Origin of the sequence: Primorskyibacter flagellatus (assembly GCF_014638275.1) — a bacterium.
Taxonomy (GTDB): domain Bacteria; phylum Pseudomonadota; class Alphaproteobacteria; order Rhodobacterales; family Rhodobacteraceae; genus Pseudooceanicola; species Pseudooceanicola flagellatus_A.
Map to the genome: position 1 here is coordinate 501,592 of NZ_BMFJ01000001.1, position 54,847 is coordinate 556,438.

Below are 54,847 nucleotides of genomic sequence, written 5' to 3' on the forward strand. Positions count from 1 at the left end.
ACCGCCAACATGACGCTGGACCAGCTGAAGTCGACCGGGGCGATCTGCCTCTACTCCGGCTACCGCCGCGACAAGCTGGACGTGGCCACCGGCGCGGCCCTGCTGCTGGTCGGCGCAGGTGACACACCCTATGCAGAGACCGTCGGCCATCACATGGCGCAGGGTTTCGGTGTGGCCGAGGACATGGACCGCGCGACCCAGTGGTACGACATGGCGATCACCGCGCTCGACGGCGGCGCGGCACCGGTCTACGCCCCGGGCCAGGCCGACCGGGTCGAGGTGCTGAAAGCCGCGGTCATGGGCGGTAGCCCGGTGCAGCCGATGGCCACGCCGCAGCCCGCCGGCCTGCCGACCTTCGAGCTGAAGAAGCCCTGAGAACAACGGCCTGCGGGTCGAGACCCACGCCGCTCCGGTTCCCGGGGCGGCGTTTTTCATTTCCTGCGACGGGGGCGATTTTTGCGCTTCACATTGGCGGTAGGGGTCGATATACGCCCGTCACCACCAGACAGTGCGGTCGTGGCGGAATTGGTAGACGCGCAGCGTTGAGGTCGCTGTTCCTTAACCGGAGTGGAAGTTCGAGTCTTCTCGACCGCACCAAAATACTTTCCGAAGGAAAGTGGCCAACTTCATAACAGCAGGATTGAACGGCAGCGGTTTCGCGAGAACCGCGCGAACTGCCCCGGCTCGAGTGCTGTTCGCCATGGTGTACATAAGCATTTCCATTGCTAAAGCAGCGAGATTCAAGCCATTGGGATCTTTTGCGTCCGGTGTTCCGCCAGAACCACCGGGAGCCGGCACCTTTTGCCATGCAGGTCCCGGTTGCGGCGACTGACCGGTACGTAGTCTCACCTTCCCGGGCAGTAACACAGGCCGGATGCCGCTCATCACCTGTCGTCAGTTCACGTATCGGCGGAGGTTCGCATACCTCGGTAGCTCCAGTTTACAGGATGCCGATCTTTGCTCTGTCAAGCTCCGAGAGGCCGGAACAGCCGTCCCTCAACCGGCGTTTCCAAATCGGACTGTCATGATCAGGAGGAGACAGACATGACGACTGCTACAGCAACCCGCGCACCATCCGGGCTTGTGTCTTCGGACAACGTCAACGGCACCGACGTCTACGGCCGGGACGGGTCCCATGTGGGGCATATCGACCATCTGATGATCGACAAGACCTCGGGCAATGTCGCCTATGCGGTGATGGGGTTCGGCGGTTTCCTCGGCATCGGGGAAGAGCACCATCCGATCCCGTGGCAGAAGCTTCGCTATGACACGACCAAGGACGGTTACGTCACCGACCTGACGGAAGAGCAGGTTCGCGGCGCGCCGGCGCGCAGCGACCGGTGGTATGCCGATCGCGACTGGGAAGAACGCACGCACCAGCACTATGGCGTCCCGACCTACTGGTTGTGACCTGAACACGGAAAGACCCCGGCCAGCGCCGGGGTCTTTTCAAAATGACGGGGTCAGCCCAGTTCGAACGTCGGCAGACGGGTCAGCGCGGTCTTGAGCGCATCGCCCCAGCCTTCGGAGACGGTGGCGAAGTAGGGGTCTTCCTTTTCGATCCGGCCTTCGTGGCCGGTCTCGTAGCTGTCGGCCTCGTAGAGATGGTAGTCGAAGGGCAGGCCGACCGTGAGGTTCGCCTTCAGCGTCGAATCGAAGCTGACGAGCAACAGGCGCATGGCCTCCTCAAAGCTCATGTCGGGTTCGTAGGCGCGCACGAGGATGGGACGGCCATATTTCATCTCACCGATCTGGAAGAAGGGGGTGTCGTCTCCGGCCTCGATGAAGTTGCCTTCGGGATAGATCAGGAAGAGACGGGTCGGACCGCCCTTGATCTGGCCGCCGAGGATGATCGTGGCCGAGAAGGCGGAGGCCTGCTGGCCGCTCGCCGTGTGCTTGGCGATCACGTCCTTCAGCGTATCCGCGATGATGCGGGCGGCCTGGAACATCGACGGCGCCGCAAGGATCGAAGGATTGCGGTCGTCGGGTGCTTTGTTGCGTTCGTCGAGGATGGAGATCACCGCCTGCGTCGTCGCCAGGTTGCCGGCGGTCATGACGGTCATCACCCGGTCGCCGGGGACGGTCCAGTGATGCATCTTCCGGAAAGTCGAGATGTTGTCGAGCCCCGCATTGGTGCGGGTGTCGGACATGAAGACAAGTCCCCGATTGAGAACCATACCCACGCAATAGGTCATTGCCGCGCGGCGCCTTTACTGCTGTTGTGCCACCTCGATCTGCACGGTCAGGTCCTCGTCCGTTCCGCCGATCCTTGTGCCAGTTACAGGCGCAGCCTCGGAATAGTCCAGTCCTGTCGCGACACGGACATATCTTGTGTCGGGACAGATGCAATTTGACACATCGAAGCCGACCCAGCCCAGCCCCTGCAGGTGGACCTCGGCCCAGGCATGCATGGCATCCTGATCGGTCCGGTCGTCCATCAGCAGGTACCCCGAGACGTAGCGCGCGGGCAGCTTCAGTTCGCGGGCGCAGGCGATGAAGACATGGGCGTGGTCCTGGCAGACTCCGCGCCCCTCGGTCGCGGCGGTTTCGGCGGTCCAGTCGGGCTCCGACGCGCCAATTTCGTAGGTCACAGCTTCCCCGATCACCGACATCAGCGCGTGCATGCGGTCGAGATCGCTGTCGCCCTCGGCCTGCCGGGCAAGGCGGCGGAGGTTCGGACCGGGCTTCGTGCGTTCCGTCTGGCGGGTGTAGAGCCAGAGCGGTGCGGGGCCGATATTCTTGCCCAGAACACCGTTGTTGTCCGAGACATCGACCACTCCGGCGCAGGTGATCGTCACCTCGCTCACGTCGCGATCAAGCGAGATCAGGTCGACCTGGTTGCGATGCTGGTCGGTGAAGGACAGCTGTTTCGACGCGCCCGCGACCTCGATCGACCAGTCGGTTACGGTCTGGTTGTAGGTCGCCTTGGGCGTCATGCGCAGTTGTTGCAGGCCGGTGTGGACCGGATCCGCGAAACGGTAGCGCGTGGTGTGGGAGATTTTCAAAAGCATGGCTATTCGTAGAAGCGGTAGTCGATCTCGATCTGGGAGCCCAGGTCGTGCAGCAGGGACAGCACGGTCTGGATATACTGGTGCAGACCTTGATCTATTATCGCCTCGATGTCCCGCGAAAGATATTCGTCAGTCAGTTTCGCCACTTTCGCGCATGAGTCCGGCCGGGTGCCGTAATCCTTCGCGAGATGGTTGATGTTGTCGCGGATCTTTCCGACGCAGAACGCGAGGCTGCGCGGCATGCGTCCGTCGAGGATCAGGAAGTAGGCGATGTCCTCGGGGTTGTACTGGTTGCCGTAGACCAGGCGGAACCCGCCGCGGGCAGAGACGGAGCGCAGGATGGTTTCCCATTGCACGTTGTCGATGGAGGAGCCGACAGACATGACCGAAGGCAGCAGCACGTAGTATTTCGTGTCGAGAATCCGCGCGGTGTTGTCTGCGCGTTCCAGGAAGGTGCCGATCCGGGCGAAATTGTAGATGTCGTTGCGCAGCATCGTGCCGTGGGTCGCGCCCCGCACCAGAGCCGTGCCCTGACGAATTTCACCCAGCACCTTGGGCAGGTCGCGTTCGTTGACCTTGCGCGACAGCAGTTCCCTGGCGCGCATGTAGCAGCCATTCATCGCCTCCCACACCTCGTGGGTGAGGGCGGTGCGGACGAGCCGGGCGTTCTGGCGCGCGCCCTCGATCGACATCAGGACGGAGGAGGCGTTCGCCTTGGACCGCAGCATCCAGTCGAGCGCGGCGTCCTTGCTCATTTCCTCTCCGGTTGCCTCGAACCCGCCAAGGACGCCGGCAGTCTGCATCATGGACCGCCACTCGCCCTCGGAGGAGCCGAGCCGGGTCAGGGCCATGCGCTGCCCGGTTTCGACAAACCGCGAGGTGTTTTCGGCGCGTTCCAGATAGCGGTACATCCAGAACAGTCCGTTTGCCGTCTTGCCGAGCATCAGTCCTCCAGCACCCAGGTGTCCTTGGTTCCGCCGCCCTGGGAGGAGTTTACCACCAGGGAGCCCTTCTTCAGCGCCACGCGGGTGAGGCCGCCGGGCGTGATGTTGATCTTGTCGGGGCTGACAAGGACAAACGGGCGCAGGTCGACGTGACGCGGCGACAGGCCCTTCTGCGAGAACACGGGAACGGTGGAAAGCGCCAGTGTGGGCTGGGCGATGTAGTTGTTCGGCTTGGCCTCGAGCTTCTTGCGGAACTCGGCGATTTCCTTCTTCGACGCGGTCGGGCCGATCAGCATGCCGTAGCCGCCCGATCCGTGGACCTCTTTCACGACGAGGTCGGACAGGTTGTCGAGCACATAGGCCAGGCTGTCTGGTTCGGAGCAGCGCCAGGTCGGGACGTTTTCCAGCAGGGCCTTTTCGCCGGTGTAGAATTCGACGATGTCGGGCATGTAGCTGTAGATCGCCTTGTCGTCGGCGATCCCGGTGCCGGGCGCGTTCGCTATGGTGATGCCACCGGCACGGTAGACGTCCATGATCCCCGGCACGCCAAGCGCGCTGTCCGGGTTGAAGTTCAGCGGATCGAGGAAGTCGTCGTCGACCCGGCGGTAGAGCACGTCGATCGGCTTGTAGCCTTCGGTCGTGCGCATGGCGACGCGGCCGTCGATCACACGAAGGTCATGGCCCTCCACCAGCTCCACGCCCATCTGGTCGGCGAGGAAGGCGTGTTCGAAATAGGCGGAGTTGTAGATGCCGGGGGTGAGCACCGCGACGGTCGGGGAGGACCCGGCCATGGAGGGCGCGCAGGCGGAGAGGGAGGAGCGCAGGTCGGACGGATAATTCTCGACCCGCTGGACGCGGTTGCGGGCGAACAGCTCCGGGAACATCTGGAGCATGGTTTCCCGGTTTTCCAGCATGTAGCTGACGCCGGACGGAGTGCGGGCGTTGTCTTCGAGCACGTAGAACTGGTTGTCGTCGGTGCGGACAAGGTCGATGCCGACGATGTGGGTGTAGACCCCGCCGGGCGGTTTCACCCCGACCATCTGCGGAAGGAAGGCGTCGTTGCCGGCGATCATCCGTTCAGGCAGACGACCCGCCTTGATGATCTCCTGCCCGTGGTAAATGTCGTGCAGGAAGGCGTTGATGGCGCGCACCCGCTGTTCGATCCCCTTGGACAGACGCTGCCATTCGAGACCCGAGATGATGCGGGGAACGATGTCGAAGGGGATCAGCCGCTCCTCGGCCTCGGCGCGGCCGTAGACGTTGAAGGTGATGCCGGTGAGGCGGAACAGATCCTCTGCCTCGCGCTGCTTGGCGCGGAGGCGCGCGGGCTCTTCTCCGTCAAACCATTCCTTGAAAAGGCCGTATGGTGGGCGCAGGGACTCTTCGCGCCCCCACATCTCGTCGAAGATTTGATTCTTGTCCATGAAGACAACCCTAGAGCGGCGTTGCGGTTTCGCAAAATCGAGACTGGCCGAAACCTGAGGTCAAGGTAACACGGAGTGCATCGAAATCCATCTTTTGCTATTCAACCGCCTGTTTTTTCGGCGAGAGCCGGGCGGGCGGACCTGGGACGGGCCGGTCGCGGGACGGGCTGAGGGGCGGCACGCGCCATGGACCCGGACCGGCCTTCGCGCTAGCAGGACAAGCTGAGTGACACCGTCCGGAGACGCGACAATGCAGACCCAGATCCCACTGACGCGCGACATCGTCCTGATCGGCGGCGGTCATGCACATGCGCTGGTGCTGCGGATGTGGGGGATGCGCCGGGTGCCGGGGGTGCGGCTGACGCTGATCGACCCGCAGCCTGTCGCGACTTACACCGGCATGCTGCCCGGCCTTGTCGCGGGACATTATACCGAGGAGGAGACGGGCATCGATCTCGTCCGGCTCTGCCGGTTCGCCGGGGCGCGGATGGTGCTGGGCGCGGTGACCGGGATGGACCTGGCCGCGCGGCGGATCACGGTCGGCGGGCGGGAAATCGGTTATGACGTCGCCTCCGTCGACATCGGGATCACGGGGGACCTGCCGGCGGTCGAGGGGTTCGCGGCGCATGGCGTGCCCGTGAAGCCCTTTGGCCGGTTCATGGCGGGCTGGTCCGGGTTCCTGTCGCGCGGCGGCGGGGCGGTGACGGTGATCGGTGGCGGACTTGGCGGGGTGGAACTGGCGCTGGCGATGCGGCACCGGCTCGGCCCCTCCGGTTCGGTGCAGATCGTGGCGGGGGACGGGATCGCCGGGGCGGGTGCGGCGCTGTCGGCGCGGTTGCGGGCTGAACTGGACCGGGGCGGCGTCGCCCTGGTCGAGGGGCGCGTGGTGGCGGTGGACGCGGGGGGCGTGACGCTGGCGGACGGTCAGAGGCTCCGCGCGGATCTTGTCGTCGGTGCGGGCGGGGCGACGCCGCACGGCTGGCCCGCCACGACGGACCTGCCGCTGAACAACGGGTTCATCCGGGTGAGGGACACGTTGCAGGTCGTTGGCCATGATGAGGTTTTCGCCGCCGGAGACTGCGCGCAACTGACCCATGCGCCGCGCCCCAAGGCCGGGGTCTACGCGGTGCGGGCAGCGCGGGTGCTGGTGGCGAACCTGCGGGCCTCTGTCACCGGAGGGCGGATGCGCCGGTATCATCCGCAGCGCCATTTCCTGCGGCTGGTATCGCTTGGTGACCGGCGCGCGGCGGCCGAGAAATGGCCGGGCCTGCCTCTGGTTCCGGCGGGCGCGGCGGTGTGGCACTGGAAGGACCGGATCGACCGGCGCTTCATGCGGCGCTTCACCGACCTGCCACGGATGGCTGTCGCGGTGCCGGCGGATGCGGCGGAGGGGGTGGCGGAGATCCTCGGTCAGGCGCCGCTCTGTGCAGGCTGCGGGTCGAAGGTCGGTTCGGGTGTGCTGTCGCAGGTTCTGGGCCGGCTGCCGCAGGTGCCTCGAGACGACGTGCTGACCGGGCCGGGGGACGACGCGGGGGTGCTGGCCATCGGCGGCCAGAAACAGGTACTGACCACCGACCACCTGCGCGCTTTTACCGACGATCCCGGCCTGATGGCGCGCATCGCTGCGCAGCACGCCCTTGGCGACGTGCGGGCCATGGGCGCGCAGGCGCAGTCGGCCCTGGCGCAGATCATCCTGCCACGCGCCGCCGATGCCGTGCAGGCGCGGATGATGGAAGAGATCATGACCGCCGCCGGAGAGGTCTTCGCCGCGGAGGGTGCGGTCATCCTGGGCGGGCATTCGACCATGGGCGCCGAACTGACGATCGGTTTCACAGTCACGGGCCTGTGCGACGGCGATCCGGTGACGGTTGGCGGCGCGCGGGCGGGGGACGCGCTGATCCTGACAGGCCGGATCGGATCCGGTGTGCTGCTGGCGGCAGAGATGCAGGGGCGGGCAAAGGGGGCGGATGTCGCCGCACTGTGGTCGGCCATGGCCGGGGGGCAGGGCGCGGCGGCGGAGGCGCTGCGCGGGGCACGCGCGATGACGGATGTAACGGGCTTTGGACTGGCGGGGCACCTGATGGCGATCTGCCGGTCGTCAGGGCTGGGGGCGGAGATCGACCCGGCGTCGGTGCCGGTTTATTCGGGCGCGCTCGAGTTGTCGGAAACCGGCGTACGTTCAACCCTCTACGCGTCGAACCTCTTGGCGGCGCCGGTGTTCGGCCGGACGGACGCGCGGGTCGCGCTGCTGCACGATCCGCAGACGGCGGGCGGTCTGCTGGCGGCCGTGGCGCCGGACCGCGCGGACGGGCTGGTGGCCGATCTTCGTGCGCGCGGCGTAACGGCGGCGGTGATCGGACGGATGACGGAAGGGCCAGTCGGGATCGTGCTGGTCTAAAACCCCTGGGCTTCGACGATCTGCGCGGCGGTCCGGGCGAGGGTCGCGTCCGACAGGTCGGGCAGGGTGTGACACGCAGCGGCGCGGTTCTTGCGGGCTGCGCTTTTGGCGTAGCGGGGGTCGTAGTGGTCGCGCATCAGCCCGGCGGCGAGGGCGGCGAAGTCCTGGTCCCGCGCCTCGGCCTGCCAGGCGGCTATGCGATCGGCGGCGTGATAGGGGCGCAGCTGGTCGATGATCGCCCGCAGCGCCTCCGGATCGGCGGTGAGTTCGGCGTAGGTGTCGATCAGATGCGCGGCGCGCGCCTCCACCGGGGCGGCGATTTCGACGCGCGGCGCGGCCAGCATCGCCTTCCAGACGGACGAGGGGATGAGGATGTCGCCGACCTTGTTGCTCTCCGCCTCCATGTAGACGGGCCGCGCGGGGTCGAGCCGGGTGAGCGCGGCGGCAAGACGGCTTTCGAACATCTTCTGCGCGGGCTGCGGCCCAGCGAGCCCGCCGAACAGCGACCCGCGATGCTCCGCCAGCCCCTCGAGGTCGATCACCTGCGCGCCCGCATCTGCCAGATGCGCCAGCAAGGCGGTCTTGGCGCTGCCGGTGTTGCCGTCGATCAGGACCGGGGCGAAGGGCAGCGGCGTATCGTGTAGCATGGTGGCGACGAGGCGGCGGTAGGCGCGGTAGCCACCCTCGACCGTGTCGGCGCGCCAGCCGATCTGCTTGAGGATCACCGCGAACGATCCCGACCGCTGCCCGCCGCGCCAGCAGTAGACCAGCGGCCGCCAGCCGCCGGGCCGGTCGGCAAGCGGGCCCTCGAGGTGGCGGGCGGCGTTGCGCGACACCAGCGCGGCGCCGATCTTGCGGGCGAGGAAGGGGTCCTGCTGCGTATAGATGGTGCCGACCCGCGCGCGCTCCGCATCATCCAGAACGGGGAGAGAGATCGCGCCGGGCACGTGATCCTCCGCGAATTCCGACGGAGAGCGCACGTCGATCACCTCGTCGTATGGCAGGGCGGTCAGGTCGGAAAGGGCAGAGAGCGTGACGGTCATCGGCTGGCCTGGCTTGGGGCTGAGGCCGGGGTATGCACGCAGTCGTGTAGCATCGCAAGCGGGCCGCTCCATTCTTTCAGCTTGAAAAGAGAGGGCGGCTTGGGTGACATGCGGCCCACGATGCTGCGAATTCTGTGCTCTTTCCTGACCTTGCTGATGCTGGCGCTGCCCGCGCAGGCCGAACGCCTGCTGGTCTTCGCCGCCGCCAGCCTGGCCGGTCCGCTGGACACGGTCGCGAAAGCCTATGGCGAGGAGACCGGGACGGAGGTCGTCGTCTCTTATGCCGGCAGTTCGGCGCTTGCACGTCAGATCGAACAGGGAGCCCCGGCGGATGTGTTCCTGTCGGCCAACCAGGGCTGGATGGATCACCTTGCCGCCATGGGCCATATAGACAACGCGACGCGCGCCGATCTCTGGGGAAACGAACTGGTGCTTGTCGCTTCCGCCCCGGGCCCGGAGGTTGCGCTGACGCCCGAGACCGATCTCATGGCACTGCTGGCCGGGGGGCGGCTTGCGCTGGCGCTGCCCGACGCTGTGCCTGCCGGCATCTATGCGCGTGAGGCGCTGACGACGCTCGGCCTGTGGGACGGGGTCAAGGAATCGCTGGCCCCGGCCGACAACGTCCGGTCCGCCCTTGCGCTGGTGGCCACGGGAGCGGCGCCCTGGGGTGTGGTCTATGCCACCGACGCGCGGGCCGAACCGGCGGTGCATGTCCGCGGCACCTTCCCGGCGGAAAGCCATCCCGCGATCACCTATCCCGGTGCGGTAATCCAGGGCGCGGGTCCTGAGGCGCATGCCTTCCTGTCCTATCTCTCTGCCGCGCCCTCACGCGAAGTCTTCGAAGCGGCAGGGTTCCGCGCGGCGCTGGCCCCTTGACAGCCATGACGACGGTCTGGCCGGGACCCGAGGAATGGGCGGCCGTGCTGCTGTCGCTCAAGGTCGCGTTCTGGGCCACGCTGGTGTCGCTGCCCTTCGGCATAGGCATGGCGCTGCTGCTGGCGCGCGGGCGGTTCCCGGGGCTGGGCCTGCTGAATGTCGCGGTGCATCTGCCGCTGGTGCTGCCGCCGGTGGTGGTCGGCTATCTGCTCTTGCTGGCGCTGTCCCCTGCGGCCCCGCTCGGGTCGGCGCTGGCCTCGGTCGGGGTGGTCTTTGCCTTCCGCTGGACGGGCGCGGCGCTGGCGGCGGCGGTGATGGGCTTTCCCCTGATGGTGCGGGCGATCCGGCTTGCGATCGAGGCGGTCGATCCGGGGCTGGAGCAGGCGGCCGCGACGCTCGGGGCCTCACGCCTGCGGGTCTTTGCGACGGTGACCCTGCCGCTGGCGCTGCCGGGGGTCTTGGCCGGGGCGGTGCTGGCTTTTGCCAAGGCCATGGGGGAATTCGGCGCGACCATCACCTTCGTGTCCAACATCCCCGGCGAGACGCGCACGCTGCCCTCCGCCATCTACGCCTTCCTCCAGCAGCCGGGCGGGGACGGTGCGGCACTGCGGCTGGTCGTGGTCTCCGTCGCGGTGGCGGTGCTGGCGGTGCTGGCGTCGGAATGGCTGGCGCGCCGGATGATGCGGAGGGCGCGGGGATGAGCCTTTCGGTCGACATTGCCACCCGCCTCGGCGCGCTGGACCTTGCGGTTGCATTTGACGCGCCGGAGGGTGTGACCGCGCTTTTCGGCCGCTCCGGCGCGGGGAAGACCAGCGTGGTCAATGCTGTGGCGGGCCTTCTTCATCCCGACCGGGGGCGCGTCGTGCTGAACGGGCGGGTGCTGCTGGACCGCGCGAAGGGCCTATCGGTGCCGGTGCACCGGCGGCGCATCGGCTATGTCTTCCAGGACGCGCGCCTGTTCCCGCATCTGCGCGTGCGCGCCAACCTCCTCTACGGCGCGAAGGACGACGCGCGGCTTGGGCCGATCTGCGACCTGCTGGGTATCGCGGGGTTGCAGGAGCGGCGTCCGGGCGCGCTGTCGGGCGGGGAGAAGGCGCGGGTGGCGATCGGGCGGGCCCTGCTGTCGGGGCCTGAACTGCTGGTGATGGACGAACCGCTCGCCGCGCTGGACCAGGACCGGCGGCAGGACATCCTGCCCTATCTCGAACGGCTGCGCGACGAGGCGGGGCTGCCGATCCTCTACGTCTCGCACGCGGTCGAGGAGATCGCGCGTCTGGCCACCACCCTTGTGCTGATCGAGGAGGGGCGCGTCCTGCGCAGCGGTCCCGCCGCCGCCCTGCTTTCCGCGCCCGACCTCGCGCCGGTGTTCGGCCCGCGCATGGCGGGGGCGGTGCTGCCGGGGCGGATCGTGGCGCATCACGCGGACGGACTGACGGAGGTCGCGGTGTCGGCGGGGCGGCTGTTCCTGCCCGCCGTCGCGGGGGCCGGGGGGCAGCCGCTGCGCATCCGCATCGCCGCGCAGGACGTCATGATCGCGCTCGACCGGCCGGAGCGGGTCTCAGCGCTCAACATCCTGCCGGCCACGGTCACCGCGCTGCATCAGGGGCAGGGACCGGGCGTGATGGTCCAGCTTTCCGCCGGGGAGGACCTGCTGCTGGCCCGCGTCACCCGCCGCTCGGCCGAGGCGTTAGGCCTCGTGCCGGGCCGCGCCTGTCACGTCGTGCTCAAGTCCGTTGCGGTTGCGCCCGGCGGGGTCGGGCAGGGCTGAACCTTTTTCATCTTGTCCGAAATGTCCCCGCCGGACGCCCCGGACCGCCGCGCATCTTGTCATCCGGGGCAAATCCCGTACCGTGCCGCCGATAGATCGGAGCGAGCCCCATGACCCTGACCCTCGATACCCGTGCCCTGCCTTATCCGGGCATACACAACATCCGCTGCCTCGGCGGCTATACCACCGAAACCGGAACCGTGACCCGGATGGATGCGATCTGGCGCGGCTGTGCGCTGACCGGCATCGAAGCTGAGCACCGCGAGGACCTGCTGAGCCGCGGGCTTGCCACCATCATCGACCTGCGCCGCGCGGACGAGATCGAGGCCGCGCCCAATCCGCTGGCCGACGATCCCCGCGTGATCTACGTCAACATCCCGCTGTTCGACGGACTGGCCCCGATCGACCGCATGGCGGAAGAGGTGGACGGCCAGTTCAACATGGGCATCCGATATGTCCGCGCACTGGACGAATGCAAGGACAACATGGCGCGGGTGATGCGCACCATCGCCGCCGCCGGTCCGGGCGGAGTCTATTTCCACTGCACCGCCGGCAAGGACCGCACCGGGCTGATCGCGGCGCTGCTGCTGTCGAACGCCGGTATCCCGCGCGAGGTGGTGGTGGCGGAATATGCCCTGACCGCCCGGCTCGGCGCATCCTTGATGGACGAGTTGCGGGTCGCGATCCAGGCGCGGGGCAACACGGCAGAGCGGACCGAACAGATCCTCGCCTCCGCGCCCGAGACGATGACCCGGGTGCTTGGCCATCTCGACACGACTTACGGCGGGCCTGTGGCCTATCTCGACCTGATCGGGATCGACGCCCCGATGCGTGCTGCCCTGGCGGCGCGGCTGGTCGGGTAGCGGCCTGGCGTCTTTGGCAGGAGATCCTCGGATCAAGTCCGAGGATGACGGTTGGCGAGAGCGCTGCGGCGACTTCCTCTCCTACGTGGGGGAGAAGGCTGGGGTGAGGGTGCGTCGCACGGTGTGAGGGGGCGTCGCCAAATGTGGGGGACTAACGCAATGTCAGGCGCGAAACGGAAGGTCCACCCCCCTACCTGTTGAACAGCTTCAACAACCCCTTCTTCGCCTCTTCCTCGATGGTGCGGCGTAGCGCGTCCTCCGTGCTCTCCCCCGTCTTCTGTTCGATCCCGAGCTTGTCGGCGGCCTTCTGGCGCAGCTCCTCCTCAAGCCGGGCCTTTTCCCCGGCCGCGTTCAACTGGATCGCCTTCTCCACGTCGACAAATATCTTCGGACCCGCCCAGGGCCCGCGGATCACCACAGGCAGGGCGAGCCCCTGACCGTTGCGCGCCTGCAGGCTGACCGGCGTGAAGACGTAGTCGATGTCCTGCCGGCCCAGCCCGATCGCGCCTTCGCCGCGGGCCTCGATCCCCGCCAGTTTCATCAGCAAGTCGCGGTTGGTCAGAACGCCCTTGTCCAGCGTGAAGGTTGCCCTGGTCGCGTCGAAGATCGTGGTGCCGCCGGTCGGGTCGCCGCCACGAAACAGGCGGTCGAGGTCGATGCCTTCGATCGTGCCGCGCCCGGTGTCTATGCCGCCCTCGCCGGACAGCGCATTCATCAGCGCCGCGACCGACTGGCCCGAGGCGAGAAACTTCAGCGTGGCCGAGGCGTCGCCGGTAAAGCGCGTGATCCCGGCCAGTTCGCTCAGCGTCCGTTGCAGCGCGATGTTGCTGGCGTTCAGGGTCCCGCCGACCGAGAGGCCGTTGCGGTTGTTGGCGACGAATTCGCCGGTGACCTTGCCGCCGAATATGCTGACCTCGCGCAGGTCGGCGACGGCGCGGGCGCGGTCGATGGTGATGACAGTGCGGGTCGGGCCGAGCTTTGTCACGCCGAGGTCGATTTCGGGCGCGGTCAGCCCGATTTCCCCGTCGATCAGCCCGAGGGCGGAGGCGTCGATCGGCGCGGTCGACCAGCCCGATCCGGCAGTCGGCGCGGCGGTGGCCTGCGCCTTGTCACCGGTCGTCAGGGCAGAGAGATCCAGCGCCTCCGCTCCCACTTGGGCGCGCAGCACGGGGCGGTCGCCTGCGGTCGTCAGGTCCGCCGCCAGCGTGGCCCGGTTGGTGCCGGAAGCGAGGGTGCCCTCGCGCAGGGACAGCTGCCCGTCTTTGGTCAGGGTCACGGTGCCGGAGAGCCGCAGATCGCGGCCCAGACCGGCGGGCAGGTCGGGCGGGCTTTGCCGCAACGCCCTGGCCAGGCGGGCGGTATCGGAAACGTCGAGGGTCAGTTTGCCCTGCGCCTCGGGACGGACAGAGGCGCGGCCGTCGAATGCACCGGTTGCACCGGGGGCGGTGATGTCCAGTTTCAGCCCGGTCACGTTGCCCGCGGCCAGGGCGGTGGCGTCCGCGACGGTGCCGGTCAGATGCACCGGGTCCCCCGCCGGGCGCAGGGTCAGGTCGATGCCGACGGGGCCGTCGGCCTGCGGGTAGGTCAGGGTCAGGTCGATGTCGCGCTGGCTGATCTCCGTCCCGGTCTGGCGGTCGATGTAGTAGAGCGCGGCGCCGGTGATCTCGGCCCGGTCGAGGGTGAAGGCGGGCAGGGCGCGCGCGGGCGCGGCGGGGGCGGCCGGGGCCGTGGCGGAGGTGGCGGTTCCGGCGGGGCGTTCGATCTCCCAGTTGCCGGTGCCGTCGGCGTTGCGCTCAAGCAGGATCTGGGGACCTTCGGCGCGCAGGGCGCGAATGCGGATGTCCTTTTTCAGCAGCGCGGCAGCATCGACCCCGATGGTGACGGAGCGCGCCTGAAAGAGCGGGCCGTTGTCGGACCAGTCGGCATTGGCGATCTGCAGCGCGCCGACGGTCACGCCAAGCTGCGGCCATAGGCTGAGACGGGCGTCGCCGGCGACCGTGACCTCGCGCCCGGTGCGACGCGACAGTTCCTCGGCCGCAACGCGGGCGATCTGCTCTCCGGGCACAAGGAACAGCCCGGCGCCAAGGATCAGGACAAAGACGACAATCGCGCCGATCAGGAGTCGTAGCAGCCGCATGGGGCCTCCGGTAACTTGCCGTCGCCAGCCTAGCACGGGGGGGGCGGGCGGCAAGCGGCGCGCGGGCGGTTGCGGCGTGGCAGTTGCAAAAAACCGGCAAGGGCGTATAGGCGGCTGCATGTCGCAGAATCCGCCGAACCTCCGCCCCGACATCGCGCCCCTGCCGCGCCTGTCGGACACCCGCCGTCCGGGCCAGCCCGCCATCGGAATGGTTTCGCTCGGCTGCCCGAAGGCGCTGGTGGACAGCGAACGGATCCTGACGCGGCTGAGGGCGGAGGGCTACGCGATCTCTCCAGACTATTCCGGGGCGGATGCGGTGATCGTGAACACCTGCGGGTTCCTCGATTCCGCCAAGGCCGAGAGCCTTGAGGCGATCGGCGAGGCACTGGCGTCCAACGGGAAGGTCATCGTGACCGGCTGTCTCGGCGCGGAGCCGGAGTATATCACCGGCGCGCATCCCAAGGTGCTGGCCGTCACCGGGCCGCACCAGTACGAACAGGTGCTGGACGCGGTGCACGGGGCGGTTCCGCCATCTCCGGACCCGTTCATCGACCTGCTGCCGGCCTCGGGCGTTTCGCTGACACCGCGGCACTACAGCTATCTGAAGATTTCCGAGGGCTGCAATCACAAGTGCAGGTTCTGCATCATCCCCGACATGCGTGGGCGGCTGGTGTCGCGCCCCGCGAACGCCGTGCTGCGCGAGGCTGAGAAACTGGTGGATGCCGGGGTCAAGGAACTGCTGGTGATCTCGCAGGACACCTCGGCCTACGGGGTGGACCGGAAGCATGACCTTTCGGCCTGGAAGGGCGGGGAGGTTCGGGCGCATGTGACCGATCTGGCGCGCGAACTCGGGTCGCTCGGGGCATGGGTGCGGCTGCATTACGTCTACCCTTACCCGCATGTGCGCGACCTGATCCCGCTGATGGCGGAGGGGCTGGTGCTACCCTATCTCGACATCCCGTTCCAGCACGCCCACACCGACACGCTGCGCCGCATGGCCCGTCCGGCGGCGGCGGAGCGCACGCTGGACCGGATTGCGGAGTGGCGGTCGATCTGTCCCGAAATCACCCTGCGTTCCACTTTCATCGTCGGCTATCCCGGCGAGACGGAAGAGGAATTTCAGGTCCTGCTCGACTGGCTGGACGAGGCTCAGCTGGATCGCGTCGGCTGCTTCCAGTACGAAAATGTCGCCGGGGCGCGGTCGAACGACCTGCCGGACCATGTGCCGGACGCGGTCAAGCAGGAGAGGTGGGAGCGCTTCATGGAGAAGGCGCAGGCGATCTCGGAGGCGAAACTGGCAGCGAAGGTCGGTTCGGTGATGGACGTGATCGTCGACGAGGTGGACGCCGACGGAGTCGCGACCTGCCGTACCAAGGCCGACGCGCCCGAGATTGACGGCAACCTCTTCATCGACGAAGGGACGGGCTCCCTTGCTCCGGGCGATATCGTGCGGGTGGAGGTGGACGAGGCCAGCGAATACGACCTCTGGGGTCGGCTGGTCTGAATAAGGAGCAGGGGGCGTTGCCCCCCGCCTGACGGTGCCCCCCGGGATATTTGCCATGCCGAAGAGGGCCCTTCTTTGGTTTTGAAAATATCCCGGGAGGTCCGGAGGGCAGAGCCCTCCGGCGCGCGACATCCATCAGGCGCGCGCCTTAGGGACGGGCATCATGGACGGGCGAGGGCGCGGCGGACGGCCTCCACCCGGTTCGCGTTCGGAGGATGGGTTCCGAGGAAGCGGTTGCCGGGATCGGGGGCGCGTTCGAAATAGCGCGCGCCGTTGATTGCGTCGTACCCGGCAGACCGGGCGATGCGGGCGCCGACGGCATCGGCCTCCAGTTCGTAATCCTTGGCATAGGCGCGCGAGCCGAGCACGGCGCCAACCCGTGCGGCGGTTTCCAGCGCGGCGCCGGAGGCCCCCGTCCGGGCAGCGGCGCTGGCGAAGATCAGGGCCGAGGCGCGCGTGGCCTCGCGCCGCCGGTCGAGGTGGCGGGCGATGTGATGCGCGGCCTCGTGCGACAGGACAAAGGCCATTTCGTCGTCGTTGCGGACATAGGCGATCATCGGCACCGTAACCACGATCACCGGGCGGCCCCGCTCGTCGACCAGTTGGAAGGCGTTGATCGGTGCGTCGGGGCTGTCGTCCACGGCGATCTGGAAATCGCAGTTCAGGTCCGGGGAATCGCGGCGGCAGGCCCGTTCGGCTGCCGGTTCGACCCGCTTGGCCACGGCGATGAACCGGCGCGCGGCCACGCGGGAGGCGGTGACTGAGGGGCTTTCGTCCACCTGTTGCGTCGGCGGGGGCGTCACGGTCGCCGGCACGTCACAGGCCACCAGCGCCATCAGCGCCGGGAGACACAGCATCGCCCTGAGAATTTGCCTGCGGATCATCCTGCCCTTCCTTCGTTTCATCTATCCGCGTTTTCCGGCGGCCTTGCAACCGAGCCGCGTGTCACGGCATCGCGATCCGGGGCGGGCGTGGCAAAGCTGCTTGCACAGGGTCCGGGACAGGTCCTAGGCTCGCCCCCATGTTCACGATCGAGCACGAATTCGATTCCACCCTCATCACCCTTGTCGACGACGGGGGCGCGCCGCTTCAGGAAGACGTGGTGCTGAACGCCTTCGCCGAATGCGTGACGGTGGAACAGTATGATGCCCGGCTCGATTCCGTGCAGAAGATCACCCTGTCGATGGCGCAGGTGCGTGACCTGGCGGCGGCGATGAACCTGCCGGAGGGGAGCTATACGCTGACCCCGTCGCGGCAGGACTGACGCCGCATGCGGGCGGCCGGGGCGGAGATCACATGACGACAGGTTTCTACTGGGACGAACGCTGCTTCTGGCATGCGGGCGGGACCTATGCGCTGACCATGCCGGTCGGCGGGCTGGTGCAGCCGCTCGCCGCCGGGGGGCTCCCCGAAAGTCCGGAGACCAAGCGGCGGCTGAAGAACCTGATGGATGTGACCGGGCTGACCTCCGACCTTTCCGTGCGCTCCGCCGACATGGCCGCGCGCCCCGATCTGGAGCGGGTGCATCCGGCGTCGTACCTCGACCGGTTCAAGGAGGTGTCGGATGCGGGAGGAGGGGAACTTGGCCTGCGCACGCCTTTCAGCCGTGGCGGCTATGAGATCGCCGCGCTGTCGGCCGGACTGGCTGTGCAGGCGCTCGCGGATGTGATGCAGGGGAAGGTGGAGAACGCCTATGCCCTGTCGCGTCCGCCGGGACATCACTGCCTGCCGGACTGGCCGAACGGGTTCTGTCTGATGGCCAACATCGCCATCGCGGTGGAGGCCGCGAAAGCGCGCGGGCTGGCCGGGCGCGTGGCGGTGCTGGACTGGGACGTGCATCACGGCAACGGGACGGAACATGTGTTCTATGACCGCGACGACGTGCTGACGGTCTCGGTCCATCAGGAAAGGAACTATCCGCTCGACACCGGCGACGTGGCAGACAGGGGACGAAGCGCGGGCGAGGGGTACAACATAAACGTGCCGCTGCCGCCGGGCGCGGGGCATGTCGCCTATCTCGAGGTCATGGACCGGATCGTTCTGCCCGCGCTCGACCGGTTCCGGCCCGACGTGATCGTCGTGGCCTGCGGGTTCGACGCGGGGATCTACGACCCGATCGCGCAGATGCTCTGCACGGTGGAAACCTTCGGTGCGATGACTGAACGTGTAAAGGCCGCTGCGGAACGGCTGTGCGGCGGGCGGCTGGTGATGGTGCACGAGGGTGGCTATTCCGAGGTCTACGTACCCTTCTGCGGGCATCGCGTGATCGAGGTGCTGTCCGGGTCCGCCCGCAGGGCCGAGGATCCGATGGCGCATACAGTGGCGACCCGGCAGCCAAATGCGCGGGCGGATGCGTTCTTCTCGGGTCTGATCGCTGAGATGGCGGCGGAGTTCGGTTTCTAGCAGCGGGTCCTTTGCCGCGGCTCCTTCGGGCGCATGCGGACGCCCGGAGGAGCCGGGTGTTCCGGGCGTTCAGGGGATCAGGACGATCTTGCCAACCGGCCGTTCCGCAAGGGCTTCATGGGCGGCTGCAACCTCCGACAGCGGGAACTGCCCTGCTACGGTGACGCGCAGTTGGCCTTTCGCGATCAGTACGGTCAGTTCGTCCAGCCCCTCCGTATCCGTCTGAACGACGATGCGGGAGATCTGGATGCCGCGCGCCCTGGCCGCCTGTTCCGCTTCGTCGCCGAAGGGCAGCAGGGCGATCAGTCTTCCGCCGTCGCGGACCGTGGCCAGAGACTGCATCACGTGCTCCGCCCCCTGCGTATCGAGGACGAGGTCGTAGGGCCCTTCCGGCTGATCCTGCGTGTAGTCGACGACGATGTCCGCGCCGTAACCTTTTGTGATCGTGACCTTTTCCGGACTGGCTGTGGCCGTAACGCGGGCGCCGCGCGCCTTGGCGATCTGCACGGCAAGGTGGCCGACTCCGCCCGCGCCGCCGTGGATTAGGACATGCTCGCCCTCGGCAATCCGGCCGTGGGTGACCAGTGCCTGCCATGCGGTCAACCCGGCGAGGGGCAGGGCTGCGGCCTCGGCATCGCTCAGACTGTCCGGCGTCCGGTTCAGCCCGGCGGCGGGAACAACGGTATGGGTCGCGTAGGCGGCTACCTGAGCCGGGAAGGCGGGCATGCCGAAAACGCGGTCTCCGGTCCGCCAGGCGGTCACGCCGGGTCCAACCGCCTCCACGACGCCGGAAAGGTCCCAGCCGATCGTGAAGGGCGGTGCGCCGAGGAAATCGACAAGGCCCGCGCGGACGGCGACATCCACCGGGTTCACGCCTGCAGCGTTGATCCTGACGCGGACTTCGCCTGCACCGGGTTCGGGCAGTTGGCTATCCTCAAGCTGCATGACATCGGCCGCGCCGGTCCGGATCTGGGTGATCTTCTTCATTTTCGGTCTCCTCTCTGCAAAGGTCGGGAACCCTTGATCGAGCCAAAACTAACCATTGTGAAGTAGGCACTTATTCGGTAAGTAGTTTCCCTATGGATAGTTATGATCTCGACAGCATCAGTTTCGACGTGTTCCGGCGGGATTGCGCGTCCCACACCGTGCTGGACATGCTGTCCGGCAAATGGACCTACCTGATCGTGCGGGCGCTGACGCGGGGCCGGATGCGGAATTCGGAACTGGCGCGAAAGATCGAGGGGATTTCGCCCAAGATGCTTTCCCAGACCCTGCGGGAACTTGAGAGGGACGGGCTGGTCGTGCGCCGGGTCCATGCTGAGGTTCCGCCGCGCGTGGACTATGCCCTGACCCCACTCGGCGAGGAGTTGGCCGGGCTTATGGGGCAGATCTGCGACTGGGCCGAACGGCATGTGCCAGAGGTCCTCCGCGCCCGCCTCAATCATGGCATGACGGAGGAAGAGGCGCGGACCGGGCGGGCCGCGCGCTGACCGGGGAGTTGCGGAACGGGTGGTCTGAACCTGCAAGGCGGGCCGAAGATTGCGCAGTTCGGGGTGCGGCAACGGCGTGGTCGGGAGATGGCACTAACTTTCGATAGCCGATGACACTGTCCGAAAATCACGATGCGCAGTGGCGAAGGCTGACAAATTCCGCTCATTCCTGTCGATTCACGCACGGCAGCACATCAACGCATGCAAGCGGAACATCTGTTCCGGCGACCTTGACGCGGACGGCGGTGGCGACGACATAGGCGGCAGCAGACCGGAGTGCCCATGCCCGACAAGAATCAGCCCGTCCTCGATTTCCTCGCCACCCGCCGGTCACATTCGCCCAAGGTGCTGGTGCCGCCAGTTCCCTCCCGTGCGGAAGTGGAGGCACTTCTGGGCTATGCCGCGCGTTCCCCCGATCACGGGGCACTGGTGCCCTGGCGCTTTGTGGTGATCGAAGGCGGCGCAATGGCCCGCCTGGCCGATCTGGCGGAGGCGCGCGGGCAGGCGCTCGGCAAGGATGCGGAGACGGTGGCGAAGGGACGCGGCCAGTTCGACCGGGGACACCTTGCAGTTGTCGTCGTGGAACGTCCGGTGCCGTCCGAAAAGGTGCCGCCGCGCGAGCAGACGCTGTCGGCGGGAGCTGTCTGTCTCAGCCTCGTGAATGCCGCGCTGGCTGCGGGCTGGGGCGCGGGTTGGGTAACCGGCTGGATCTCCTTCGACCGGGGATTCGTCGAGCAGGGGTTTGGACTTGCGCCGGAGGAAGAGGTTGCCGGCATCGTGCACATCGGCAGCTTCGTCTCTCCCCCGGCCGAGCGTCCCCGCCCGGATGTCCCGGCGCTGATCACCTGGCTGCCCGCGTGATCTTCGCGTCCTTTTTCGCGGCGCTCGGCCAGGTCGGGGACCCGCGCTTCCGCCGCGTTCTGCTGATCGGTATCGCCCTGACGGTCGCATTGCTTGCCGCGGTGACGGCTGCCTTCCTCGGTTTCCTGCAATGGAGCGTCGGCGAAGAGGCGACGCTGCCCCTGATCGGTGAGGTCACCTGGCTGAAGGACCTGATCACCTGGTCCTCTCTCGGGCTGATGCTGGTGCTTTCGGTCTTCCTGATGGTGCCGGTCGCCTCCGCGATCACATCGATGTTCCTCGACGATGTTGCCGCAGCGGTGGAGGACCGGCATTATCCGGGCCTGCCGCCCGCGATCCCGACACCGTTCTTCGACGCGGTGCGCGACACGGTGGCATTCCTCGGCGTGATCATCGTGGCGAACCTGCTGGCGCTGGTGCTCTATGCCTTCTTTGCGCCATTTGCGCTGTTCATCTTCTGGGGGCTGAACGGGTTCCTGCTTGGGCGCGAATATTTCACGCTGGCCGCCATGCGCCGCGTCGGGCGGGACAGGGCCAAGGTGCTGCGACAGAAGCACTTCCTGACCATCTGGGCGGCGGGCGTGCTGATGGCCGTGCCGCTATCCGTGCCCCTGCTGAACCTCGTGGTGCCGATCCTGGGGGCGGCGACCTTTACCCATATCTATCACCGGCTGACTGCCCGCTGACGCCTCCGGCGGGGATATTTCCGGCAAGATGAAACCCGCAGGCCCATTCATCTTGCTCAAAGTATCCTCGGGGGGAGGCGCGTCAGCGCCGGGGGGCAGACAGCCCCCGCGACGTTCCGGATGGCTCAGGCGCCGGGGCCCATGCGGTGGAACATGTCCAGATCGCGCACGGTGATCCAGCCGGAGACGATGATTCCCGCGATGATCGCGAAAAGCACGACCGACACGCCTGTCGTGATCCAGAGCTTTGCCTTGAGGTGATGGACCTCGGGTGCGCCGGACTGGGTGCCGGGGGTGACCTTGCCCATATCCTGCTGGGTCTTCAGCCGCATCGGCGCGATGCACAGCAAGGTCAGGAACCAGATGACGGCGAAGAGAACCGCGGCCGAGGTCGGGCCCATCAGACCTGCTCCAGTTCCACGAGGCAGCCGTTGAAATCCTTCGGATGCAGGAAGATCACGGGTTTGCCGTGGGCGCCGATCTTGGGCTCTCCGTCGCCGAGGACGCGGGCGCCGGTCGACTTCAGATGGTCGCGTGCGGCGAGGATGTCGTCGACCTCGTAGCAGACATGGTGGATGCCGCCGGCCGGGTTCTTGTCGAGAAAGCCCTGGATCGGAGAGCCTTCGCCAAGCGGGTAGAGCAGTTCGATCTTGGTGTTGGGAAGTTCGATGAAGATCACGGTGACGCCGTGGTCCGGTTCGTCCTGCGGTGCGCCGACCTTGGCACCGAGCGCGGTGCGGTACTGGTCCGCCGCGGCGGTCAGGTCGGGAACGGCGATGGCGACGTGGTTGAGGCGGCCGATCATGCGGGAACTCCTGTTCTGCTGGTGCATGTTATGCGCGCTCTGCCTGAAGGGGGCAAGCGCGTCAGGGCGACGCGGGGCACCGTCAGCGTCGTTAACGGGCTTTTCAGATTCGTGGGCGTACCCTTTCCGAAAGATGGACAAACAACCTGTAGGAGAGTGGAATGGACGACCAAGAACCCCTTTTGCGGGACCATGTTCCGACCACGGCGCGGCCCCTTCTCGGCATGACGATTCTGGTTGTGGAGGACAGTCGCTATGCCAGCGAGGCGATGCGTCTGATGTGCGTGCGATCGGGTGCACGGATCCGGCGGGCGGACTGCCTGGCCTCGGCGCGGCGGCATCTGCAGGTCTATCGCCCGACGGCGATGGTGGTCGATGTCGGGCTGCCGGACGGGTCCGGGCTGGACCTGATCGCGGAAATGGTGCGCGCGACGCCCCGCGTCGACGTGCTGCTGGCCTGTTCGGGCGACGAGGGGGCGGCTGAGGCGTCGATGGCGGCGGGGGCGGACGGGTTCCTGTCCAAGCCGCTGCGCAGTCTTGCGGCGTTCCAATCGGAAATCCTCCGCCACCTGCCGCCTGACCGTTGCCCCGCTGGCCCGCGGGTGGCCGATACGAGCGAGGTGCGACCGGATGCGATGGCTTATCGCGACGATATGGCGGCGGCGGCCGATACGCTTGGCTCCGGTGCCGATGCCCCGACCGTCGGCTACGTGGCGCAGTTCCTGCACGGAATCGCCCGCGCCGCGCGGGACGATGTCCTTCTCGACGCGGTGGATGAGATGTGGGCCGATCAGCGGGCCGGGCGCGTTTCGGACGCGCGGGTGCTCAGGGTTGCGGGGCTGGTGAATGATCGGATCGGAGCGCGGCTGTCGATCTGATCCCTCGCTTGCGCCCCCTTTGCTTCCACCCGGAGCGGGGCCATATCGGACGCATGACTCTGCCCCCTGATTCCGGCCGTGCGGCCCCTGGTTCTGCCCATTTCGAAGCCGTGATGCGTCGCGTGGTGGAGGGCTTCCCGGAGCGGATCCGGGAACCGGCGCGGCTGGTCCGGCTCTGCGTGGCGGAATTGCCGGAGCCCTGGATGCTGGACGATCTCGGGATCGACGATCCGCTGGAGCTGACGGGGCTCTACGACGGTATTCCGCTTACCGAGAAGAGCGTCTGGGACGGACCGCATCCGGGGGATGCCGTCTGGCTGTTCCGGAAGCCGATCCTTGCTGAGTGGCGGGACCGTGGGGACGTGGCGCTGGACGACCTGATTGCCCATGTCACCGTGCATGAGTTCGCGCATCATTTCGGCTGGTCGGACGAAGATATCGCCACGATTGACCGGTGGTGGGAGTAGGTCGCGGCCGCTCCGGCACGGGTCGCAATCGCTGAGGCCGGCCTTGCAGGGGTGCGGCGGCAAGCCGGGACGCCGGTCCTGATCTTTCAGAAGGCCCCCATGGCGAGCCCGGCGGCCAGTGCTGCGCCGAGGTCGCGGCAGCGGGTGAGGTCGTCCTCCGGGATCGTCTTGGGCGCGAGGATCGCCTCCGGTGTCTGGGCGTGAGTGCAGACGATAAGCGGAGGCTGGACCTCGCGGAGGCGCCAGCCGGTGGCAATGCGCGCGGTCTGACGGGCTGCGTTTTCGCCGTCCGTGCCGGCGCAGACCATCTGCGCATAGGGGCGGCCCTCGATCCGGCCGAGGACCGGGTAGTAGCTGCGATCGAAGAAATCCTTCATCACCCCGGCGATGGCGGCGAGGTTTTCGGGCGCGGCGAAGAGGTAGCCGTCGTGGGACAGGAGGTCGTCGGGACCGGCCTTGGCGGCACGGAGAAGGGTGGTCTCGGTCTCCTCCCGCGCTGCAGAGTGGGCCGCTTCGGCCATCTGGCGCGTGCCGGAGGTGAGGGAGTGATAGACGATCAGAAGTCTTGGCATGGCATGAGATTAGCGGAGCAAGTGGGCGACGTCATTCGCAAGAAAGGTCGCAACGACGCGGACCGGGGCAGAGGGGCGGGCCAGGGACTGCCGCTTCGAGGGTTGCCCGTCTCGACTTATCTTGACGACGGTGAGCCGCTCAACACGTGGCGCTTGCGGTGACGAAGCGGCAGGCCGCGGGACGGCCCGCCGCTCTGCCCCGGCGCCGCCCGGAGGGCGGCTTGTTCCGGGACAGCGGGCATAGCTCAATCGCTGTTACCCCTCGTCGCGCCAGCGGTTGACGATCGGGTAACGGCGGTCCAGCCAGAAGGCGCGCTTGGTGAGCCTTGTGCCGGGCGCGGACTGGAAGCGCTTGTATTCGCTGAGGTAAATCAGACGCTCAACCTTCTTCGCATCCTCGCGCGAAAAGCCGGCCGCGACGCAGTCCGACACCGACCCGTCGAGGTCGACGAGGATGTTGAGGATCGCGTCGAGCACCGGGTAGTCGGGCAGGGAATCGCTGTCCTTCTGGTCTTCGCGCAGTTCGGCCGAGGGCGGTTTGGTGATGATCCGCTCGGGGATGACCTCTCCGGGCGGGCCCATCATCCAGTCGCGGTGGTTGGCGTTGCGCCAGCGGCATTGTTCGAAGACGCGGGTCTTGTAGAGGTCCTTGATCGGGTTGTAGCCGCCCGCCATGTCGCCGTAGATCGTGGCGTAGCCGACCGCGACCTCGGACTTGTTGCCGGTGGTGAGCAGCATCTCGCCGAACTTGTTGGACAGCGCCATCAGCAGCAGGCCACGCAGGCGGGACTGGATGTTTTCCTCCGTCAGGTCGGGCTTCGTGCCTTCGAAGAGGGGGGCGAGCGTTTCGGTCACCGCAGCGCGGGGGCCGGAGATCGGGACGAAGTCGTAACGGCAGCCGAGTGCCTCCGCGCAGGCCTTGGCGTCTTCCAGCGAATGTTCGGAGGTATATTCCGACGGTAGCATCACGCAGCGCACGTTCTCCGGGCCAAGCGCGTCGGCGGCGATGGTGGCGACGATGGCCGAGTCGATCCCGCCCGAGAGGCCGAGCAGCACTTTCCTGAACCCGGTCTTGCCGCAGTAGTCGCGCAGGGACTGGACCATCGCGCGGTAGTCCTGTTCCCACTGGTCGGGCTGTGGGGCCTTTTCGCCCTGCTCGATCCGCCAGCCCTCGGACGTGCGGGCCAGATCGATATGGGCGATCTCCTCGTCGAAGGGGGGGAGGATGAAGGCGAGGTCTCCGCCCGGATTGAGGCCGAAGGTGGCGCCGTCGAAGACCTGATCGTCCTGGCCCCCGACCATGTTGAGGTAGATCAGCGGCAGGCCGGTTTCCACGACCCGCGCGACCATCTGGTTGAGCCGGGTGTCGAGCTTGCCGCGGTAATAGGGCGACCCGTTCGGCACCAGCAGGAATTCGGCCCCGGTCTCGGCAAGGGTCTCGGGGACCTCAGGGTGCCAGGCATCCTCGCAGATCGGGGATCCGATGCGGGTGTTGCCGACGGAATAGGGGCCGCCGAGCGGACCGGAATCGTAGAGCCGTACCTCGTCGAACACCGTCTCGTTCGGCAGGTCGTGCTTGAGAACGCGCGATACGATGCGCCCCTTGGTCAGGATGTAATAGGCATTGAAGAGCCCCGCGCCCTCCAGCGCCGGGCCGCCGATGGCGAGCGTCGGGCCTTCGGCACAGTCCTTCGCCAGGTCTTCGATGGCGGCGATGGCGGCTTGATGGAAGACGGGTTTCTCGATCAGATCCTGGGTCTGGTAGCCGGTGATGAACATCTCGGGCAGGGCGACCATGTCCGCGCCGGCCTCGCGGCCCTGTTCCCATGCGGCACGCGCCTTGGCGGCGTTGCCGGCAATATCCCCCACGGTCGGGTTCAACTGGGCAAGCGTGATGCGGAATCTCTCGGTCATCTCGGGCCTTTCGGTCTGTCGCCTGCCGTCTGATTACCGGCACGTGTTCGTGAGGGAAAGGCGATTTGGGCAAAAGGCATTGCGGGGCATCGGGCTGGCGTCTAGGTTTTGACCCGTTCCGGCCCCCCGGCGGGCCGGCGGACGGGAGAGCAGAATTCCATGACGCGCAAGACCCTCAGCCTCATCCTTCTCGGCACGGTGCTGGCCGCCGGTCCGGCGCTGCCGGTTTTCGCGCAGAGCGCCGAGGTGCAGACCAAGCAGTACGAGGATGGCGGCGTCTACGAGGGCACCTTCAAGGACGGGCTGCAGCACGGCACAGGCACCTACACCCTGCCGAACGGCTACGAATACACCGGCGACTGGTTCGAGGGTGAGATCCGCGGACAGGGCCGGGCGAAGTTTCCCAACGGATCGGTCTACGAGGGCGCGTTCGCCAAGGGAAAGCCGCACGGTCAGGGCAAGATCACCTTTTCCGACGGTGGCACCTACGAGGGCACCTGGGAAGAGGGCAAGATCAACGGCACCGGCGTCGCCTCCTACGCCAACGGGACGCGTTACGAGGGGCAGTTCACCAACGCCATGCATGACGGCAAGGGGGTGATGACGGCGCCGGGCGGGTACGTCTATGACGGCGACTGGGTCAACGGGGTGAAAGAGGGTGTCGGCAAGATCTCCTACCCCGACGGCGCGGTCTACGAGGGAGAGATCGTGCGCGGTGCGCGTGAGGGGCAGGGCGTTCTGACCATGCCGGACGGGCTGATCTATGAAGGCACCTGGAAGAACGGCCAGATCGACGGCATCGGCAAGCTGACACAGGGCAACGGCGACGTCTACGAGGGCGCGCTGGTCGAGGGCAAGCGCGAGGGCAAGGGCAAGGTCACCTATGCCAACGGCGATGTCTACGAGGGCGATTTCGCGAATGACATGCGCAACGGACAGGGACGTTTCACCGGGGCGGACGGCTACGTCTACGCCGGGAGCTGGGTGAACGGGAAGATCGAGGGCACGGGCCGCGTGACCTATCCCGACGGCTCTGTCTACGAGGGAGAGTTCCGCGATGACCTCGCCAATGGCATCGGCAAGATCACCTATCCGGACGGCGCGACCTACGAGGGCCAGTGGAAGGACGGCGTCATCGACGGGCGCGGGCTGGCGACCTATCCGAACGGGTTGACCTACGAGGGCGACTTCGTGAATGCGAAGAACGAGGGGCAGGGCGTGATGACCTATCCGGACGGCTATCGCTACGAAGGGGCCTGGGTCGGTGGCGAGCGCGAGGGCAAGGGCCGCGCGACCTATCCCGACGGCACGGTCTATGAGGGCGATTTCGTCGCCGGAGAGCGCGAGGGCCAGGGCACGATCACCATGGCGGACGGGTTCACCTATACCGGCGGCTGGAAGGCGGGAGAGATCACCGGCCAGGGGACAGCGACCTATGCCAACGGCGACGTCTACGAGGGCTTCTTCGAAGCCGGGCGGCGACAGGGACAGGGCACGATGAAATACGCCTCGGGCGAGGAGGAGACGGGCGTCTGGCAGAACGGCGCGCTTCCGCGCGAAGACGGCGCGGCGCCCGCGTCGGAGTAGCGCCGGAGGGGCCTTGCCCCTCGGCCTGCGGCCTCACCCCAGGATATTTTGCGAAACCAAAGAAGGGCGGGCGCGATTTCCCTTCCCTCGGGGCAGCGGCCGCGGTATGAGGGCGCCATGACGACGCGAGCTCTCTTCCTGCCGATCCGACGCCGACGCACCCGCGCCTGACGTCCCGCTTGCCTGTCCGCGCCCATGGGCGCATCACCCCCCCAAATATTGACACCGCCCCGATGGTCATGCTTCCTCGGGGCCTTCCAACCAGAGGATGACGCGATGATCCCGTCCGTTCTGCCGACCTATTCCCGTGCGCCGCTTCACTTCGTGAAGGGCGAAGGCTCCTGGCTGATCGAGGAGGACGGACGCCGTTTCCTCGACCTCGGTTCCGGTATCGCCGTGGCGGCGCTTGGCCATTCCAACCCGGTGGTGGTGAACGCGCTGGTCGATCAGGCGAACAAGCTGTGGCACGTGTCGAACCTTTACGAGATCCCGCAGCAGCAGGCCCTGGCCGACAAGCTGGTCGACAACACCTTTGCCGATACGGTGTTCTTCACCAACTCGGGCACCGAAGCGACGGAGCTGGCGGTGAAGATGGTGCGCAAGTACTGGTACGAGAAGGGCCAGCCCGACCGGGTGGAGATCATCTCCTTCACGGGTGCGTTCCACGGCCGGTCCGCCGCCGCCATTGCCGCCGCGCCGACGGAGAAGATGGTGAAAGGGTTCGGGCCGCTGCTGCCCGGCTTCGTCAACCTGAAATGGGGGGATATGGAGGCGCTGAAGGCCGCCGTCACCGACAAGACCGCCGCGATCCTGATCGAACCCATTCAGGGTGAAGGCGGGATCAACGTGATGCCGGACGAGCAGCTGAAGGCGCTCCGCAAGCTGTGCGACGAGACCGGGACGCTGCTGGTCTTCGACGAGATCCAGTGCGGGATGGGCCGCTCGGGCCGGCTGTTCGCGCATGAATGGGCCGGGGTGACGCCGGACGTGATGCTGGTGGCCAAGGGCATCGGCGGTGGCTTCCCGCTTGGCGCGGTGCTGGCGACGGAAGATGCGGCAAGCGGCATGGTCGCGGGGACCCACGGGTCGACCTATGGCGGCAACCCGCTTGGCTGTGCCGTCGGACTCGCCGTGGTGACGGCGATCACGGAGCCGGGGTTCCTTGACGAGGTGCGGCGCAAGGGATCGGCCTTTCGCCAGAAGCTGGAGGGGCTGGTCGCCGACAATCCGGACGTTTTCGAGGAAGTGCGGGGCACCGGCTTCATGCTTGGTCTGAAAGTGAAGATGGCCCCCGCGGACTTCGTGAAGGCCGGTTATGCGCGCGAACTGATCACCGTGCCCGCCGCCGACAACGTGGTGCGCATCCTGCCCGCGCTGACCCTGTCGGACGAGGAACTGGCCGAGGCCGTCTCTCGCCTCGACGCGACCGCGAAGGACATTGCCGCCAAGCCCTGATCCGGCTTCACCTTGCCGGAAATATCCCGGGGTGAGGCGCGGCACGCGCCGAGGGGCAGCGCCCCTCACCCCGCCTCCGAAAGACGTGACAGATGAAACATTTCCTGGACATCCACACCACTGACCGGGCCGACCTGCGGCAGATGATCGACCATGCGCGCGCGATGAAGGATGCGCGCGCCGGGCGCCCCAAGGGCATGCCCGACGACGACCGGCCGCTTGCCGGGCACATGGTGGCGCTGATCTTCGAAAAGCCCTCGACCCGGACGCGTGTCTCCTTCGATGTCGGCGTGCGCCAGATGGGCGGAGAGACCATGGTGCTGTCCGGTCAGGACATGCAGCTTGGCCATGGCGAGACGATCGCCGATACGGCGCGGGTGCTGTCGCGCTATGTCGACATGATCATGATCCGGACCTTCGATGAATCCGTGGTGCAGGAGATGGCGGAATTCGCCTCCGTCCCTGTGATCAACGGGCTGACCGACCGGACGCATCCCTGCCAGATCATGGCCGACGTTATGACCTTCGAGGAACATCGCGGCCCGATTGCCGGAAAAAAGGTTGTCTGGATGGGAGACGGCAACAACGTGTTCGCATCATGGCTGCACGCGGCGCAACAGTTCGATTTCGGCCTGACCTTCTGCGGGCCGCAGCAGCTTGATCCGGATCGGGAGTTCATGGACATGGCGCGCGATGCCGGTGTCGACGTCACGATCCAGCGCGATCCGTGGCGCGGGGTGGACAAGGCCGATCTGGTCATCGCGGACACCTGGGTGTCGATGCATGACGCCCAATCCTCGCGCGAGCGGCGGCACAATTTGCTGCGGGCCTACCAGGTGAACGACGCGCTGATGGACGCTGCCGGACCGGAGGCGTTGTTCATGCATTGCCTGCCCGCGCACCGGGAGGAGGAGGTGACGTCCTCGGTCATGGACGGGCCGCAGTCGGTCATCTTCGACGAAGCGGAGAACCGGCTGCACGCGCAGAAGGCGGTCATGCGGTGGTGTCTCGGGGTGTGAGATCGCCGTTTGCCGGCTGTCACCCTCGGGCTCGATACGCGGATCTTCCTGGCATGAGAACCCCGTGTCGGGCCCGGGGATGACGTGATCGCGGTCGGCACGGACAGCGCCTCAGGTCCCCCTCGGTTTCGCCCTCAGCGTCGGGTCGGCCTGTGTCGGGTCCTCGGGCCATGGGTGGCGGGGGTATTTCGCGCGCATGTCCTTGCGGACGTCGGCGTAGGAGCCGCTCCAGAAGCCGGGGATGTCCGCCGTGGTCTGGATCGGGCGGCCGGCGGGGGAAAGCAGCGTGACCTTGAGCGGTGTGGTGCCGACCGAAGGGTGTGAGGTCTGGCCGAACAGCTCTTGTATGCGCAGGGAAATCTCGGGCGGATCGGAGGCGTAGTCGATCGGGATCCGCCGCCCCAAAGGCGTGGTGAACTGCGCCGGGGCGAGCCGGTCGAGCCGCTGCTGCTGATCCCAGTCCAGACGCGCCTTCAGGGCGGGCAGGATGTCGAAGCGGCGCCACTGGCCTGCGTCCCGGATACCGGTGAGATGGGGGAGGAGCCAGTCCTCCAGCGTCTCCATCAGGTGCGCTTCGGTATGGTCGGGGAGGTTCGCGTCGTTTCCGGCAAGCCGGGCGCGGGCGAGGAAGAGGCGTGCGCCCTCGGATATGGTCAGACCGAGGTCCCGCACGCCGTCTAACATGGCGCGGGCTACCGCATCGGGCGGGGCGTCGGGCCAGGTCCGGTCGTCGAGCACCGCCGCGCCGATGCGTTCCTGCTGACGGGTCATGACGCGGCGGTCGCGTTTCGACCACTCGCAGCTTTTGGCCCAGTGGACGCGGTCGGGGAAGGCGGCACGGATTTCGGATGCGGTGATCTGGATCGCCTGCCGGATCTTCGCCTCGCGCGGGTCGCCGTCGAGATCGGTGGTCACGAGGAAGCCCGCCTGTGCCAGTGCGTCGCCTTCGGGCAGGACCGCGCCCTTGCCGCCGGAGAGAACATAGCGCGGCTGATCGCCCTTGCGGCGTTGGCCGATTCGGTCGGGATAGGCGAGGGCAGCCATTTCCGGCAGGGGCATGGGCGGAGCGTCAGGGGAGAGGCGGGCGAGGCGCTTGGCCTCTTCGCGAATGCGGGCGATTGCGGCGCGGTCGGGGGTCCAGGGGCGGCGGTCGGCGAAGGTCTTCGGGTCGGCCACGGCCTCAATCCGCAGCGACAGGTCGGTCGGGGCGGAGCGGGGGAGCGGGTCGCGTTCGGCCAACAGCGCGGCGAGGGTTGCGGCGGGTTTTCCCGCGCGCACCAGCATATTGGCGAGACGGGGGTGGGTCGGCAGGGTGGCGAGTTTCCGGCCATGCGCAGTGATGCCGGTGGTATCGAGCGCGCCGAGGTCGGTGAGCAGCGCCTGCGCCTCCGCATAGGTGCCGGGATTGGGCCGGGTCAGCAGAGGCACGGTGTCGGGCCCTGCGCCCCAGAGCGCGAGGTCGAGGGCGAGGGGGGCAAGGTCCGCCGTCTCGATCTCGGGCGGGGCGAAGGCGGGCAGGGCACCGTCCTCTCCCTTCGTCCAGAGGCGGTAGCAGGTGCCGGGGGCGACACGGCCCGCGCGGCCCGCGCGCTGCGTCGCTTCGGCCTTGCTGACGCGTTCGGTGACAAGGCGCGACATGCCGGAACCGGGATCGAAGCGCGACCGGCGGGCGCGGCCGGCGTCGATCACCACGCGGATGTCTTCGATCGTCAGGGAGGTTTCGGCGATGGAGGTTGCGAGGACGATTTTGCGGCCGGTCTCGGCGGGGCGGATGGCGGCGCGCTGTGCGGTCAGGGGCATGGCGCCGAAGAGTGTGTGGAGCTGGATGTCCGCGGGCAAACGGGGCTTCAGCAGAGCCTCGGTCCGGCGGATCTCTCCCTCGCCGGGTAGGAAGACGAGCACGCCGCCTGACGTTTCGGGCAGGGCGGAGAGGACGGCACCGGCGGTTGTTTCCTCGATCCGGGCGCGGCGCGGCAGGGGGCGGTCAAGTTGGCGGATGTCGACCGGAAAGGCGCGGCCTTCGGAGGTGATAACGGGGGCATCCATCAGCGCGGCGACCGGCGCGGCGTCCAGCGTGGCGGACATGACCAGCAGGATCAGGTCGTCGCGCAGCGCCCCGGCGATTTCGAGGCAGAGGGCAAGGCCGAGGTCGGCGTTCAGGGAACGTTCGTGGAATTCGTCGAAGATCACCGCGCCGACGTCGGGCAGGTCCGGGTCGGACTGGATCATGCGGGTCAGGATGCCTTCGGTGACGACCTCGATCCGCGTGGCCTTCGACACGGCGGAATCGCCGCGGATGCGATAGCCGACGGTCTGTCCGGTTTGTTCCCCGAGGCTCTGCGCCATCCGGTCGGCACTGGCGCGGGCGGCAAGGCGGCGGGGTTCGAGCATCAGGATCCGCTGCCCGGTCAGCCCGGCGTCAAGCATGGCGAGGGGCACGCGCGTGGTCTTGCCCGCACCGGGCGGGGCCTGCAGGACGGCGCGGCCCCGGTCCCGCAGGGCGGCGATCAGGGCGGGCAGGGCGTCGTCAATGGGCAGGGCGTCGCGGATCATGCGGTCTTATCGGCGAATGCGGGGGCTTATGCCAGACGGGTTGCCGGTGCCCGGGTGGCGGGGCATACACGGGGTCGGCCAGAGCAGGAGCGGGAATGGATATCGACAGCCTTGCGGAAAAGATCGCTTCGGGCGACCGGCGGTCCCTGTCCCGCGCGATCACGCTGGTGGAATCGGGGCGCGCGGATCATCGGGCGCAGGCGGTCGCGCTGCTGGAGGCGCTGGCCGGGCGCGGACGTCAGGCGCTGCGGATCGGGCTGTCGGGCACTCCGGGGGTTGGCAAATCGACCTTCATCGAAGCCTTCGGGATGATGCTGGTCGGGTCGGGTCTGCGGGTAGCGGTGCTGGCGGTCGATCCCTCCTCTGCCCGGTCGGGCGGGTCGATCCTGGGCGACAAGACACGGATGGAGCAGCTGAGCCGCGCGCCTGAGGCCTACATCCGCCCCTCTCCGGCGCAATCCCAGCTTGGCGGGGTTGCGCGCCGGTCGCGCGAGGCGGTGGCCCTGTGTGAGGCGGCGGGGTTCGACGTGGTGCTGGTGGAAACGGTCGGCGTCGGCCAGTCCGAGACCATGGTGGCGGAGATGACGGATCTGTTCCTGCTGCTGCTCGCGCCCGCAGGAGGGGATGAATTGCAGGGGGTCAAGCGCGGGATCATGGAGATGGCGGACATGATCCTGGTGAACAAGGCGGATGGCGATCTGAAGGCGGCGGCGACGCGAACCTGCGCGGATTATTCCGGGGCCCTGCGGCTGCTGCGCAAGCGGGCGCAGGACCCGGAGGGGTTTCCCAAGGCCATGACCGTCTCGGCCTACGAGGGCGACGGGCTGGAAGCGGCGTGGGGCGAGATGCAGGCGCTGGCGGACTGGCGGCGCGAGGCCGGGCACTTCGACGCGCGCCGGGCTGAACAGGCGCGCTACTGGTTCCGCGAGGACGTGCGGCAGGGGCTGCTGGCCCGGCTGTCCGGCCCCGGCGTCGCGGAGGAAATGGCCCGGCTGGCCGATGCGGTCGCTGCCGGTGAGGTCACGGCAACGGCGGCGGCGGAGGAGATGCTGACCCGGCTGCGGTGAATGCGACGGGGACGGGAGCCTCCGGCGGGGATATTTTAGGCAAGATGAACTCGGGGCAGAGCGCGGAAAATGGGCCGGGGCGGGTCTTGACGCGGCGGGGGAAGGGGCGTATCAGGCGCGGACTGAATTCGGGGCACGGCTTCTGGCGGTGCCCGTTTGTTTTCCGAAAGTGGGCGCGACCCTTCGCCCCGACAAGAGACGAGGAGTGACCCATGTCGCGCCGCTGCGAACTGACCGGTAAAGGCCCGATGACTGGCAACAATGTCAGCCACGCCAACAACAAGACCCGCCGCCGGTTTCTGCCGAACCTGAACGATGTCTCCCTGCGCTCGGAAGTGCTGGGGCGGAACATCAAGCTGCGGATCTCTGCCGCTGCCCTGCGCACGGTCGATCACCGCGGCGGCCTGGACAAGTTCCTCGCCAAGGCGAAGGACAGCGAGCTGTCCGATACCGCGCTGAAAGTTAAGAAGGAAATCGCGAAGGCTCAGGCCTCCGCCTGATCTCTTCGAGAATGATTTTCGCGGCCCTGCCTTCCAGTGGAAAGGCGGGGCCGTTGCGTTTGATGTCGTGGCCGGACGGGTCCTGGGCCATGTCGCTGAGCTGTGGCCCGGGTGACGTGACCGCGCAGGGCCCTGGCTGGACGCGCGGGTCCGGTTGGGAGGGCAGGGCATCTGCCGAACCGGGGAAGCCGCGCGGTGGTTTTCCGATCCGGCTCGCCTATGGTGTGCCTGCCGATTCCCTGTCCGGACTCGCCGACCCACCGATTCACTCTTGAGGAGAGCCGCCATGTTCATCCGAATCCTGACCTTCGCCAGTGCGGTCTTTTCTCTCGCCGGTGCCACCTCGGCCGAGATCGTCATCAATGATGCCTATGCCCGGTCTTCCGGCCCTGCGGCGATGGCCGGTGCGGCCTTCATGGAGATCGTCAACACCGGGGCGGAGGATGACCGGCTTGTCGCCGTCCGATCGGACGCTGCGAAGAAGGTGGAACTGCACACCCATATCGCCGGGGACGGCGGTGTCATGAAAATGCGGGAGGTAGAGGGTGGCTTTCCGGTGCCCGCGGGCGGACATGCCCTGCTGGCGCGGGGCGGAGATCACGTGATGTTCATGGGCCTGGCCGGTCCGTTCGAGCAGGGCGGGACCGTGCCGGTCATCCTGGTCTTCGAGAAGGCCGGGGAGATTGCTGTCGAGATTCCGGTCGACCTGGAGCGGCAGGAGCGGGCCATGGATCATTCCAAGATGAAGCACTCGAACTGACGCGGGACGGACCGGGGGCGGCTAACGGCCGAGCACGTCGTCCACCCAGGCCGGGACGGTTTGTGTTGCCCGGCCGAACCGGGTTTCGGCGAAGTCCGACACGACCGCGGAGGGTTCGAGGTTTATCTCCACCGTGTGCGCCCCGGCGCGGAAGGCCTCCTGCACGAAACCCGCCGCCGGGTAGACCTGGCCAGAAGTGCCGATGGCGGCGAAGAGGGTGCAGCGGGCGAGGGCGGCGGTGATCTCCTCCATGTGGTAGGGCATCTCGCCGAACCAGACGACATCGGGTCGGGCCTCCGGGGCCGCGCAGGCGGGGCAGGGGTGACCCGGCGACATTTCGTCCGGCGCGTCCCATCTGTGATCGCAGGCGGTGCAAAGAGCCCCGGCGAGGCGGCCGTGCATGTGGATGACAGAGGGGGAGCCCGCCGCCTCGTGCAGGCCGTCGACATTCTGGGTGATGAGCGTGACCTTTCCGCCGTAGTCGCGCTGCAGTCGGGCGATGGCCTCGTGCGCAGCGTTCGGGGCGACGGTGGCCGACCGCTGGCGGCGCATGTTGTAGAATTCGTGCACGCGGGCGGGATCGCGGGCATAGCCTTCGGGTGTGGCGAGATCGGCGATACGCATGCTGTCCCAGAGGCCGCCGGGACCGCGATAGGTGCCCATTCCGCTTTCGGCGGAGATGCCGGCGCCGGTCAGGATGACGATGCGGTCCATGTTTGCCCCCTCGGTTCGCTTCGGGGTAAGGGTAGCGCATGGCACCGCCGCGTCGCATCCTCTTTGTCTGTCTCGGGAATATCTGCCGGTCTCCGGCGGCGGAGGGCGTAATGCGGGCGTTGGCCCCGGCGCTGGAACTCGACAGCTGCGGGACCGGCGGCTGGCATGTGGGCGAGGCACCATACGCCCCGATGCAGGAGGCCGCACGGGCGCGGGGCTACGATCTGTCCAGGCTTCGGGCGCGGCAGGTTTCGGCTGATGATTTCGCGCGGTTCGACCTGATCCTCTGCATGGACGGGCAGAACCTCCGGGACGTCGAGGCGATGCGACCCAAGGGGGCGGAGGTGCCGGTGCGGCTGTTCACGGATTTCGTGGAGACGGGCGAGACGGCGGTGCCGGATCCCTACTACACGCGCGACTTCGACGGGGCGCTCGACCTGATCGAGCGCTGTGCGCGGGGTCTGATCTCGTCGTGACGCGGAAGATGGGTGCGGCGCACCCATCCTGCGGTGGCACGGGTGGTCAGGAGCAGCTTTGCGATGCGGTGGCGCCGAAGGCCTTGTAGCGTTCCCAGAAGACCTTCTGCGTGCCGGACTTCGACATCTTGATGTCCTGCGCCATCTGCGGCTTGCGCATGATCTTGGCGGCGAGCCGCTGGTCCGACCCAGTCAGGGTGCGGTTGGCGACCTGCTGGATGCAGCCACAGAGCTGGGTGGAACTGGCCTTGCGGTCCGAGGCCATGCAGGCGCGGCTGATCGGCCCGGCCTCGGCTGCGGCGGAGGAAAGAAAAAGCGCGGCGGCTGCCGCGGCAAGCGGAAAGCGCATGATGACTGCCTTTGTCCCTTAGGGCGGTTTGTCCGCCCGATTGTTCGCGTTACGGCGCCTGCTGCGCCGGACATGACGGGACTATGCCGAATCGGAAGATCAATTTCAACTTTTCCACAGATCGGCGCCTTCACGATCCGGCTGGCGGCGGAGATTTGCCGAAGCGTCGGCCCCGCCGGAGTGTCAGGCAGGGCCGATGCTGGATGGTGTCAGGCGTCCTGGCCGTACCAAGGGCCCATGCGGACCTCAACCTTCGCGGGGGAGTCCTCGACGAGGGCGGCGAACTTCTCAGGGTCGCTGCCCTTGTAGTGGTAGGGGTAGACAACCTTGGGCGCGAATTCGGTGACGGCGTTGGCCGCCTGGTCCTCGTCCATCGTGTAGGGCAGGTTCATCGGCACGAAAGCGATGTCGATGTCTGTCAGGGCACGCATTTCCGGAATGTCCTCCGTATCGCCGGCGACGTAGACGCGCAGGCCGTCCGCGCTGAAGACATAGCCGTTGTCGCGGCCCTGCGGGTGATACTGCAGGCGGTCTTCGGTCAGGTTGTAGGCGGGCAGGGCCTGGATGGTGGTTCCGAACGCCTCGGCGTTGTCGCCGTTGGAAAGGGACTGGGTGCGGGCCTTCAGCTCCTCCGGCAGGGCTTCGAAGACGGTCGGGTTGGTGATCAGGGCGGTGTCATCCGTGGCAATCGCCGCGAGAGTTTCGGGGTCGAAGTGGTCGCCGTGATGGTGGGTGATGAGGATGAGATCAGGGGCGGGGAAGCCTTCGTAAAGCGACGCGCCGCCGACAGGGTCGTTGTAGATCGTCCCGGCGGGTGTGGTCATGACGAACGAGGCATGGGAAACCGGGTGGATCGTGATCTCGCCGTTCGCAGATTTGAAGGCATCGCCCATGGCGTGGCTTTCGGCCATGGCGGCATAGGGACGGAACATGGTCGCTCCGGCGGTGGCGGCGGAGGCAGTGAGCAGCAGGGTGCGGCGGTTCAGCATTCGGGTCTCCCTCAGGGTCATGTCCTGCGGGGGAGGTAGCGCGGAATTGCGGGGCGCCAATGCGGCGCGGTCACAAGCGCGTCAGCCGGATGTCCGGGGCGCAGCCGGCCGCGTCATGTGTCCGGGTCGTCGTCGCCGTAATCTTTCAGCGCCAGCTCGAGCGCCGCGCCGATCCCGGCGCCTACCGCGATCCCGGCACCGATGTTGTCCATGGCGACGCCGAAGGCGGTGCCGATGCCGATCCCGACAGCGATCCATGCGCCCATATTCATCGCGTTCCTCCTTGCCCGGCGAAGATGGGCCGGGGGGCCTGCGATTCAAACTGGGCGGCGGGATCATGCCATCTTCCACGGCTCCGAAACCTCTGCTATCTGGCGCAAATGACCGATCTCGCACATATCCGCAACTTCTCCATCGTTGCCCATATCGACCACGGGAAATCCACCCTGGCCGACCGTCTCATCCAGTCGACGAACACCGTTTCGGCGCGCGAGATGAAAGAGCAGCTGCTCGACGCGATGGATATCGAGCGGGAGCGGGGCATCACGATCAAGGCGAACACCGTCCGCATCGACTACAAGGCGAAGAACGGGGAGATCTACGTTCTGAACCTGATCGACACGCCCGGCCACGTCGACTTTGCCTACGAGGTCAGCCGGTCCATGCGCGCGGTGGAAGGGTCGCTGCTGGTGGTTGATTCCACGCAGGGCGTGGAGGCGCAGACGCTCGCCAACGTTTATCAGGCCATCGACGCGGATCACGAGATCGTGCCGGTGCTGAACAAGATCGACCTGCCCGCGTCCGAACCGGAACGGGTGAAAGAGCAGATCGAGGACGTGATCGGCATCGACGCCTCCGAGGCGCTTCTGGTGTCGGCCAAGTCCGGGATCGGGATCGAGGAAACGCTGGAAGCCATCGTTCACCGGCTGCCCGCGCCGAAGGGCGATCGGGACGCGCCGCTCAAGGCGATGCTGGTGGACAGCTGGTATGACGCCTACCTCGGCGTGGTGGTTCTGGTGCGGATCATGGACGGCGTTCTGAAGAAGGGCGACAACATCCGCATGATGCAGACCGGCGCGCGCTACCCGGTGGACCGGATCGGCGTGTTCCGCCCGGCGATGCAGGCGGTCGATGAACTGGGACCGGGGGAGATCGGGTTTCTGACGGCGCAGATCAAGCAGGTGCGCGACACCAAGGTCGGTGACACGATCACGCATGAGAAGAAGGGCGCGGAAAAGCCTCTGCCGGGGTTCAAACCCTCAATCCCGGTGGTGTTCTGCGGGCTGTTCCCGGTGGATTCGGCGGAATTCGAGGACCTGCGCGACGCGATCGAGAAGCTGGCGCTGAACGACGCGAGCTTTTCCTACGAGATGGAGACCTCGGCCGCGCTTGGCTTCGGGTTCCGCTGCGGGTTCCTCGGCCTCTTGCATCTGGAGGTCGTGCGCGACCGGCTTGAGCGGGAATACGATATCGAACTGATCACCACGGCCCCCTCGGTGATCTACCATGTCTTCATGCGCGACGGCACGCGGATCGACCTGCACAACCCCGCCGACATGCCCGACCTGACCCATGTGGACCATATCGAGGAGCCGCGGATCAAGGCGACGATCCTGGTCCCGGACGAATACCTTGGCGACGTGCTGAAGCTGTGCCAGGACCGGCGCGGCATCCAGATCGAACTGACCTATGCCGGGTCGCGCCCCATGGTGGTCTACGATCTGCCGCTGAACGAGGTGGTCTTCGACTTCTACGACCGGCTGAAGTCGGTGACGAAGGGCTACGCCAGCTTTGACTACCAGATGATCGGCTACCGGGAGGACAACCTGGTCAAGATGTCGATCCTGGTGAACGACGAACCGGTCGACGCGCTGTCGATGATGGTGCACCGCGACCGGGCCGAAATGCGGGGCCGGGCGATGTGCGAGAAGCTGAAAGAACTGATCCCCCGCCACATGTTCAAGATCCCGATCCAGGCGGCCATCGGCGGCAAGGTCATCGCCCGCGAGACCCTCGCGGCGCTGCGCAAGGACGTGACGGCAAAGTGCTATGGCGGGGACGCGACGCGGAAGCGCAAGCTCCTCGACAAGCAGAAGGCCGGCAAGAAGAAGATGCGGCAGTTCGGCAAGGTCGACATCCCGCAGGAAGCGTTCATTTCTGCGCTGAAGATGGACAGCTGAAGGCTGTCTGTCGGAACTTGACCGTTCTCGGGGCGGGCACTTTCAATAAATCACGTGGGTTGGTGGGCCGGAAGCCCACCCTACGTGGGGCTTCCGGCCTGAGGCAGGATGGATGACATCACCCATCCTGCTGGTCTGCTGTGGTATCAGACGGGGGTTCTCGACGTGTCCGCCGCGGGCGGGGGCGGGGCGTCGTAGGCGCGGGTGTTGACCGTGTAGGCGTCTTCGCTGGTGTCGGAGGTCTTGCCGGTCAGCAGGCGGGTCCAGAAGTAGATGCCGGACATCATCAGGGTCACGGGAAGGATCATGGTGCGTTGCATGGTGTGCCTCTTCAGGTTGGGGATGCCGGATCAATGCAGGGCAGGGCGTGGATGTTCCGCCCGGAATGCGGGGCGGAGCGGGGACCGGCGGAAAGCCTCCGAACGGGCATCGAACGACGGGGAGGACCGCCGAAACCGCAGGCAATTGCGGGTGACGCTTGCGGCAGGACGGTGGTCGTGAAAGACTTCTGCCATTCCCTTTTCGATTGTTGCGAGAGAGCCTTTGAAACCCGCCCTGCTTCCGCTGCTTGTCCTGCCCCTGCTTTCCGCCTGCGCGACCACCGGGCCGGAGACGCGGAGCGAGGCATCCTTCTGTGCCTCCGACCTCGGGGCGCTCTGCACCTTCGTGAACGCTCCGTTGCAACTGGCGGCTCAGATCGTCACCCTGCCGAACCGGCCGTATCCGTTCCGGCCGCTGTCCGAACCGTTGAACTTCGTGGACGCCGCGGGGCGCAACTGGGTGGCGCCGAAGGGGATCCTGACCGACGGGGCCTCGATCCCGCCGGTGTTCCTGTCGATGTTCGGCTCCCCGACCGATCCGAAATTCGCCAAGGCGGGCGCACTGCATGACAGTTACTGCGGGATCGGGAACGAGCGGACGCCCTATTACCACACGCGCCCGTGGAAAGAGACGCACCGCATGTTCTACGAGGCGCTGCGCGTCAGCGGCACGCCCGAACGGCAGGCCAAGACGCTGTTCGCCGCCGTCTACATGGCCGGGCCGCGCTGGCTGTTTTCGCGGGCGGAGCCGGTGGTGTCCTCGCAGGGGGCGCCCTACGACCCGGCGGCGCGTTACGAGGAGCGCGGCGATCTGGACGGTATCCCCGAGGCTGACCTGCGTGCATCGCTGGCGCGAGTGATCGCGGCGATCGAGGGCGGCAACCTGACCGTGGCCCAGATCGAGCGGATGATCGACATGGAACTCCAGCGGCTGGAGATAAAGCGCGATGCGCGGATCGCGCTGGACCGGCCGGATGCGGATGACATCTGGACGATGAGCGAGGGCGGGGCGGAGCAGGAGTCGCCGTCGGAAGGGGCGGAAGAGCCCGGCGATACCGGTGGCACCGGCGATCCGGGTCAGTCGGGGCTCTGAGGTCCGCCGTTACACCGGGTCGGGCGCGGCGAGATAGGCGGCGACGGCGGCTTCGAATTCGCGGGGCTTGTCGGCGTGCAGCCAGTGACCGGCCCCGGGGATCTTGGCAAAGCGCGCCTTCGGAAACAGCGCCTTGATGCGCGGCCGGTCCTCGGGCGTGACGTAGGTGGACTCTGCGCCGGTCAGGAACAGGGTCGGCCCGTCGAACCGCCCGGATACTTCGGGGAAGGAGATGATTGTCGGCATCTCCCGCCGAAGAACGGACAGGTTCAGTTTCCACCGCTTTTCGGTCAGGTCGAGGGACTGCGTGAAGAAAGACCGCAGCGCGGGTTCCACCCCCTGATCCGCCAGCATCGCCTCGGCCTCCGACCGGCGGGTGATCGCGGAAAGGTCGACCGCCTCCATCGCGTCGATCTGGTGGATCTGGGTGTGGGTATAGGCGGTCGGCGCAATGTCCCCGACGATCAGACGGCGCAGACCCTCGGGCCGGGTCAGCGCCATGACCATGGCAGATTTCCCGCCCATGGAGTGTCCGAGCAGGTCGGCATTGCCAAGGCTCCGCACGACCTCGGACAGGTCGGCGGCCATATCGTGATAGCTCTGGCTGTCCATGCGGGGGCTGGCGCCGTGGTTGCGCATGTCCACCGCGATCACGGTGCGGTCCTTCGACAGACGCTTGGCGATCACGCCCCAGTTGCGCGCGGATCCGAAGAGGCCGTGCGCGATGACGAGGGGCGGGGGGCCGTCGGGGCCGTCATGGCGGATCATGTTCAGCATGGCGCGACCGTAATCGCCGCCGCGAGGATTGACCAGCGTGGTTGAGTGCGGCGCTGTCCCGGCGTAACAGGTTGATGACGGAGACGGAATTGATCGACGAGTCGGATTTTCAGAGACGGAAGACGGAGGCGCTGCTGGCCTTCCGAAAGGCGTTCGGGGGCGACCCGAAAGCGCTGGAACCCGCGTTGCGCCGCGCTGGCCGCCGTCTGCCGCGCAGGGCGCGCAAGGCCGGGGCCCGGCTGGTCGGGGCAGAGCAGATGCTGGGCAACCCGAAGCTCCAGCAGCAGGTCGACGCGAAGCAGGTCAATCGCGATTTCGACCGCCTGATCGCGGGCGTTTCGGGCGTGGACATGAAGGACCGGCGCAAGGGCTGGGTGCTGGGCGCGCTCGCCTCGCTGGCGTTCAACCTGCTGTTGCTGTTCACACTGTTCGTTCTGTTCGCACGCTGGCGCGGCTGGCTCTGAAGCGGGATGGGGCGCTGCCCCCGCCTGCGCCCGGGGGCGCAGGCGTCCCCGGGATATTTTCGGCAAGATGAATGGGTTACATGCCGGCGTAGAGCGGGAATTTCGCGCAGAGCGCCGTGACCTCGGCCTTCACCTTTTCCTCGACCTCGCCATTGCCGTCCGCGCCATTGGCGGCTAGGCCGTCGACGACCTCGACGATCCAGTCGGCGATCTGGCGGAACTCGGCCTCACCAAAGCCGCGGGTGGTGCCAGCAGGGGCGCCGAGGCGGATGCCGGAGGTGACGAAGGGCGTTTCCGGGTCGAAGGGCACGCCGTTCTTGTTGCAGGTGATGTGGGCACGGCCAAGCGCGGCCTCTGCCGCCTTGCCGGTCACTTTCTTGGGGCGCAGGTCGGCGAGGCACAGGTGGTTGTCGGTGCCGCCGGAGACGACGTTGATCCCGCCCTTCATCAGCTGGTCGGCCATGGCCTGCGCGTTCTTCACGACCTGCGCGGCGTAATCCTTGAACTCGGGGCGCAGGGCCTCACCGAAGGCGACGGCCTTGGCGGCGATGACGTGCATCAGCGGGCCGCCCTGCAGGCCGGGGAAGACGGCGGAGTTGATCTTTTTCGCGATGTCGGCGTCGTTGGTCAGCACCATGCCGCCGCGCGGGCCGCGGAGCGACTTGTGCGTGGTGGTGGTCACGACGTCGGCGATGCCGATCGGGGAGGGATGCACGCCGCCCGCGACGAGGCCAGCGATATGCGCCATGTCGACCATGAGATAGGCGCCAACCTCGTCCGCGATATCCTTGAACGCCTGCCAGTCCCAGACGCGGGAGTAGGCGGTGCCACCGGCGACGATCAACTTGGGCTTGTGGGTGCGGGCCTTTTCGCGGACGTCGTCCATGTCGAGCAGTTCGTCCTGCTGGCGCACGCCGTAGGAGACAACGTTGAACCACTTGCCGGACATGTTGACCGGGGAGCCGTGGGTCAGGTGGCCGCCGGAGTTCAGGTCGAGGCCCATGAAGGTATCGCCCGGCTGGAGCAGCGCGAGGAACACCGCCTGGTTCATCTGGGAGCCCGAATTCGGCTGGACGTTGGCGAAGTCGCAGTTGAACAGCTGCTTGGCGCGTTCGATGGCGAGCGTTTCGGCCACGTCGACATACTGGCAGCCGCCGTAGTAGCGCTTGCCCGGATAGCCCTCGGCGTACTTGTTCGTCATGACCGAGCCCTGCGCCTCGAGCACGGCGGCGGAGACGATGTTCTCGCTCGCGATCAGTTCGATCTCGTCGCGCTGGCGGCCCAGTTCGTTGCGGATGGCGCCGAAGATCTCGGGGTCACGGGTTTCCAGGGCTTCGGTGAAAAAGCCTTCGTCCTTGATGTCCTTCATGGCAACGCCTCCTGAAAGCTGGGAATGCGCCACGTCCTAACGAAAAGCCGCAGGGTTAGAAAGAGGGGAAAGGGACGCTTTGATGCCGGATTCCGGCAGGGCTGGTCGCGGGGCGGAGATTGTGATTGGGTCGGACCGCTCGGGGACGGAACGGACGGAACGGCGGAATGGGGAAGAAACTGGCCTTTGTCGCCAGCCGGGGACCAAAGGCACGCGAGGCGCGGGACGATCTGGTGGCGCGCTACGGCCAGGTGCCGGAGGCGGAGGCGGATGTGATCGTGGCGCTTGGCGGCGACGGTTTCATGCTGGCGACTTTGCACCGGACACAGGCCCTGCACGCGCCGGTTTACGGGATGAACCGGGGGACGGTCGGCTTCCTGATGAACGAATATCACGACGTCGACCTGATGGAGCGGGTGGAGGCGGCGGAGGTCGCGCTCATCAACCCGCTCGCCATGCGGGCGACGCGGGCCGACGGCAAGGTGACGGAGGCCTTGGCGATTAACGAGGTGTCGTTGCTGCGCGCCGGTCCGCAGGCGGCCAAGCTGAAGATCACCGTGGACGGCAAGGTGCGGATGGAGGAACTGGTCTGCGACGGCGCGCTTCTGGCCACGCCCGCGGGGTCCACCGCCTACAACTATTCGGCCCACGGACCGATCCTTCCGATCGAATCCGATGTGCTGGCGCTGACCGCGATCGCTCCGTTCCGGCCGCGCCGGTGGCGGGGGGCGCTGATCCCGGTGGCCTCGCACGTCCGGTTTGACGTGCTTGAACCGGAGAAACGGCCGGTGATGGCGGATGCGGACAGCCGGTCTGTGACCAACGTCATCTCTGTCGAGATCGTGTCGGAGCCGAAGGTCGTGCATCGCCTGATGTTCGACCCCGGCCACGGACTCGAAGAGCGGCTGATCCGGGAACAATTCGTCTGATACGGCCAGTGTTGACTTTCGCAACATAAGTGTTGCATGAGTCATCAATGACCATTCCGACAGATCAGATCGACGCGGTGCGCCGCTTCAACCGCTTCTACACCTCCTTCGTCGGGGCGCTGACCGACCATTTCCTCGGGTCGGATTACGGTCTGACGCCTATGCGGGTGCTTTACCAGGTCGGCGCGGCGGGCGCGGCGCCCCCGGTCGCCGCCGAGGTGGCGCGGGAGATGGGGCTGGACCGTGCGCAGATCAGCCGCGCCGTGGCGGAGCTGGAGGCCGGCGGTCTGCTGGAACGCTCGACGGACCCCGACCACGCACGCCGGCAGTTGCTGCGGCTGACGGAAGCGGGGCAGGTGCTCTACCTGCGCAACATCGACCTGCAACGGGCGGAGATCGGGCGGCATCTGGACGGCATGAGCGGCATGGCGCGCGACCGGCTGGTCCGCGCCATGGCAGAGGTGGAGTCATTGCTGGGGGGCAAGATGGAACGGAACATCAGGATCAGGCCGCTGGAGCCGGGCGACATGGGCTGGGTCATCGCGGCGCAGACCCGGCTCTACGTCCGGGAGTACGGGTGGAACGGTGAATACGAGGCGCTGGTGCTGAAGATCCTCGGAGATTTCGCGGCGCGCCAGCCATCGGACCGCGAGGCGGGCCGGATCGCGGAGGTGGACGGCGTGCCAATGGGCGCGGTCTTCTGCATGGAGAAATCACCGCAGGTGGCGCAGCTGCGCCTGCTGCATGTGGAGGCGGAAGCGCGCGGGCTGGGACTTGGCGGTAAACTGGTTGACGAATGTCTGAGTTTTGCGCGGACGGCGGGATATGGCCGGATCGAGCTCTGGACCAACGACGTACTGTCCGACGCACGGAAACTCTATCAGTCGCGGGGGTTTACGCTGATCGACGAGGCCACGCACCACTCCTTCGGGGTCGATCTGAACGGGCAGAACTGGGGGCGGGACCTCTGAGCCGGCGGGAACCGCCACGGGGGGTGGCCGGTTGATCCCCCGAATGGCAACCACAGGAGGACACGCCATGAATTGGGATCAAATCGAAGGCAACTGGAAACAGTTCAAAGGGGAAGCTCAGACCCAGTGGGGCAAGCTGACCAACGACGACCTGGACGTGGTCCAGGGCAACCGTCAGAAACTGGAAGGCAAGCTGCAGGAACGCTACGGCTATGCCAAGGACGAGGCCAAGCGGGAAGTCGACGACTTCATGGCGCGGCACTGATCCGGGCCTGATGTAGAAAGGGCGGTCTTCGGGCCGCCCTTTTTGCTGTGAAGACGCCCCATGGGCTGGACGCTGCCAAGGCAACACAGGGGCCGTCCGCCCCCCGGCAGTGGCGTTGCGCCCCGAGGTTCATTGTCAAATCGAAGACGGGGCTACTTTGCATACCCGATGGTCTTCAGCGCGTCCCGGATTTCGTCCAGGATCGCCGGGTCGTCGATTGTCGCGGGCAGCTTGAACTCCTGGCTGTCGGCGATCTTGACCATGGTGGCGCGCAGGATCTTGCCGGAACGGGTCTTGGGCAGGCGATCCACGATCAGCGCCAGCTTGAAGGCGGCGACGGGGCCGATCCGGTCGCGCACCATGGCGACGGTTTCCTTCACGATGTCCTCGTGCGGGCGGTTCACGCCTTTGGTGAGGCACATGAAGCCGACGGGCAACTGGCCCTTGAGCTCATCCGTTACACCTATCACCGCGCATTCGGCGACGTCGGGATGGTCGGCAAGGACCTCCTCGATGGCGCCGGTAGACAGGCGGTGCCCGGCCACGTTGATGACGTCATCCGTGCGGGCCATGATCCAGACATATCCGTCCTTGTCGACGATGCCCGCGTCCCCGGTTTCGTAGTAGCCGGGGAAACGGTCGAGGTAGGACTTTCGGAACCGCGCTTCGGCGTTCCACAGCGTCGGCAGCGTGCCGGGCGGCAGGGGCAGGGGTGTCACGATAGAACCAAGCTCTCCGCGCGGAAGCTCGTTCCCTTCGTCGTCCAGCACCTTGAAATCATAGCCCGGCATGGCGACGGAGGGAGAGCCGACCTTCACAGGTAACAGTTCGATGCCCGCGGGGTTGCCGATGGCCGGATAACCGAGTTCGGTCTGCCACCAGTGATCGATGACCGGAATGCCAAGCAGGTCCTTCGCCCAGTTGATCGTGTCCGGATCGCCGCGTTCGCCTGCAAGATAGAGAGCGCGCAGGCAGGACAGGTCGTATTTCCGCCGGTACTCGCCCTTCGGATCCTCGCGCTTGATCGCGCGGAAGGCGGTCGGCGCGGTGAAGAAGCTGCGGACGTTATGTTCGGAGATGACGCGCCAGAAGGTGCCGGGGTCGGGGGTGCCGACGGGCTTGCCCTCGAACACGACGGTAGTGTTGCCATGGATCAGGGGCGCGTAGCAGATGTAGGAATGGCCGACGACCCACCCGACGTCGGACGCGGCCCAGAAGACATCGCCGGGGTCGACGTTGTAATGGTTCTTCATCGTCCAGTTCAGCGCGACGAGGTGGCCACCGGTGGCGCGCACGACGCCCTTGGGCTGCCCCGTGGTGCCGGAGGTGTAGAGGATATAGGCCGGATGGTTGCCCTCCACCGGGACACAGGCGGCGGGTTCGACGCCGTACTGGAAGCCGTGCCAGTTGACATCGCGGCCCTCGACCAGCTTGCAGACCTCCTGTTCGCGCTGGAAGATCACGCAGAAGTCGGGCTTGTGTTTCGCCATCTCGATCGCGCCGTCGAGCAGGGGCTTGTAGTGCACGGTCCGCCCGGGTTCGAGCCCGCAGGAGGCGGCGATGATCGCCTTGGGAGTGCAATCGTCGATGCGCACGGCCAGCTCGTTGGAGGCAAAGCCGCCGAAGACCACTGAATGAACCGCACCAATCCGGGCACAGGCGAGCATCGCCTCGAGCGTTTCGGGGATCATAGGCATGTAGATGATGACGCGGTCACCCTTTTCGACGCCCTTGGCCTTCAGCGCCCCAGCCAGGGTCGCAACGCGGTTGCGCAGTTCGAGGAAGGAAATCTCGCGCTTGGTATGGGTAATCGGGCTGTCATAGATGATCGCCGCCTGTTCGCCCCGCCCGTTTTCGACATGGCGGTCCACGGCGTTCCAGCAGGTGTTGACCATGCCATCGGTGAACCATTCATAGAGGGGGGCGTTGCTGTCGTCGAGCGCGCGGGTCGGCTTGCGATCCCAGTCGATGGCCTCGGCGGCCTGCATCCAGAAGGACTGGGGGTCCTTTTTCCAGCTGGCGTAGACGTCCTCGTAACCCATGGCGGTCCTCCTCCTCCGGTGATTTCGGTGGTGGTAGGATAGAGGTCCGGTTCCGCGCAAGTTTCAAGACCCAGGGCGCGGCGCTTTGGCGCGGAAAATTTGCAGAAATCGCGCATTTTGTTGTGCAAATTTTTGCAAAGTCATTGTTTCGCAGGTGGGGAGCGGCAGATTCTCGGCGTTTTGCAAAGTACGGCAGATTTCGGAGCCGCGCCAGGTTTGCGTGGCTGCCGCATTGTCCGGGCTGTCTCTGTCACGACGAGTTGGGTCGGAAAAGTTGATTTTCGCGGCCCAAAAAGGTATCCTGCAACCACTATTGTTGTGATCTCATGCAGGATTTTCCATGAAACGTATTTCAGCGGCCCTTTGCGGGGCGACGATACTGGCGGGCGCGGCTGCGCATGCCGGAACAACCACACTCGATTTCGAGAGCGGCGTCCCGGCGCAATTCTCCGGTTCCGGAACCGTAACCGGCGTCGGCGGACTGGGAGGTTTTAACGGTTTTTCGGGCAGTTTTCTCTGGAACACCGGTACGACCGGGGTCAGTTCCGTCTTCACGTTTTCGGGCCTCGATCCGCATAGCGAAATCACGGTCAGCTTCGGCCTTGCCCTGATCGACAGCTGGGACGGGGTCAATGGGACACCCGCTCCGGACTACTTCAACCTACTGGCCGACGGGGCGGAAATCTTCGACATCTCGGTGGCGAACACCTCGGGCACGATCGAGGACATTCCGGCAGAGGCAACCGGCCGGTCGAGCCCGGGCAACATCTTCGGGTCGAGCTATACCGACACGTTGTTCAATGTCTCGCTCACCTTCGCGCACAGCGCGTCGGAGCTGACGCTGACCATGTTCGCCGACGGCACGGGCTGGCAGGGGAGTTCGGACGAAAGCTGGGGGATCGACAACCTGACGGTCACCACCAGCGCGCCGGCGGTTCCGCTCCCGGCGGGGCTGCCGCTGCTGTTGGCCGGATTGGGTGGCATGGCACTGCTGCGCGGCCGCCGGACCTGACTGGCAGACTGCGGGGCCGGTCGCGACCCGGCCCCGTTTGCATCCCTACCCGTAGGCCGCCACCGGGGTCCCGGCAATCGCCGCCATGTTCAGCAGCCCGCGCGGGGTGATCGAGGGGGTGACGATGTGGGCGCGGTTGCCCATGCCCATGAGGATCGGACCGACCTCAAGCCCGCCGCCCTTCATCTTCAGGATGTTGCGTACGCCCGAGGCCGCGTCGGCATGGGCAAAGACCAGCACGTTCGCGGCGCCCTGCATCCGGTTTCCGGGGAAAACCCGTTCCCGCAGGGCCGGGTCGAGCGCGGTGTCTATGTTCATCTCGCCCTCGTAACAGAAGTCGCGCGGCGCAGAGTCGAGGATCGCCATCGCGTCGCGCAGTCGGTGCGCGGTTTCGGTGTCCTGGTTGCCGAACTGCGACCGGCCGCAGAGGGCGACATTGGGAAAGAGACCAAAGCGTTTCACATGCCGTGCCGCGCCGATCACGGCCTCGGCGATCTGTTCCGCCGTGGGGTCGGAATAGACATGGGTATCGGCCAGGAACAGCGGACCGTCTTCGAGGATCATCAGGGACAGGGCGCCGACCGCGTGCTGTTTCGCCGTGCCAAGGACCTGCGTCACGTAGTTCAGGTGCCAGCGGTATTCGCCGAAGGTGCCGCAGATCAGGCAGTCGGCCTCTTCCCGATGCACCATGACCGCCCCGATGGCCGTGGTGTTGGTGCGCATGATCGCGCGGGCAAGGTCTGGGGTGACTCCGCGCCGCGCCATGATCTCGTGATAGGTGCCCCAGTAGTCGCGGTACCGCGGGTCGTTTTCCGGGTTCACTATGGTGAAATCGGTGCCGGGGCGGATCTTCAGGCCGGCGCGTTCGCAGCGGCTTTCGATCACCTCGGGGCGGCCGATCAGGATGGGCTGTTCGGTGGTGTCCTCAAGGATCGCCTGCGCGGCCCGCAGGACACGCTCGTCCTCGCCTTCGGAGAAGACGAGACGGCGGGAGGCGGTGCGCGCGGCCTCGAACACCGGGCGCATCAGCAGGGCGGACTTGAAGACAGACGAGCGGAGTTTCTCGCGGTAGGCTTCCAGATCCTCGATCGGGCGGGTGGCGACGCCGGACTCCATCGCAGCCTTCGCCACGGCGGTGGAGACCGTGGCCGAGAGGCGCGGGTCGAAGGGTTTTGGGATCAGGTAGTCGGCACCGAAGGTCAGCTTTTCGCCCTGGTAGGCGGCGGCAGCTTCAGCGCTGGTCGTGGCGCGGGCGAGGGCGGCGATGCCCTCGATGCAGGCGAGTTCCATCTCGTCGTTGATCTCTGTCGCGCCGACGTCGAGCGCGCCGCGAAAGATGAACGGGAAGCAGAGCACGTTGTTGACCTGGTTGGGGAAATCCGACCGGCCGGTGGCGATGATGGCATCGGGTGCGACCTCGCGCGCATCGTCCGGCATGATCTCGGGCGTCGGATTGGCGAGGGCGAAGATGATCGGCCGGGCCGCCATGCGGGCGACCTGTTCGGGTTTCAGCACCCCGGGGCCCGACAGGCCGAGGAACAGGTCCGCGCCGTCGATCACCTGATCCAGCGTGCGCAGGTCAGTTCCTTGCGCGAAGGCGGCCTTCTGCGGGTTCATGTCGATCTCGCGCCCCTCGTGCACCAGCCCGTGCAGGTCGCAGAGCCAGACGTTCTCGCGCTTCACACCCAGCTTGAGCAGCATGTTGAGGCAGGCGATGCCCGCCGCCCCGCCGCCGGTGGAGACGACCTTGATGTCGCCCCAGTCCTTGCCCGCGACATACAGAGCATTGGTTGCCGCCGCGCCCACGACGATGGCCGTGCCGTGCTGGTCGTCGTGGAAGACGGGGATGTTCATGCGTTCGCGGCAGAGCTTTTCAACCACGAAACAGTCCGGCGCCTTGATGTCTTCAAGGTTGATCGCCCCGAAGGTGGGTTCCAGCGCGCAGACGATATCGGCCAGCTTTTCGGGATCGCTCTCGTTCACCTCGATATCGAAGCAGTCGATGCCGGCGAATTTCTTGAAGAGCACCGCCTTGCCCTCCATCACCGGCTTGGAGGCCAGAGCGCCGATATTTCCCAGACCCAGAACCGCGGTTCCGTTCGACACGACGGCCACCAGGTTGCCGCGGGTGGTGTAGCGGGCGGCGGCAGTGGGGTCCGCCTTGATCTCGAGACAGGCCTCGGCCACGCCGGGAGAATAGGCAAGCGACAGGTCGCGTCCGTTGGCCAGCGGCTTGGTGGCGCGGATTTCCAGCTTACCGGGGCGCGGGGTCTCGTGATAGGTCAGGGCCGCCTGACGCAGGATTTCCCTGGTGTTGGATCCGGTGTCCGATGTCATGGCGACTCCTCCTGGGGTGAATGGTTCAGCGTTAAACCAAATATCCGGGGTTGTGCAAATCCTGACGGTGGCCCGCACACAGAAGGCCCGCCTGCTGGGCGGGCCTTTGCGATGCGTTGCGCGGGCCGGTTATGAGCGGCGGCGGAAGGCGGCGAGGCCGCCGATGGCCGCCAGCACCAGCGTCAGGGAGGCGGGCAGCGGAACCGCCGGGGTCGACATGGTCGGGTTAGTGGCGCCGAAGGTCGTGCCGGTCAGCGCCTGGTCGAAACCGGCGGAGTCCAGTTCGGTGCCGGTCTCGTCGAAAATGCCGGTTCCGGCGACATTGTCGTTCACCGCGATCCACTTGCCGGTGACGGAGTCACGGAACATCCATTCGGGTTCGGTGCCGGTGAAGGCGAAGTCGGTGCCGCCAAGCAGACCCGCGATCCCGGTATCGGTGGCGGCATCGATGATGGAGATGGCGTCATAGACGAAGCCGAGCGAGGACTGGTCGAAGAAGAGTTCGTCGCCCAGATTGGCGGTCGCTGTGGAGTCGGTCAGGACAATCGTGAAGCTGGGGTTTTCGAGGTCTGCGATCGCAAAGGTCAGCAGACCGTTCGCGCCGAAGGTGCCGGTCAGCGCGGACTTGCGGTCGACGGTGGCGGAGTTGGCATTGTCCGCCTCGAGCGAGAAGAGGTAGCCGCTGAAGGCCGCGCCGGGCGTGCCGATCAGTTCGATCATCTGCGTGCTCGGGTCCGCGCCGTCCGGGTTCGGCTGGAATTCGTTGAGCAGGGTGGAGGCGCTGGCGGTTCCGGCGACAAGGACCAGAGCGGCAGCTGCAAACAGGGTTTTCATCAAGGTCTCTCCGGAACGGGCCGCGTCCTGCGGCAACTGAATGGGGTGTGCGACGGCCCCTCGGGACCCGCGATGAACGGGCGGACCATGGGCGGGGAATGTATCAGGGGCATTGCGCGGGCATGACCTTACGATGACGCAGTGCGATGACCCGTGGGCGGGTCGCCGCGTCGCCCCTTGCAAACCGGACCGCAGGGTCCAAGACTGCGACTCCCACTAATGGAGGTGACGATGGACCTGATGCAGGCCGCGCGGGATGTCTGGGGCAATGCCTATGCGCCCTATTCCAAGTTCAAGGTCGGGGCGGCGATCCGGACGACCTCGGGCCGGGTCTTTGTGGGTGTGAATGTGGAGAACGTCGCCTATCCCGAAGGCACCTGCGCCGAAGCCGGCGCCATCGCCGCCATGTGCGCGGCCGGAGAGACGGATATCGCCGAGGTTGCGGTCATCGCCGACAGCCCGTCCCCGGTGCCCTGCTGCGGCGGCTGCCGGCAGAAGCTGGTGGAATTCGGCGGACCGGAGGTCGTCGTGACCATGGGCACGCTGGACGGCCAGACCCTGTCGCTGACCCTGGCCCAGATCCTGCCAGGACGGTTCGACGCCGGGCATATGGAGAAGGTCTGATGGATGCGCGCTCCATCATCGCCCGGCTGCGCGACGGCGGCACCCCCCCGCGGGAGGAACTTCAATGGTTCGCCGCGGGGCTGGCCGACGGGCGCGTGTCGGATGCGCAGGCCGGGGCCTTTGCCATGGCGGCGCTGCTCAACGGGCTGTCGGACGAAGGCCGGGTCGCGCTGACGCTGGCGATGCGGGATTCGGGGCGGGTGCTGTCGTGGGACCTGCCGGGGCCGGTGCTGGACAAGCATTCGACCGGCGGGGTCGGGGATTGCGTGTCCCTGGTGCTCGCCCCCGCGCTGGCGGCCTGCGGGGCCTACGTGCCGATGATCTCGGGCCGGGGGCTGGGCCATACCGGCGGCACGCTCGACAAGATGGAGGCCGTACCGGGCCTCGTCACCGGGCTGGACGAGGCGCGGTTCCGCGACGTGGTCGGCCGGGCGGGCTGCGCCATCGTTTCAGCCACCGCCGACATCGCTCCGGCGGACAAGCGGCTTTATGCGATCCGCGACGTGACCTCGACTGTGGAAAGCCTTGATCTCATCACGGCGTCGATCCTGTCCAAGAAACTTGCGGCGGGGCTCGACGGGCTGGTGCTGGACGTCAAGATCGGATCGGGCGCCTTCATGAAGACCATGCACGAGGCCAAGACGCTGGCGGAGGCGCTGGTGACGACCGCCAACGAATCCGGCTGCCGCACGGCGGCGGTCATTTCCGACATGAACCAGCCGCTCGCCCCGGCGCTTGGCAATGCGCTGGAGGTGCAGGCCTCCTGCGACGTGCTGACGGGGCAGGCGGAGGGCGCGCTGCTGGAACTTTCGGCGATGCTGGGCGGCGTGGTGCTGGCGGGCGCGGGTCTGGCAGAGGATGTCGCGGCAGGGACGGGGCTGGTGCTGGACGCCATTGCCTCGGGCCGCGCGGCGGAGCAGTTCGGCAAGATGGTCGCGGCCATGGGCGGGCCGGTGCATTTCATCGACAACCCGGGGCGCTTCCTGCCCGAGGCGACGGTGATCCGCGAGATCCCCGCGCCCTACGATGGCTATGTCGCGGCGATGGACGGACATGCGCTTGGCCTTGTGGTGGTGGAGCTCGGCGGCGGCCGGAAGGTCGAGACGGACCAGATCGACCACGCGGTCGGGCTGTCGGACATGGTTCCGCTTGGTACCCGGCTGTCAAAGGGCCAGCCCGTGGGACGGGTCCATGCGGCCCGTATGGAAAGCGCCACGGCGGCGGTCCGGGCGGTGCAGGCGGCGATCACCATGTCCGAGCATGCGCCCGAGGTCCCACCGCTGCTGCGCGAGGGCATCGGCTGATGACGCGTGTCTTCCTCGCCGTGATGGATTCCGTCGGGATCGGCGGCGCGCCGGATGCGGCGCGGTTCTTCAACGGGACGGTGCCGGATACGGGGGCCAACACCGTCGCACATATCGCGCAGGCCTGCGCGGCGGGCCGGGCGGAGGAAGGGCGGTCGGGGCCCCTGCATCTGCCGAACCTCGACAGCCTTGGCCTTGGCGCGGCGGTGCGGCTGGCCTCGGGGGACGCGACGCCGGGTCTTACGGCGACGCCGGCCGGTACCTGGGGCGCGGCGGAAGAGGTCAGCCCGGGCAAGGACACGCCCTCGGGCCATTGGGAACTGGCGGGGGTGCCGGTGCCCTGGGACTGGACCTATTTCCCCGACACCCGCCCCGCCTTCCCGGAGGCGCTGACGGCAGAGGTCTGCCGGCTGGCGGGGACGGACGGCATCCTCGGCAACTGCCACGCCTCCGGCACCGCGATCATCAATGACCTCGGGGAGGAGCATATGCTGTCCGGCCGGCCGATCTGCTACACCTCTGCCGATTCGGTCTTCCAGATCGCCGCGCATGAAGAAACCTTCGGCCTGCAGCGGCTTCTGGACCTGTGCAGACAACTGGCCCCGACATTGCACGGTATGAAGGTGGGCCGGGTCATCGCGCGTCCATTCACCGGCAGCTCTCCGGCGGATTTCGCGCGGACCACCGACCGGAAAGATTTTGCCATCGCCCCGCCCGCGCCGACGCTGCTTGACCGGGCGCAGGGCGCGGGGCATCCGGTGCATGCGATCGGCAAGATCGGCGACATCTTTTCGATGAGCGGGATCGACGACG

At 66.9% G+C, this 54,847-nt stretch carries 55 protein-coding genes and 1 tRNA gene (2 of these 56 running past the window's edge); 33 read left to right on the forward strand and 23 right to left on the reverse strand.

The genetic code is table 11. The features are described from left to right. From IEV87_RS02485 to IEV87_RS02495, 3 genes are all read left to right on the forward strand, one after another. Positions 1-375, forward strand: partial view of a peptidoglycan-binding domain-containing protein gene (locus tag IEV87_RS02485; RefSeq protein WP_188476047.1) — the final stretch only. The gene continues 1,260 nt to the left of window position 1, outside the view; the window shows 375 of its 1,635 coding nt (coding positions 1,261-1,635); the start codon falls outside the window, past its left edge; its stop codon occupies positions 373-375. Positions 376-510: 135 nt separating this feature from the next. After that, positions 511-597, forward strand: a tRNA-Leu gene (locus tag IEV87_RS02490). 447 nt (positions 598-1,044) lie between these two features. Beyond that, the gene (locus IEV87_RS02495) at positions 1,045-1,410 is read left to right on the forward strand and encodes a PRC-barrel domain-containing protein (protein ID WP_188476048.1); all 366 of its coding nucleotides are present in this window, start codon (positions 1,045-1,047) and stop codon (positions 1,408-1,410) included. Positions 1,411-1,463: 53 nt separating this feature from the next. On the opposite strand, the gene IEV87_RS02500 is transcribed toward IEV87_RS02495, so the two are convergent. The 4 genes from IEV87_RS02500 to IEV87_RS02515 are packed head-to-tail and all read right to left on the reverse strand — an operon-like array spanning position 1,464 to position 5,379. Continuing rightward, on the reverse strand, positions 1,464-2,195 hold the full coding sequence (locus IEV87_RS02500) for a proteasome-type protease (RefSeq protein WP_188476049.1): 732 nt from the start codon (positions 2,193-2,195) through the stop codon (positions 1,464-1,466). A gap of 15 nt (positions 2,196-2,210) precedes the next feature. Further along, the gene (locus IEV87_RS02505; protein ID WP_188476050.1) at positions 2,211-3,011 is read right to left on the reverse strand and encodes a transglutaminase family protein; all 801 of its coding nucleotides are present in this window, start codon (positions 3,009-3,011) and stop codon (positions 2,211-2,213) included. A 2-nt stretch (positions 3,012-3,013) separates the two neighbouring features. Beyond that, on the reverse strand, positions 3,014-3,955 hold the full coding sequence (locus IEV87_RS02510) for an alpha-E domain-containing protein (protein ID WP_188476051.1): 942 nt from the start codon (positions 3,953-3,955) through the stop codon (positions 3,014-3,016). After that, positions 3,955-5,379 (reverse strand): circularly permuted type 2 ATP-grasp protein, encoded by a 1,425-nt coding sequence (locus IEV87_RS02515; protein ID WP_188476052.1) that lies wholly within the window; start codon positions 5,377-5,379, stop codon positions 3,955-3,957. Before IEV87_RS02515 ends, IEV87_RS02510 begins: the two co-directional genes overlap by 1 nt. A gap of 250 nt (positions 5,380-5,629) precedes the next feature. On the opposite strand from IEV87_RS02515, the gene selD reads away from it, so the two are divergent. Continuing rightward, complete coding sequence (gene selD, locus IEV87_RS02520; RefSeq protein WP_188476053.1) at positions 5,630-7,777, forward strand: selenide, water dikinase SelD; 2,148 nt, start codon at positions 5,630-5,632, stop codon at positions 7,775-7,777. On the opposite strand, the gene mnmH is transcribed toward selD, so the two are convergent. Beyond that, positions 7,774-8,820, reverse strand: coding sequence for a tRNA 2-selenouridine(34) synthase MnmH (mnmH, locus tag IEV87_RS02525; RefSeq protein ID WP_188476054.1), 1,047 nt, complete (start codon positions 8,818-8,820; stop codon positions 7,774-7,776). The two genes, selD and mnmH, sit on opposite strands and share 4 nt — an antisense overlap. 120 nt (positions 8,821-8,940) lie before the next feature. Here mnmH and modA point away from each other — a divergent pair, with 120 nt between their 5' ends. From modA to IEV87_RS02545, 4 genes are all read left to right on the forward strand, one after another. Further along, positions 8,941-9,696 (forward strand): molybdate ABC transporter substrate-binding protein, encoded by a 756-nt coding sequence (gene modA / locus IEV87_RS02530; protein WP_188476055.1) that lies wholly within the window; start codon positions 8,941-8,943, stop codon positions 9,694-9,696. Positions 9,697-9,701: 5 nt separating this feature from the next. Then, positions 9,702-10,397: a molybdate ABC transporter permease subunit gene (modB, locus tag IEV87_RS02535; RefSeq protein ID WP_188478326.1), complete on the forward strand. Its 696-nt coding sequence runs from the start codon at positions 9,702-9,704 to the stop codon at positions 10,395-10,397. Next, on the forward strand, positions 10,394-11,464 hold the full coding sequence (gene modC, locus IEV87_RS02540; protein WP_188476056.1) for a molybdenum ABC transporter ATP-binding protein: 1,071 nt from the start codon (positions 10,394-10,396) through the stop codon (positions 11,462-11,464). Before modB ends, modC begins: the two co-directional genes overlap by 4 nt. A gap of 110 nt (positions 11,465-11,574) precedes the next feature. Next, complete coding sequence (locus IEV87_RS02545; RefSeq protein ID WP_188476057.1) at positions 11,575-12,327, forward strand: tyrosine-protein phosphatase; 753 nt, start codon at positions 11,575-11,577, stop codon at positions 12,325-12,327. A gap of 190 nt (positions 12,328-12,517) precedes the next feature. On the opposite strand, the gene IEV87_RS02550 is transcribed toward IEV87_RS02545, so the two are convergent. Continuing rightward, a complete protein-coding gene (locus IEV87_RS02550) occupies positions 12,518-14,464 on the reverse strand; it encodes an AsmA family protein (RefSeq protein WP_188476058.1) in 1,947 nt (648 codons plus the stop codon). A gap of 118 nt (positions 14,465-14,582) precedes the next feature. Here IEV87_RS02550 and rimO point away from each other — a divergent pair, with 118 nt between their 5' ends. Further along, positions 14,583-15,968, forward strand: a complete 1,386-nt coding sequence (rimO, locus tag IEV87_RS02555; protein ID WP_188476059.1) for a 30S ribosomal protein S12 methylthiotransferase RimO — start codon at positions 14,583-14,585, stop codon at positions 15,966-15,968. A 161-nt stretch (positions 15,969-16,129) separates the two neighbouring features. On the opposite strand, the gene IEV87_RS02560 is transcribed toward rimO, so the two are convergent. Then, positions 16,130-16,852: a M48 family metallopeptidase gene (locus IEV87_RS02560; protein WP_188476060.1), complete on the reverse strand. Its 723-nt coding sequence runs from the start codon at positions 16,850-16,852 to the stop codon at positions 16,130-16,132. Between the two features lie 137 nt (positions 16,853-16,989). Between IEV87_RS02560 and IEV87_RS02565 the strand changes: the two genes are divergently transcribed. Continuing rightward, complete coding sequence (locus tag IEV87_RS02565; RefSeq protein WP_188476061.1) at positions 16,990-17,232, forward strand: hypothetical protein; 243 nt, start codon at positions 16,990-16,992, stop codon at positions 17,230-17,232. Between the two features lie 32 nt (positions 17,233-17,264). Beyond that, the gene (locus tag IEV87_RS02570; RefSeq protein WP_188476062.1) at positions 17,265-18,371 is read left to right on the forward strand and encodes a class II histone deacetylase; all 1,107 of its coding nucleotides are present in this window, start codon (positions 17,265-17,267) and stop codon (positions 18,369-18,371) included. A 69-nt stretch (positions 18,372-18,440) separates the two neighbouring features. Here the strand turns inward: IEV87_RS02570 and IEV87_RS02575 are convergent, their stop codons facing one another. Beyond that, positions 18,441-19,358: an NADP-dependent oxidoreductase gene (locus IEV87_RS02575; protein ID WP_188476063.1), complete on the reverse strand. Its 918-nt coding sequence runs from the start codon at positions 19,356-19,358 to the stop codon at positions 18,441-18,443. 92 nt (positions 19,359-19,450) lie between these two features. Between IEV87_RS02575 and IEV87_RS02580 the strand changes: the two genes are divergently transcribed. From IEV87_RS02580 to IEV87_RS02590, 3 genes are all read left to right on the forward strand, one after another. Then, entirely contained in the window at positions 19,451-19,861 is a 411-nt protein-coding gene (locus tag IEV87_RS02580) for a winged helix-turn-helix transcriptional regulator (RefSeq protein ID WP_188476064.1), read from the forward strand. 282 nt (positions 19,862-20,143) lie between these two features. Continuing rightward, positions 20,144-20,722, forward strand: a complete 579-nt coding sequence (locus IEV87_RS02585; RefSeq protein ID WP_188476065.1) for a nitroreductase family protein — start codon at positions 20,144-20,146, stop codon at positions 20,720-20,722. Next, positions 20,719-21,408 (forward strand): EI24 domain-containing protein, encoded by a 690-nt coding sequence (locus IEV87_RS02590; RefSeq protein WP_188476066.1) that lies wholly within the window; start codon positions 20,719-20,721, stop codon positions 21,406-21,408. Before IEV87_RS02585 ends, IEV87_RS02590 begins: the two co-directional genes overlap by 4 nt. Before the next feature lie 125 nt (positions 21,409-21,533). On the opposite strand, the gene IEV87_RS02595 is transcribed toward IEV87_RS02590, so the two are convergent. Continuing rightward, a complete protein-coding gene (locus tag IEV87_RS02595) occupies positions 21,534-21,809 on the reverse strand; it encodes a DUF1467 family protein (protein ID WP_188476067.1) in 276 nt (91 codons plus the stop codon). Further along, the gene (mce, locus tag IEV87_RS02600) at positions 21,809-22,213 is read right to left on the reverse strand and encodes a methylmalonyl-CoA epimerase (RefSeq protein ID WP_188476068.1); all 405 of its coding nucleotides are present in this window, start codon (positions 22,211-22,213) and stop codon (positions 21,809-21,811) included. Before mce ends, IEV87_RS02595 begins: the two co-directional genes overlap by 1 nt. Positions 22,214-22,374: 161 nt before the next feature. Here mce and IEV87_RS02605 point away from each other — a divergent pair, with 161 nt between their 5' ends. Further along, positions 22,375-23,091 (forward strand): response regulator, encoded by a 717-nt coding sequence (locus IEV87_RS02605; protein WP_188476069.1) that lies wholly within the window; start codon positions 22,375-22,377, stop codon positions 23,089-23,091. Between the two features lie 53 nt (positions 23,092-23,144). Continuing rightward, complete coding sequence (locus tag IEV87_RS02610; protein ID WP_188476070.1) at positions 23,145-23,558, forward strand: metallopeptidase family protein; 414 nt, start codon at positions 23,145-23,147, stop codon at positions 23,556-23,558. Positions 23,559-23,644: 86 nt separating this feature from the next. Here the strand turns inward: IEV87_RS02610 and IEV87_RS02615 are convergent, their stop codons facing one another. Further along, positions 23,645-24,130: a flavodoxin family protein gene (locus tag IEV87_RS02615; protein WP_188476071.1), complete on the reverse strand. Its 486-nt coding sequence runs from the start codon at positions 24,128-24,130 to the stop codon at positions 23,645-23,647. Positions 24,131-24,385: 255 nt separating this feature from the next. After that, on the reverse strand, positions 24,386-26,044 hold the full coding sequence (locus tag IEV87_RS02620) for an NAD+ synthase (RefSeq protein ID WP_188476072.1): 1,659 nt from the start codon (positions 26,042-26,044) through the stop codon (positions 24,386-24,388). 159 nt (positions 26,045-26,203) lie between these two features. On the opposite strand from IEV87_RS02620, the gene IEV87_RS02625 reads away from it, so the two are divergent. From IEV87_RS02625 to argF, 3 genes are all read left to right on the forward strand, one after another. Continuing rightward, positions 26,204-27,631 carry an MORN repeat-containing protein gene (locus tag IEV87_RS02625; protein WP_188476073.1) on the forward strand — a complete coding sequence of 476 codons (1,428 nt, stop codon included), beginning with the start codon at positions 26,204-26,206 and terminating at the stop codon, positions 27,629-27,631. A gap of 276 nt (positions 27,632-27,907) precedes the next feature. Beyond that, positions 27,908-29,086 carry an aspartate aminotransferase family protein gene (locus IEV87_RS02630; protein ID WP_188476074.1) on the forward strand — a complete coding sequence of 393 codons (1,179 nt, stop codon included), beginning with the start codon at positions 27,908-27,910 and terminating at the stop codon, positions 29,084-29,086. A 92-nt stretch (positions 29,087-29,178) separates the two neighbouring features. Continuing rightward, on the forward strand, positions 29,179-30,105 hold the full coding sequence (gene argF / locus IEV87_RS02635; protein WP_188476075.1) for an ornithine carbamoyltransferase: 927 nt from the start codon (positions 29,179-29,181) through the stop codon (positions 30,103-30,105). A 111-nt stretch (positions 30,106-30,216) separates the two neighbouring features. Here argF and hrpB read toward each other — a convergent pair whose 3' ends face one another. Beyond that, on the reverse strand, positions 30,217-32,658 hold the full coding sequence (gene hrpB / locus IEV87_RS02640) for an ATP-dependent helicase HrpB (protein ID WP_188476076.1): 2,442 nt from the start codon (positions 32,656-32,658) through the stop codon (positions 30,217-30,219). Between the two features lie 95 nt (positions 32,659-32,753). Between hrpB and meaB the strand changes: the two genes are divergently transcribed. From meaB to IEV87_RS02655, 3 genes are all read left to right on the forward strand, one after another. Then, positions 32,754-33,725, forward strand: a complete 972-nt coding sequence (gene meaB, locus IEV87_RS02645) for a methylmalonyl Co-A mutase-associated GTPase MeaB (RefSeq protein WP_188476077.1) — start codon at positions 32,754-32,756, stop codon at positions 33,723-33,725. A gap of 212 nt (positions 33,726-33,937) precedes the next feature. Beyond that, a complete protein-coding gene (gene rpmB, locus IEV87_RS02650; RefSeq protein ID WP_188476078.1) occupies positions 33,938-34,225 on the forward strand; it encodes a 50S ribosomal protein L28 in 288 nt (95 codons plus the stop codon). 286 nt (positions 34,226-34,511) lie between these two features. Next, a complete protein-coding gene (locus IEV87_RS02655; RefSeq protein WP_188476079.1) occupies positions 34,512-34,985 on the forward strand; it encodes a copper chaperone PCu(A)C in 474 nt (157 codons plus the stop codon). Between the two features lie 21 nt (positions 34,986-35,006). Here IEV87_RS02655 and IEV87_RS02660 read toward each other — a convergent pair whose 3' ends face one another. Next, positions 35,007-35,699, reverse strand: a complete 693-nt coding sequence (locus IEV87_RS02660; protein ID WP_188476080.1) for an NAD-dependent deacylase — start codon at positions 35,697-35,699, stop codon at positions 35,007-35,009. A 38-nt stretch (positions 35,700-35,737) separates the two neighbouring features. Between IEV87_RS02660 and IEV87_RS02665 the strand changes: the two genes are divergently transcribed. Then, positions 35,738-36,175: a low molecular weight protein-tyrosine-phosphatase gene (locus IEV87_RS02665; protein ID WP_188476081.1), complete on the forward strand. Its 438-nt coding sequence runs from the start codon at positions 35,738-35,740 to the stop codon at positions 36,173-36,175. A gap of 46 nt (positions 36,176-36,221) precedes the next feature. On the opposite strand, the gene IEV87_RS02670 is transcribed toward IEV87_RS02665, so the two are convergent. The 3 genes from IEV87_RS02670 to IEV87_RS02680 form a co-directional block, all read right to left on the reverse strand. Next, positions 36,222-36,524 (reverse strand): hypothetical protein, encoded by a 303-nt coding sequence (locus tag IEV87_RS02670; RefSeq protein ID WP_188476082.1) that lies wholly within the window; start codon positions 36,522-36,524, stop codon positions 36,222-36,224. A 209-nt stretch (positions 36,525-36,733) separates the two neighbouring features. Then, entirely contained in the window at positions 36,734-37,513 is a 780-nt protein-coding gene (locus IEV87_RS02675; protein WP_188476083.1) for an MBL fold metallo-hydrolase, read from the reverse strand. Between the two features lie 113 nt (positions 37,514-37,626). Further along, entirely contained in the window at positions 37,627-37,785 is a 159-nt protein-coding gene (locus IEV87_RS02680) for a hypothetical protein (protein WP_188476084.1), read from the reverse strand. A gap of 108 nt (positions 37,786-37,893) precedes the next feature. Here IEV87_RS02680 and lepA point away from each other — a divergent pair, with 108 nt between their 5' ends. Beyond that, on the forward strand, positions 37,894-39,693 hold the full coding sequence (gene lepA / locus IEV87_RS02685) for a translation elongation factor 4 (RefSeq protein ID WP_188476085.1): 1,800 nt from the start codon (positions 37,894-37,896) through the stop codon (positions 39,691-39,693). A 146-nt stretch (positions 39,694-39,839) separates the two neighbouring features. Here the strand turns inward: lepA and IEV87_RS02690 are convergent, their stop codons facing one another. Then, the gene (locus tag IEV87_RS02690) at positions 39,840-40,013 is read right to left on the reverse strand and encodes a hypothetical protein (protein WP_188476086.1); all 174 of its coding nucleotides are present in this window, start codon (positions 40,011-40,013) and stop codon (positions 39,840-39,842) included. A gap of 223 nt (positions 40,014-40,236) precedes the next feature. Here IEV87_RS02690 and IEV87_RS02695 point away from each other — a divergent pair, with 223 nt between their 5' ends. Continuing rightward, positions 40,237-41,106 carry a DUF1353 domain-containing protein gene (locus tag IEV87_RS02695; RefSeq protein WP_188476087.1) on the forward strand — a complete coding sequence of 290 codons (870 nt, stop codon included), beginning with the start codon at positions 40,237-40,239 and terminating at the stop codon, positions 41,104-41,106. A 9-nt stretch (positions 41,107-41,115) separates the two neighbouring features. Here IEV87_RS02695 and IEV87_RS02700 read toward each other — a convergent pair whose 3' ends face one another. Next, positions 41,116-41,883 carry an alpha/beta fold hydrolase gene (locus IEV87_RS02700; RefSeq protein WP_188476088.1) on the reverse strand — a complete coding sequence of 256 codons (768 nt, stop codon included), beginning with the start codon at positions 41,881-41,883 and terminating at the stop codon, positions 41,116-41,118. A gap of 89 nt (positions 41,884-41,972) precedes the next feature. Between IEV87_RS02700 and IEV87_RS02705 the strand changes: the two genes are divergently transcribed. Beyond that, a complete protein-coding gene (locus IEV87_RS02705; protein WP_188476089.1) occupies positions 41,973-42,347 on the forward strand; it encodes a hypothetical protein in 375 nt (124 codons plus the stop codon). A gap of 76 nt (positions 42,348-42,423) precedes the next feature. Here IEV87_RS02705 and glyA read toward each other — a convergent pair whose 3' ends face one another. After that, a complete protein-coding gene (gene glyA, locus IEV87_RS02710; protein ID WP_188476090.1) occupies positions 42,424-43,716 on the reverse strand; it encodes a serine hydroxymethyltransferase in 1,293 nt (430 codons plus the stop codon). A gap of 167 nt (positions 43,717-43,883) precedes the next feature. Between glyA and IEV87_RS02715 the strand changes: the two genes are divergently transcribed. From IEV87_RS02715 to IEV87_RS02725, 3 genes are all read left to right on the forward strand, one after another. After that, on the forward strand, positions 43,884-44,645 hold the full coding sequence (locus IEV87_RS02715; protein ID WP_188476091.1) for an NAD kinase: 762 nt from the start codon (positions 43,884-43,886) through the stop codon (positions 44,643-44,645). Between the two features lie 47 nt (positions 44,646-44,692). After that, positions 44,693-45,616 carry a bifunctional helix-turn-helix transcriptional regulator/GNAT family N-acetyltransferase gene (locus IEV87_RS02720; RefSeq protein ID WP_188476092.1) on the forward strand — a complete coding sequence of 308 codons (924 nt, stop codon included), beginning with the start codon at positions 44,693-44,695 and terminating at the stop codon, positions 45,614-45,616. 67 nt (positions 45,617-45,683) lie between these two features. Beyond that, entirely contained in the window at positions 45,684-45,881 is a 198-nt protein-coding gene (locus tag IEV87_RS02725; RefSeq protein ID WP_188476093.1) for a CsbD family protein, read from the forward strand. A 152-nt stretch (positions 45,882-46,033) separates the two neighbouring features. On the opposite strand, the gene prpE is transcribed toward IEV87_RS02725, so the two are convergent. Further along, the gene (gene prpE, locus IEV87_RS02730) at positions 46,034-47,923 is read right to left on the reverse strand and encodes a propionate-CoA ligase PrpE (RefSeq protein WP_188476094.1); all 1,890 of its coding nucleotides are present in this window, start codon (positions 47,921-47,923) and stop codon (positions 46,034-46,036) included. A gap of 340 nt (positions 47,924-48,263) precedes the next feature. On the opposite strand from prpE, the gene IEV87_RS22750 reads away from it, so the two are divergent. Next, the gene (locus IEV87_RS22750) at positions 48,264-48,935 is read left to right on the forward strand and encodes a VPLPA-CTERM sorting domain-containing protein (RefSeq protein WP_229737414.1); all 672 of its coding nucleotides are present in this window, start codon (positions 48,264-48,266) and stop codon (positions 48,933-48,935) included. Between the two features lie 45 nt (positions 48,936-48,980). On the opposite strand, the gene IEV87_RS02740 is transcribed toward IEV87_RS22750, so the two are convergent. Together IEV87_RS02740 and IEV87_RS02745 are read right to left on the reverse strand one after the other, a co-directional pair. After that, positions 48,981-51,272: an NADP-dependent malic enzyme gene (locus IEV87_RS02740; protein ID WP_188476095.1), complete on the reverse strand. Its 2,292-nt coding sequence runs from the start codon at positions 51,270-51,272 to the stop codon at positions 48,981-48,983. A 129-nt stretch (positions 51,273-51,401) separates the two neighbouring features. Further along, the gene (locus tag IEV87_RS02745; RefSeq protein ID WP_188476096.1) at positions 51,402-52,106 is read right to left on the reverse strand and encodes a VPLPA-CTERM sorting domain-containing protein; all 705 of its coding nucleotides are present in this window, start codon (positions 52,104-52,106) and stop codon (positions 51,402-51,404) included. 231 nt (positions 52,107-52,337) lie between these two features. On the opposite strand from IEV87_RS02745, the gene IEV87_RS02750 reads away from it, so the two are divergent. The 3 genes in view from IEV87_RS02750 to IEV87_RS02760 are tightly spaced (each overlapping or abutting the next) and all read left to right on the forward strand, a layout consistent with a single transcriptional unit that may run on beyond the window. After that, positions 52,338-52,730, forward strand: coding sequence for a cytidine deaminase (locus IEV87_RS02750; protein WP_188476097.1), 393 nt, complete (start codon positions 52,338-52,340; stop codon positions 52,728-52,730). Beyond that, positions 52,730-54,034: a thymidine phosphorylase gene (locus tag IEV87_RS02755; RefSeq protein ID WP_188476098.1), complete on the forward strand. Its 1,305-nt coding sequence runs from the start codon at positions 52,730-52,732 to the stop codon at positions 54,032-54,034. The genes IEV87_RS02750 and IEV87_RS02755 overlap by 1 nt, the downstream gene beginning before the upstream one ends. Further along, positions 54,034-54,847: the 5' portion of a phosphopentomutase gene (locus IEV87_RS02760; RefSeq protein ID WP_188476099.1), read on the forward strand. Its footprint extends 377 nt past the window's final position; only the first 814 of its 1,191 coding nucleotides appear in the window; its start codon is at positions 54,034-54,036; the stop codon falls past the right edge of the window. The genes IEV87_RS02755 and IEV87_RS02760 overlap by 1 nt, the downstream gene beginning before the upstream one ends.

Coding starts and splice junctions, on each gene's coding strand:
- mnmH (WP_188476054.1), bottom strand. CDS start 8,820: ATGACCGTCACGCTCTCTGCCCTTTCCGACCTGACCGCCCTGCCATAC.
- IEV87_RS02620 (WP_188476072.1), bottom strand. CDS start 26,044: ATGACCGAGAGATTCCGCATCACGCTTGCCCAGTTGAACCCGACCGTG.
- mce (WP_188476068.1), bottom strand. CDS start 22,213: ATGATCGGCCGCCTCAACCACGTCGCCATCGCCGTTCCCGACCTGACC.
- IEV87_RS02750 (WP_188476097.1), top strand. CDS start 52,338: ATGGACCTGATGCAGGCCGCGCGGGATGTCTGGGGCAATGCCTATGCG.
- IEV87_RS02740 (WP_188476095.1), bottom strand. CDS start 51,272: ATGACATCGGACACCGGATCCAACACCAGGGAAATCCTGCGTCAGGCG.
- IEV87_RS02700 (WP_188476088.1), bottom strand. CDS start 41,883: ATGCTGAACATGATCCGCCATGACGGCCCCGACGGCCCCCCGCCCCTC.
- IEV87_RS02570 (WP_188476062.1), top strand. CDS start 17,265: ATGACGACAGGTTTCTACTGGGACGAACGCTGCTTCTGGCATGCGGGC.
- IEV87_RS02505 (WP_188476050.1), bottom strand. CDS start 3,011: ATGCTTTTGAAAATCTCCCACACCACGCGCTACCGTTTCGCGGATCCG.
- IEV87_RS02655 (WP_188476079.1), top strand. CDS start 34,512: ATGTTCATCCGAATCCTGACCTTCGCCAGTGCGGTCTTTTCTCTCGCC.
- IEV87_RS02715 (WP_188476091.1), top strand. CDS start 43,884: ATGGGGAAGAAACTGGCCTTTGTCGCCAGCCGGGGACCAAAGGCACGC.
- IEV87_RS02625 (WP_188476073.1), top strand. CDS start 26,204: ATGACGCGCAAGACCCTCAGCCTCATCCTTCTCGGCACGGTGCTGGCC.
- modA (WP_188476055.1), top strand. CDS start 8,941: ATGCTGCGAATTCTGTGCTCTTTCCTGACCTTGCTGATGCTGGCGCTG.
- argF (WP_188476075.1), top strand. CDS start 29,179: ATGAAACATTTCCTGGACATCCACACCACTGACCGGGCCGACCTGCGG.
- lepA (WP_188476085.1), top strand. CDS start 37,894: ATGACCGATCTCGCACATATCCGCAACTTCTCCATCGTTGCCCATATC.
- modB (WP_188478326.1), top strand. CDS start 9,702: ATGACGACGGTCTGGCCGGGACCCGAGGAATGGGCGGCCGTGCTGCTG.
- IEV87_RS02545 (WP_188476057.1), top strand. CDS start 11,575: ATGACCCTGACCCTCGATACCCGTGCCCTGCCTTATCCGGGCATACAC.
- IEV87_RS02630 (WP_188476074.1), top strand. CDS start 27,908: ATGATCCCGTCCGTTCTGCCGACCTATTCCCGTGCGCCGCTTCACTTC.
- IEV87_RS02495 (WP_188476048.1), top strand. CDS start 1,045: ATGACGACTGCTACAGCAACCCGCGCACCATCCGGGCTTGTGTCTTCG.
- IEV87_RS02680 (WP_188476084.1), bottom strand. CDS start 37,785: ATGAATATGGGCGCATGGATCGCTGTCGGGATCGGCATCGGCACCGCC.
- IEV87_RS02605 (WP_188476069.1), top strand. CDS start 22,375: ATGGACGACCAAGAACCCCTTTTGCGGGACCATGTTCCGACCACGGCG.
- IEV87_RS02550 (WP_188476058.1), bottom strand. CDS start 14,464: ATGCGGCTGCTACGACTCCTGATCGGCGCGATTGTCGTCTTTGTCCTG.
- IEV87_RS02560 (WP_188476060.1), bottom strand. CDS start 16,852: ATGATCCGCAGGCAAATTCTCAGGGCGATGCTGTGTCTCCCGGCGCTG.
- glyA (WP_188476090.1), bottom strand. CDS start 43,716: ATGAAGGACATCAAGGACGAAGGCTTTTTCACCGAAGCCCTGGAAACC.
- IEV87_RS02615 (WP_188476071.1), bottom strand. CDS start 24,130: ATGCCAAGACTTCTGATCGTCTATCACTCCCTCACCTCCGGCACGCGC.
- IEV87_RS02660 (WP_188476080.1), bottom strand. CDS start 35,699: ATGGACCGCATCGTCATCCTGACCGGCGCCGGCATCTCCGCCGAAAGC.
- IEV87_RS02515 (WP_188476052.1), bottom strand. CDS start 5,379: ATGGACAAGAATCAAATCTTCGACGAGATGTGGGGGCGCGAAGAGTCC.
- IEV87_RS02665 (WP_188476081.1), top strand. CDS start 35,738: ATGGCACCGCCGCGTCGCATCCTCTTTGTCTGTCTCGGGAATATCTGC.
- modC (WP_188476056.1), top strand. CDS start 10,394: ATGAGCCTTTCGGTCGACATTGCCACCCGCCTCGGCGCGCTGGACCTT.
- IEV87_RS02585 (WP_188476065.1), top strand. CDS start 20,144: ATGCCCGACAAGAATCAGCCCGTCCTCGATTTCCTCGCCACCCGCCGG.
- IEV87_RS02580 (WP_188476064.1), top strand. CDS start 19,451: ATGGATAGTTATGATCTCGACAGCATCAGTTTCGACGTGTTCCGGCGG.
- IEV87_RS02595 (WP_188476067.1), bottom strand. CDS start 21,809: ATGGGCCCGACCTCGGCCGCGGTTCTCTTCGCCGTCATCTGGTTCCTG.
- selD (WP_188476053.1), top strand. CDS start 5,630: ATGCAGACCCAGATCCCACTGACGCGCGACATCGTCCTGATCGGCGGC.
- IEV87_RS02510 (WP_188476051.1), bottom strand. CDS start 3,955: ATGCTCGGCAAGACGGCAAACGGACTGTTCTGGATGTACCGCTATCTG.
- IEV87_RS02755 (WP_188476098.1), top strand. CDS start 52,730: ATGGATGCGCGCTCCATCATCGCCCGGCTGCGCGACGGCGGCACCCCC.
- meaB (WP_188476077.1), top strand. CDS start 32,754: ATGGATATCGACAGCCTTGCGGAAAAGATCGCTTCGGGCGACCGGCGG.
- IEV87_RS02675 (WP_188476083.1), bottom strand. CDS start 37,513: ATGCTGAACCGCCGCACCCTGCTGCTCACTGCCTCCGCCGCCACCGCC.
- IEV87_RS02720 (WP_188476092.1), top strand. CDS start 44,693: ATGACCATTCCGACAGATCAGATCGACGCGGTGCGCCGCTTCAACCGC.
- rimO (WP_188476059.1), top strand. CDS start 14,583: ATGTCGCAGAATCCGCCGAACCTCCGCCCCGACATCGCGCCCCTGCCG.
- IEV87_RS02725 (WP_188476093.1), top strand. CDS start 45,684: ATGAATTGGGATCAAATCGAAGGCAACTGGAAACAGTTCAAAGGGGAA.
- IEV87_RS02690 (WP_188476086.1), bottom strand. CDS start 40,013: ATGCAACGCACCATGATCCTTCCCGTGACCCTGATGATGTCCGGCATC.
- IEV87_RS02575 (WP_188476063.1), bottom strand. CDS start 19,358: ATGAAGAAGATCACCCAGATCCGGACCGGCGCGGCCGATGTCATGCAG.
- IEV87_RS02565 (WP_188476061.1), top strand. CDS start 16,990: ATGTTCACGATCGAGCACGAATTCGATTCCACCCTCATCACCCTTGTC.
- IEV87_RS22750 (WP_229737414.1), top strand. CDS start 48,264: ATGAAACGTATTTCAGCGGCCCTTTGCGGGGCGACGATACTGGCGGGC.
- prpE (WP_188476094.1), bottom strand. CDS start 47,923: ATGGGTTACGAGGACGTCTACGCCAGCTGGAAAAAGGACCCCCAGTCC.
- rpmB (WP_188476078.1), top strand. CDS start 33,938: ATGTCGCGCCGCTGCGAACTGACCGGTAAAGGCCCGATGACTGGCAAC.
- hrpB (WP_188476076.1), bottom strand. CDS start 32,658: ATGATCCGCGACGCCCTGCCCATTGACGACGCCCTGCCCGCCCTGATC.
- IEV87_RS02745 (WP_188476096.1), bottom strand. CDS start 52,106: ATGAAAACCCTGTTTGCAGCTGCCGCTCTGGTCCTTGTCGCCGGAACC.
- IEV87_RS02610 (WP_188476070.1), top strand. CDS start 23,145: ATGACTCTGCCCCCTGATTCCGGCCGTGCGGCCCCTGGTTCTGCCCAT.
- IEV87_RS02670 (WP_188476082.1), bottom strand. CDS start 36,524: ATGCGCTTTCCGCTTGCCGCGGCAGCCGCCGCGCTTTTTCTTTCCTCC.
- IEV87_RS02500 (WP_188476049.1), bottom strand. CDS start 2,195: ATGACCTATTGCGTGGGTATGGTTCTCAATCGGGGACTTGTCTTCATG.